This window comes from Micromonospora sonneratiae (assembly GCF_042679305.1).
GTDB classification, from domain to species: Bacteria; Actinomycetota; Actinomycetes; order Mycobacteriales; family Micromonosporaceae; genus Micromonospora_H; species Micromonospora_H sonneratiae.
Genome location: NZ_JBHTMP010000057.1, coordinates 1 through 42,546 on the forward strand (window position 1 = coordinate 1; position 42,546 = coordinate 42,546).

General features: G+C 69.7%; 34 protein-coding genes and 1 pseudogene. 12 read left to right on the plus strand and 23 right to left on the minus strand.

Features of this window, described 5'->3' with window-relative positions; translation table 11 throughout:
- On the plus strand, positions 1-2,358 hold a 2,358-nt coding region (locus ACFQ4H_RS27025; protein ID WP_377575878.1), incomplete at its 5' end, for an FtsX-like permease family protein.
- 69 nt (positions 2,359-2,427) lie between these two features.
- Here ACFQ4H_RS27025 and ACFQ4H_RS27030 read toward each other — a convergent pair.
- From ACFQ4H_RS27030 to ACFQ4H_RS27040, 3 genes are all read right to left on the minus strand, one after another.
- A complete protein-coding gene (locus tag ACFQ4H_RS27030) occupies positions 2,428-3,375 on the minus strand; it encodes an acyl-ACP desaturase (RefSeq protein WP_377575881.1) in 948 nt (315 codons plus the stop codon).
- Positions 3,376-3,443: 68 nt separating this feature from the next.
- Entirely contained in the window at positions 3,444-4,790 is a 1,347-nt protein-coding gene (gene hisS, locus ACFQ4H_RS27035) for a histidine--tRNA ligase (RefSeq protein ID WP_377575884.1), read from the minus strand.
- A 46-nt stretch (positions 4,791-4,836) separates the two neighbouring features.
- On the minus strand, positions 4,837-5,556 hold the full coding sequence (locus ACFQ4H_RS27040) for an MBL fold metallo-hydrolase (RefSeq protein WP_377575887.1): 720 nt from the start codon (positions 5,554-5,556) through the stop codon (positions 4,837-4,839).
- Between the two features lie 271 nt (positions 5,557-5,827).
- Here ACFQ4H_RS27040 and ACFQ4H_RS27045 point away from each other — a divergent pair, with 271 nt between their 5' ends.
- A complete protein-coding gene (locus ACFQ4H_RS27045; RefSeq protein ID WP_377575890.1) occupies positions 5,828-6,721 on the plus strand; it encodes a peptidylprolyl isomerase in 894 nt (297 codons plus the stop codon).
- Between the two features lie 69 nt (positions 6,722-6,790).
- The gene (locus ACFQ4H_RS27050) at positions 6,791-7,612 is read left to right on the plus strand and encodes a peptidylprolyl isomerase (RefSeq protein WP_377575892.1); all 822 of its coding nucleotides are present in this window, start codon (positions 6,791-6,793) and stop codon (positions 7,610-7,612) included.
- Positions 7,613-7,895: 283 nt separating this feature from the next.
- Here ACFQ4H_RS27050 and ACFQ4H_RS27055 read toward each other — a convergent pair whose 3' ends face one another.
- From ACFQ4H_RS27055 to ACFQ4H_RS27105, 11 genes are all read right to left on the minus strand, one after another.
- Entirely contained in the window at positions 7,896-10,475 is a 2,580-nt protein-coding gene (locus tag ACFQ4H_RS27055) for a RelA/SpoT family protein (protein WP_377575963.1), read from the minus strand.
- Between the two features lie 166 nt (positions 10,476-10,641).
- On the minus strand, positions 10,642-11,205 hold the full coding sequence (locus ACFQ4H_RS27060; RefSeq protein WP_377575895.1) for an adenine phosphoribosyltransferase: 564 nt from the start codon (positions 11,203-11,205) through the stop codon (positions 10,642-10,644).
- An 85-nt stretch (positions 11,206-11,290) separates the two neighbouring features.
- On the minus strand, positions 11,291-12,481 hold the full coding sequence (secF, locus tag ACFQ4H_RS27065) for a protein translocase subunit SecF (RefSeq protein ID WP_377575897.1): 1,191 nt from the start codon (positions 12,479-12,481) through the stop codon (positions 11,291-11,293).
- Between the two features lies 1 nt (position 12,482).
- Positions 12,483-14,396, minus strand: coding sequence for a protein translocase subunit SecD (secD, locus tag ACFQ4H_RS27070; protein WP_377575900.1), 1,914 nt, complete (start codon positions 14,394-14,396; stop codon positions 12,483-12,485).
- A gap of 201 nt (positions 14,397-14,597) precedes the next feature.
- Complete coding sequence (gene yajC, locus ACFQ4H_RS27075; RefSeq protein WP_377575903.1) at positions 14,598-14,951, minus strand: preprotein translocase subunit YajC; 354 nt, start codon at positions 14,949-14,951, stop codon at positions 14,598-14,600.
- A gap of 119 nt (positions 14,952-15,070) precedes the next feature.
- Positions 15,071-16,141 carry a Holliday junction branch migration DNA helicase RuvB gene (gene ruvB, locus ACFQ4H_RS27080; protein ID WP_377575906.1) on the minus strand — a complete coding sequence of 357 codons (1,071 nt, stop codon included), beginning with the start codon at positions 16,139-16,141 and terminating at the stop codon, positions 15,071-15,073.
- Complete coding sequence (gene ruvA, locus ACFQ4H_RS27085; RefSeq protein ID WP_377575908.1) at positions 16,138-16,740, minus strand: Holliday junction branch migration protein RuvA; 603 nt, start codon at positions 16,738-16,740, stop codon at positions 16,138-16,140. Before ruvA ends, ruvB begins: the two co-directional genes overlap by 4 nt.
- Positions 16,737-17,264 (minus strand): crossover junction endodeoxyribonuclease RuvC, encoded by a 528-nt coding sequence (gene ruvC / locus ACFQ4H_RS27090; RefSeq protein ID WP_377575911.1) that lies wholly within the window; start codon positions 17,262-17,264, stop codon positions 16,737-16,739. The genes ruvA and ruvC overlap by 4 nt, the downstream gene beginning before the upstream one ends.
- A gap of 161 nt (positions 17,265-17,425) precedes the next feature.
- Positions 17,426-18,004: a TetR-like C-terminal domain-containing protein gene (locus ACFQ4H_RS27095; protein ID WP_377575914.1), complete on the minus strand. Its 579-nt coding sequence runs from the start codon at positions 18,002-18,004 to the stop codon at positions 17,426-17,428.
- Positions 18,005-18,014: 10 nt separating this feature from the next.
- On the minus strand, positions 18,015-19,583 hold the full coding sequence (locus tag ACFQ4H_RS27100; RefSeq protein ID WP_377575917.1) for an MFS transporter: 1,569 nt from the start codon (positions 19,581-19,583) through the stop codon (positions 18,015-18,017).
- Between the two features lie 254 nt (positions 19,584-19,837).
- Entirely contained in the window at positions 19,838-21,013 is a 1,176-nt protein-coding gene (locus ACFQ4H_RS27105; RefSeq protein ID WP_377575920.1) for a YVTN family beta-propeller repeat protein, read from the minus strand.
- Positions 21,014-21,293: 280 nt separating this feature from the next.
- Here ACFQ4H_RS27105 and ACFQ4H_RS27110 point away from each other — a divergent pair, with 280 nt between their 5' ends.
- Both ACFQ4H_RS27110 and ACFQ4H_RS27115 read left to right on the plus strand, forming a co-directional pair.
- Positions 21,294-22,118: a glycosyltransferase family 2 protein gene (locus ACFQ4H_RS27110; RefSeq protein WP_377575923.1), complete on the plus strand. Its 825-nt coding sequence runs from the start codon at positions 21,294-21,296 to the stop codon at positions 22,116-22,118.
- A gap of 2 nt (positions 22,119-22,120) precedes the next feature.
- Entirely contained in the window at positions 22,121-23,677 is a 1,557-nt protein-coding gene (locus tag ACFQ4H_RS27115) for a glycosyltransferase family 2 protein (protein WP_377575925.1), read from the plus strand.
- Positions 23,678-23,759: 82 nt separating this feature from the next.
- On the opposite strand, the gene ACFQ4H_RS27120 is transcribed toward ACFQ4H_RS27115, so the two are convergent.
- The 7 genes and pseudogenes from ACFQ4H_RS27120 to pgsA form a co-directional block, all read right to left on the minus strand.
- Positions 23,760-24,509: a YebC/PmpR family DNA-binding transcriptional regulator gene (locus ACFQ4H_RS27120; RefSeq protein WP_377575929.1), complete on the minus strand. Its 750-nt coding sequence runs from the start codon at positions 24,507-24,509 to the stop codon at positions 23,760-23,762.
- Between the two features lie 215 nt (positions 24,510-24,724).
- Positions 24,725-25,333, minus strand: coding sequence for a pyridoxal 5'-phosphate synthase glutaminase subunit PdxT (gene pdxT / locus ACFQ4H_RS27125; RefSeq protein WP_377575932.1), 609 nt, complete (start codon positions 25,331-25,333; stop codon positions 24,725-24,727).
- A 152-nt stretch (positions 25,334-25,485) separates the two neighbouring features.
- Entirely contained in the window at positions 25,486-26,397 is a 912-nt protein-coding gene (pdxS, locus tag ACFQ4H_RS27130) for a pyridoxal 5'-phosphate synthase lyase subunit PdxS (RefSeq protein WP_377575966.1), read from the minus strand.
- 202 nt (positions 26,398-26,599) lie between these two features.
- Complete coding sequence (locus ACFQ4H_RS27135) at positions 26,600-27,100, minus strand: hypothetical protein (RefSeq protein ID WP_377575968.1); 501 nt, start codon at positions 27,098-27,100, stop codon at positions 26,600-26,602.
- Between the two features lie 81 nt (positions 27,101-27,181).
- Entirely contained in the window at positions 27,182-28,342 is a 1,161-nt protein-coding gene (locus ACFQ4H_RS27140; RefSeq protein ID WP_377575934.1) for a glycosyltransferase family 4 protein, read from the minus strand.
- Between the two features lie 89 nt (positions 28,343-28,431).
- Positions 28,432-29,361 (minus strand): annotated as a pseudogene (locus ACFQ4H_RS27145) (phosphatidylinositol mannoside acyltransferase); the annotation flags it as partial.
- Positions 29,358-29,984: a phosphatidylinositol phosphate synthase gene (pgsA, locus tag ACFQ4H_RS27150; RefSeq protein WP_377575940.1), complete on the minus strand. Its 627-nt coding sequence runs from the start codon at positions 29,982-29,984 to the stop codon at positions 29,358-29,360. The gene pgsA and the pseudogene ACFQ4H_RS27145, both read right to left, overlap by 4 nt.
- 287 nt (positions 29,985-30,271) lie before the next feature.
- Here pgsA and ACFQ4H_RS27155 point away from each other — a divergent pair, with 287 nt between their 5' ends.
- Positions 30,272-32,428, plus strand: a complete 2,157-nt coding sequence (locus ACFQ4H_RS27155) for an elongation factor G-like protein EF-G2 (RefSeq protein ID WP_377575942.1) — start codon at positions 30,272-30,274, stop codon at positions 32,426-32,428.
- Positions 32,429-32,652: 224 nt separating this feature from the next.
- On the opposite strand, the gene ACFQ4H_RS27160 is transcribed toward ACFQ4H_RS27155, so the two are convergent.
- Positions 32,653-33,165, minus strand: coding sequence for an HIT family protein (locus ACFQ4H_RS27160; RefSeq protein WP_377575971.1), 513 nt, complete (start codon positions 33,163-33,165; stop codon positions 32,653-32,655).
- 225 nt (positions 33,166-33,390) lie between these two features.
- Here ACFQ4H_RS27160 and ACFQ4H_RS27165 point away from each other — a divergent pair, with 225 nt between their 5' ends.
- Positions 33,391-34,137 carry a D-Ala-D-Ala carboxypeptidase family metallohydrolase gene (locus tag ACFQ4H_RS27165; protein WP_377575945.1) on the plus strand — a complete coding sequence of 249 codons (747 nt, stop codon included), beginning with the start codon at positions 33,391-33,393 and terminating at the stop codon, positions 34,135-34,137.
- A 59-nt stretch (positions 34,138-34,196) separates the two neighbouring features.
- Here ACFQ4H_RS27165 and thrS read toward each other — a convergent pair whose 3' ends face one another.
- Positions 34,197-36,221 carry a threonine--tRNA ligase gene (thrS, locus tag ACFQ4H_RS27170; RefSeq protein ID WP_377575947.1) on the minus strand — a complete coding sequence of 675 codons (2,025 nt, stop codon included), beginning with the start codon at positions 36,219-36,221 and terminating at the stop codon, positions 34,197-34,199.
- A gap of 112 nt (positions 36,222-36,333) precedes the next feature.
- Here thrS and ACFQ4H_RS27175 point away from each other — a divergent pair, with 112 nt between their 5' ends.
- The 5 genes from ACFQ4H_RS27175 to ACFQ4H_RS27195 all read left to right on the plus strand — a co-directional run bounded on the left by ACFQ4H_RS27175 (position 36,334) and on the right by ACFQ4H_RS27195 (position 42,329).
- Entirely contained in the window at positions 36,334-37,479 is a 1,146-nt protein-coding gene (locus ACFQ4H_RS27175; RefSeq protein ID WP_377575950.1) for a class I SAM-dependent methyltransferase, read from the plus strand.
- A gap of 142 nt (positions 37,480-37,621) precedes the next feature.
- Positions 37,622-38,002, plus strand: coding sequence for an SCP2 sterol-binding domain-containing protein (locus tag ACFQ4H_RS27180; protein ID WP_377575952.1), 381 nt, complete (start codon positions 37,622-37,624; stop codon positions 38,000-38,002).
- On the plus strand, positions 37,999-40,077 hold the full coding sequence (locus ACFQ4H_RS27185; protein ID WP_377575955.1) for an amylo-alpha-1,6-glucosidase: 2,079 nt from the start codon (positions 37,999-38,001) through the stop codon (positions 40,075-40,077). Before ACFQ4H_RS27180 ends, ACFQ4H_RS27185 begins: the two co-directional genes overlap by 4 nt.
- Before the next feature lie 102 nt (positions 40,078-40,179).
- Positions 40,180-40,869: a response regulator transcription factor gene (locus ACFQ4H_RS27190; protein WP_377575958.1), complete on the plus strand. Its 690-nt coding sequence runs from the start codon at positions 40,180-40,182 to the stop codon at positions 40,867-40,869.
- A gap of 29 nt (positions 40,870-40,898) precedes the next feature.
- On the plus strand, positions 40,899-42,329 hold the full coding sequence (locus ACFQ4H_RS27195; protein WP_377575961.1) for a HAMP domain-containing sensor histidine kinase: 1,431 nt from the start codon (positions 40,899-40,901) through the stop codon (positions 42,327-42,329).
- Positions 42,330-42,546: the final 217 nt, after the last annotated feature.

Genomic DNA, 42,546 nt, shown 5'->3' on the forward strand with positions numbered 1-42,546 from the left:
CCGGCGGGCCGCCAGCCGGGACCGGTCCGCTGGCCCCGGGAGCTGCTGCTCGGTGCCCGGATGGCCGCCTCCGGCGGCCGCCAGGGTCTGCTCCGGACCGGGATGGCCGCCGTGGGGGTCGGCCTCGGTGTCGCGCTGCTGCTGCTGGCGGTCTCCCTCTCGGCCATGATGGACGCCCGGTCCGACCGGACCTCGGCCCGCAACGACCTGCACATGGGACGCGAGCAGCCGCCCGCCTCGGCGGCCACGCTCCTGGTCGCCGACGCCAACACCGCCTACCGGGACGTGTTCATCCGGGGTCGGATCCTGCAACCGGAGGGCCCACAGGCCCCCGTCCCACCCGGACTCACCCGGCTGCCCGGGCCGGGCGAGCTGGTCGTCTCCCCCAGGCTGGCCGACCTGCTCGACTCGCCCGAGGGTGCGTTGCTGCGCCCCCGGCTGCCGCAACCCGTCGTCGGCGTCATCGACGCCGCCGGGCTGGAGGGCCCGAACGAGTACGCGTTCTATCTCGGCAGTGACCAACTCAGCCACGGCGGCACGGTGACCCGGATCGACCGGTTCGGCGAATTCGACACCGGCCCCAGCGAGGGGCTGGACCCGATACTCCTGCTCCTGGTCGTGATCGCCTTCGTCGTACTGCTGCTGCCGGTCGCGGTCTTCATCGCCTCCGCGATCCGCTTCGGCGGGGAGCAGCGCGACCGCCGGTTGGCCGCACTGCGCCTGGTCGGGGCGGACGCCCGGATGGCCCGCCGGGTAGCGGCGGGCGAGGCACTGTTCCTGTCCGCACTCGGACTGGTCGCCGGGGTGGTCTTCTTCCTGGTCGGCCGCCAGTTCGTCGAACTGCTCACCCTCCAGGGGCTCAGCGTCTTCGCCGAGGACGTCCGACCGGACCCGGCCCTGGCCACGTTGACCCTGCTCGCCGTACCGGCGGCGTCGGTCGGGGTCACCCTGCTGGCGTTGCGCCGGGTCGTCATCGAGCCGCTGGGGGTGGTCCGCAGGTCCGGTGGTGTCACCCGTCGGCTCTGGTGGCGGCTGGTCCTGCCGGTCGTCGGCACCGGGCTGCTCATCCCACTGATGCGCGGCATCGGCGAGACCGAGGGCACGTTCAACCAGATCCAGGTCGTCGCCGGCGTCCTACTGCTGCTGATCGGGGTCACCGCGCTGCTGCCGTGGCTGGTCGAAACGGTGGTGCACCGGCTGCGCGGCGGCGGGCTGTCCTGGCAGCTGGCGATACGCCGGCTGCAACTCGACAGCGGGACGTCGGCCCGGATGGTCAACGGCATCGCGATCGCGGTCGCCGGCGGCATCGCGCTACAGATGCTCTTCGCCAGCGTCGCGGACAACTACACCGAGCAGACCGGGCAGGACCTCACCCGCGCCCAGGCCGTGGTCAACCTGGACGACGTCGACAGCGGCACGGCCCGAACGCTGGTCCAGCGGTTGACCACGCCCCCCGGCGTCACGCCCGTGACCAGCCTCAGCTACGCCAAGCTCCGGGCCACCGGTGCCGCACCCGACCCGGAACAGGGCGTACCCCCCAGCATCCTGTTGATCGGCGACTGCCCGTCCCTGGCCGAAGTGGCCAACCTCGATCGCTGTGCCGACGGTGACGTGTTCGTCGTACCGCCGGAAGCGCCGGAGGTCACCGGCGAGCCGGACCCACCGGCCCCCGGACAGGTGGTCGATGTCGTCAGCCTGGACGACTCGACGCGCCGGAGCTGGACGGTACCCGCCAACGCCCGGCCGGCGACTCCTCGGACGGACCCCAGCGGACGGCTGCACTCCGGGATCCTGGCCACACCGGGCGCGTTCGAGGCGGGGCAGTTGCCGAAGCTGGCCCTCTCCGTCCACCTGCGCCTCGACCCGACCGCACCGGACACCATCGAACTGGTCCGCAACGCCGCAGCCGACATCAGCCCGCTGGCCCATGTCGCCGCCCTACAGGAGACCGAAACGACCAACCGGTTCGACGGCATCCGACGCGGGTTGTACGCCGGGGTGGTGGCGACCCTGTCGCTGCTGGCGGTGAGCCTGCTGGTCAGCACCCTGGAGCAGCTGCGGGAACGGCGTCGGCTGCTGGCCGTGCTGGTCGCGTTCGGCACCCGGCGCAGCACGCTGAGCTGGTCGGTGCTGTGGCAGGCGGCCATCCCCGTGGTGCTCGGGCTGGTGCTGGCGATCATCATCGGCGTCGGGCTCGGTGTGGTGCTGTTGAAGATGACCAACGAGCAGGTACGCCTCGACTGGTCGAGCATCGCCGGCATGTCCGGTCTCGCCCTGTCGGTCGTACTGCTGGTGACCGGGCTCAGTCTGCCGGCGCTGTGGCGGCTGCTCCGGCCGGGCGGCCTCCGTACCGAGTAGCACCGGGTGTACGCACAGGGAGGGCCCCTGCTCATCGCTTTCCGTATGAGCAGGGGCCCTCCCCGCACCTCAGCGGTTGGCGAGCTTGGCCTGGCGGGCGTCGCGCTTCTCCTCGAACCGGGACGCCGCGCGCTCCAGGTCGTCGAGGTGGCGGGCCAGTTCCTCCCGGGCCGCCTCACCGTCGGCGTCCAGCCCGGTCACGTTCCACACGTCCCAGTTACGCAGCACCGGCACCAGCACCTCGTCGCGGTGCTGGCGCAGGTCGTAGATGCCGGCCAGGGCGATCGCCACCGACTTACGGGCGAAGCCCTCGATGCCGTTGCCGGGCATCTGGAAGTCGGTCACCACGTCGGTGATCGCCCGCATCGCCTGGCTCGGTGCCAGTTCGAGCGCCGCGCCGAGCAGGTTGCGGTAGAAGACCATGTGCAGGTTCTCGTCGGCTGCCACCTTCGCCAGCAACTGCTCGCAGAGCGGGTCACCGCTGGCCCGACCGGTGTTGCGGTGCGAGATCCGGGTGGCCAGTTCCTGGAACGAGACGTACGCCACCGAGTGCAGGATCTCGTCGTCGTGGTTGTTGCTGTATCCCGTGGACATGTGGACCATCCGGGCCCGTTCCAACGCCACCGGATCGACGGCCCGGGTGACGGTCAGGTAGTCGCGGATCGCCGTACCGTGCCGGGCCTCCTCAGCCGTCCACCGGTGCACCCAGGTCCCCCAGGAACCGTCCCGCCCGAAGAGCGTCGCGATCTGGTGGTGGTACGACGGCAGGTTGTCCTCGGTGAGCAGGTTGACCACCAGCGCGGTGCGGGCCACGTCGGGCAGCTTCGAATCCTCCGAGGCCCAGGCCTCACCACCCAACGGCCCGTCGAAGGTCCGTCCCTCGCTCCACGGCACGTACTCGTGCGGGAACCACTCCTTGGCGACCCCGAGGTGCCGGTCGAGGTTCTTCGCGACGACAGGTTCGAGTTCGATCAGCAGGGCGGTCTGACTCAGCGGTTGGGTGTTGGACACGGTCACGGGCTCTCCCTACGGTGGCGTAACTTACGCCACCGTAGGTTAAGAACCCGCGCTACGCCAAGTGGATCTCACCCGATGGCGGGTCGAAGGTCGGCCGTCGGCGGCTCCCAGACACCCGGTACGGCAGGAACCTGGTCACCGGTACGGATGTCCTTCACCTCGTCGGCCGCCCCGTCCACCCCCGGGAACCAGACGTACGGGATGCCCCGCCGCTCGGCGTACCGGATCTGCTTGCCGTACTTCGCCGCCGACGGGGACACCTCGGTGGGGATGCCCCGGCGACGCAGCGCGTCGGCGATCCGGTTGCTCTCCGGACGCTGCTCCTCGGCACCGAGCGCGACCAGGACACAGGTCGGCACGCTCCGGGAGACGGTCAGGGCATTCGCACCGAAGAGCAGACCCAGCATCCGGGAGACGCCGATCGAGATGCCGACGCCGGGGAAGCACGCCCCACCGGCGCTGGCCAGGTTGTCGTACCGGCCACCCGAGCAGATCGAGCCGAACCGCTCGTAGCCGCGCAGCTGGGTCTCGTAGACCGTGCCGGTGTAGTAGTCCAGCCCCCGGGCGATCCGCAGGTCCGCCACGCAGAGCCCCGGGGCGTGCGCGGCTGCGGTCTCCACCACCGCGACCAGCTCGGCCAACCCCTCGTCCAGCAGCGGATCCCGTACGCCCAACGCCTGGACCGCCTCGGCGAACGACGCGTCCGGCGCGGAGATCTCGGCCAGCGCCAGACACGCCTTCGCCTGCGCCGCAGTGGCCCCGGCGGTGTCGACCAGCAGCGTCGCCACCCGGTCCGGGCCGATCTTGTCAAGCTTGTCGACCGCCCGCAGCGCCGCCTCCGGGTCGGTCACCCCGACGCCCCGGTAGAACCCCTCGCAGACCTTGCGGTTGTTGACCTGGATCAGGATCGGGGCCTGGCCGGCCGGCTGCCCCAGCGGCAGTCCGCCGAGGGCGTCACCGATGACCAACGGCAGCTCGGCCTCGTAGTGCGCCGACAGGGTGTCCCGGTCGACGATGTCGATGTCGGCCTGGAGGAACTCCCGGTAGCGCCCCTCCTGCGGCCGTTCCCCCCGCCACACCTTCTGGATCTGGTAGCGACGGAACGGGAACTGCAACCGGCCCGCGTTCTCCAACACGTAGCGGGCGAACGGTACGGTCAGATCGAAGTGCAGACCCAGTGCGTCGTCACCGGCCGGCTCGGCCGGGTCCTCGTGCAGTCGGCGCACCACGTAGACCTCCTTGGAGGTCTCCCCCTTGCGCAGCAACTGCTCCAGCGGCTCCACCGCCCGGGTCTCCAGCGGCGCGAACCCGTACAGCTCGAAGGTGTTGCGGATCCGGTCCAGGACGTACTGCTCGATCATCCGCTGCGGCGGCAGCCACTCGGGGAATCCGGAGATCGGCGTCGGCTTGCTCATCATGCTCCTTGACTTCCGCGCGCCGTCTCTAGCCACGCGGATGTGATTACCAGCCTCTGGTGGGACCGGCCGGGCGCGCGTCGTCGCGCTCGGCGACCGCCCGCAGGTACGGGTTGGTCGCCCGCTCCCGGCCGATGGTGGTCGCGGGTCCGTGGCCGGGCAGTACGACGGTGTCGTCAGCCAGCGGAAGAACCTTGTTCCGCAGGCTGGTCATCATCGTCGCCATGCTGCCGCCCGGCAGGTCGGTACGGCCGATCGAGCCGGCGAACAGGACGTCACCGGAGAGGCAGACCTGATCCGCGTCCCACGGTGAGCCGGCCGCCGGCAGTCGGAACAGCACCGACCCGCCGGTATGGCCGGGCGCGTGGTCGACGGTGATCTCCAGCCCGGCCAGGGCGAGCGTCGCGCCGTCGGTCAACTCGGCCACGTCCTCCGGCTCGGCGTACGGCAGCCGGCCACCGAACATCTGGTTCAGATCCATGGACAGCGCCTTGCTCGGATCGGCCAGCAACTCCCGGTCGGCCGGATGGACGTAGGCGGTGATGCCCCGCGCGCCGCAGACCGGCGTCACCGAGAACGTGTGGTCGAGATGGCCATGGGTCAGCAGGACGGCGGCCGGCTGGAGCCGATGCTCGGCCAACACCTCCGCCAACTGGTCCAGCACCCCGAGACCCGGGTCGACCACGACACACTGCTCCCCGGGGCCGGGGGCGACCACGTAGCAGTTGGTGCCGAGAAAATCGGCGGGAAAGCCGGCGACGAGCACGTCGCTCTCCTCCCGGTTAGGGCTTTCAGGGGTTGTCGTCGAAGGAAAGACTATCCGCCGACGCGACCCGTTTCGCGCTGGCTCACACCGGTCCCCCGAATACCACCGGTCACAACGATGTTGTCCAATCACATCCGCATAGACCTCGTACACCACTTTCCCAGCGGATAGCCGTACACTCTGGCGGGCGTGTGGCGTGGCGCACTTGACGCCCCGACAGCGGCAGGCAATGCCGTCCGCCATGGGATCCGTAGAGGAAAGGGGAGCGCGGGTGGCTTCCAGCAGAGACCGTCAGCGAAAACTGGCGCGGGCCAAGCTTGATCGGCAGATGGCCCGACGGGCAGCCGCCGCCAGACGCAAACGGCAGATCCAGGCCGGCGTCGGCGCAGCCGTCGCGCTGCTGCTGGTCGTGCTCGGCTCAGTCTGGGCGTTGGGTGGCTTCGATCGCAAGCCCGCCCCCACCGCCCAGGACATCTGTGCCTGGACGCCCATCGACGCGTCGACCAGCCCGGACCTCAAGGACGTCGGTCTGCCGGCCACCACCGACCTGCCGACCACCGGCACGCGTCCGATGACCATCACCACCAACCAGGGCGCTCCGATCACCGTCGAACTCGACCTGGCCAACGCGACCTGCGCCGGGGCCAGCTTCGCACACCTGGCCAGCAAGTCGTTCTACGACAACACCAAGTGTCACGAGATCACCAGCGAGGGGGCCCTGCGCTGCGGCGACCCGAGCGGAACCGGACAGGGCGGCCCGACGTACTCCTTCCTCAGCGAGAACATCCCGTCGGCCCAGGGCCCGAGCCCGGCACCGGGGCAGGCCCCGGCCTACCCGGCCGGCACGATCGCGTTGATCGGAACCCCGCCGGGCGCCAACGGCAGCCAGTTCCTGATCTTCTTCGAGGACTTCAACCCGGCTCAGCCCAGCTACCCGGTTGTCGGCAAGGTCACCTCCGGTCTCGACGTGGTCAAGAAGATCGGTGCGCTGGAGACGGTGGACAATGGTTCTGGTTCGAAGGTGAAGCCGAAGACGGACGTGGTAGTCCAGAGCGTCACCGTCGGGGAGGTGAACCCCGCCGGCCCGGCCGAGACCACCGCACCGGCGGCCTCACCCACCTCGACTGCACCATCAGCCACCCCGACCGCAGCGGCAAAGTCCTGACCGCCCGCGCCCCGGGTCAGCCGTAGACAAGAAGCCCCGCACCGCCCAGATAGTCCAGGAGGAGCCACCGTGACGTCCACCAGAGAACGGCAACGCGCCGCGGCGCGGGCCCGCCTCGAGAAGGAGATGGCCGAGCGCGCCGCCCGGGCCCGCAAGCGCCGCCAGCTACAGGCCGCCATCGGTTCTGGGGTCGCCCTGCTGCTGGTCGCGGCCGGGACGGTATGGCTGGTGACCAGCCTTGGCGACGACAAGAAGGACACCCCGGGTACGGTGGCCGGCGCGTCACAGTGCGCCTGGATCGAGATTCCCGCGGACCAGCGCAGCCCGGAGACCAAGGATGTCGGCCTGCCGCCCGTCCAGGTGCCGAACACCGGCACCCAGACGCTGACCATCGACACCAGCCTGGGTCCGATCACCGCGAAGGTGGATCTGGCGGCCACACCGTGCACCGCCGCCAGCTTCCGGCACCTGGCCGAGAAGAAGGCGCTCGACAACTCCAAGTGCCACCGGCTGGTCAGCGAGGGCATCCAGGTGCTCCAGTGCGGTGACCCGAGCGTCACCGGCAGCGGCTGGAAGGAGACCGACGGTACGGGCGGCCCGGCCTACCGGTTCGCCGAGGAGAACCTGCCGACCGACAAGCGCCCGGCCTACCCGGAGGGCGTGATCGCGATGGCCAAGTCCAGTCAGCCGAGCAGCACCGGCAGCCAGTTCTTCATCGTCTACGGCGACTCGGAGCTCGACCCGTCGTACACGGTGCTCGGCACCATCACCAGCGGGATGGACATCGTCAAGCAGGTCGGGGCGGCCGGGCACGACAACGCCTTCGCCCAGCAGGCCGGCGGCGGTCACCCGAAGAAGGAAATCGTGATCAAGTCGATGTCTCTGGCCTAGCCAGGGACCGATCCGGCACAGCAGTTTTCTCGAAGCGCCTGTCCTCGTCGTCCATGTGACGGGGGCAGGCGCTTCGTTCATGATCCCGGCCTGGGCAGCGACGTGCCCGCAGGTCCCCGTCCGATCCCCCGGCGGCTTGCCTGCCCGGCCGATCACAAGACCCCGGCCGATCCCGTAGGACCCCCGTCCGGAGCCCGGAAACCCCCGTACGACGACGGCCGCCGGCCCCGGCTGACCTACGTCGGGGTCGACGGCCGTGGTGCGCTCGTCGGCTGGGTGGGTGCTAGGCGCCCGAGGTGACCCGGTACGCGTCGAAGACGCCATCGACCTTGCGGACCGCGGCCAGTAGGTGGCCCAGGTGCTTGGGGTCGGCCATCTCGAAGCTGAACCGGCTGACCGCCACCCGGTCCCGGGTGGTGGTGACCGTGGCGGAGAGGATGTTGACCCGTTCGTCGGAGAGGACCCGGGTCACGTCGGCCAGCAGCTTGTGCCGGTCGAGCGCCTCGACCTGGATCGCGACCAGGAACGTCGACGCCGAGGTCAGCTTCCAGCTCACCTCGACGATCCGCTCGCTCTGGACCTTGAGGTCCTCGGCGTTGGCGCAGTCGTCGCGGTGCACGCTGACCCCGCCGGAACGGGTCACGAAGCCGAACACCGTGTCCGGTGGCACCGGAGTACAGCAGCGGGCGAGCTTGATCCACACGTCGCTGACTCCCCGTACCACCACACCCGGGTCATGGCTGCTGGCCCGGCTACGGGGCGGCCGGGTCGCGACAGCGGTCTCGGCGATGTCCTCGACCGCGCCCTCCTCGCCACCGTAGGTGGCCATCAGCCGCTGCACCACGGACTGGGCGGAGACCTGACTGTCGCCGACCGCCGCGTAGAGCGAGGCGACGTCGGCCAGGTGCAGGTCCCGGGCGATCGTCATCAGGTTGTCGGTGCTGAGCATCCGCTGCAGGGGCACACCCTGCTTGCGCATCGCCTTGACGATCGCGTCCTTGCCGGCCTCGATCGCCTCCTCGCGGCGTTCCTTGTTGAAGTACTGGCGGATCTTCGTACGTGCCCGGGGGCTCTTGACGAAACCGAGCCAGTCCTGGGTCGGGCTGGCCGTCTCGGACTTCGACGTGAAGATCTCGATGACGTCGCCGTTGGACAGCGTCGACTCCAGCGGCACCAACTTGCCGTTGACCCGCGCGCCAATGCACTTGTGGCCGACCTCGGTGTGCACGGCGTAGGCGAAGTCGACCGGGGTCGACCCGGTCGGCAGCGGGATCACGTCCCCCTTGGGGGTGAAGACGTAGACCTCCTGGCTGGACAGGTCGAAGCGCAGCGCGTCGAGGAACTCGCTCGGGTCGCTGGCCTCCCGCTGCCAGTCGAGCAGCTGCCGCAGCCAGGTCATCTCGTCGATGTGCGCCGGTGGCCCGACGATCGTCGCGCCCTTCTGCTCCTTGTACTTCCAGTGCGCGGCGATGCCGAACTCGGCCGTACGGTGCATCGCCAGGGTACGGATCTGCATCTCGACCGGCTTACCGGTCGGCCCGATCACCGTCGTGTGCAACGACTGGTACATGTTGAACTTGGGCATCGCGATGTAGTCCTTGAACCGGCCCGGTACCGGCTGCCAGTTCGCGTGGATCACCCCGAGGGCCGCGTAGCAGTCGCGTACCGTGTCGACCAGGATCCGGACCCCGACCAGGTCGTAGATGTCGTTGAAGTCCCGCCCCCGCACGATCATCTTCTGGTAGATCGAGTAGAGGTGCTTCGGCCGACCGGTCGTCTCCGCCTTGATCTTCGCTGCCTTGAGGTCTACCTGCACCTTCTGGGTGACCTGACGCAGCAGCGCCTCACGCTGCGGTTGGTGCTCACCGATCAGCCGGTTGATCTCTTCGTACCGCTTCGGGAAGAGCGTGCCGAAGGCGAGGTCCTCCAGCTCCCACTTGATGGTGTTCATACCCAGCCGGTGGGCCAGTGGGGCCAGGATCTCCAGCGTCTCCTTGGCCTTCTGCTCCTGCTTCGGACGCGGCAGGAAGGTGAGGGTACGCATGTTGTGCAGCCGGTCGGCCAGCTTGATCACGAGGACCCGTGGGTCCTTGGCCATCGCCACCACCATCTTGCGGATGGTCTCGGCCTTCGCCGCGTCACCGAGTTTGACCTTGTCGAGCTTGGTGACGCCGTCCACCAGCAGGGCGACCTCGCCGCCGAAGTCCTCCCGCATCTGGTCGAGCCCGTAGGCGGTGTCCTCGATCGTGTCGTGCAGCAGTGCCGCGACCAGGGTGGTGGTGTCCATGCCCAGGTTGGCCAGGATCGACGCCACGGCCAGCGGATGGGTGATGTACGGGTCGCCGGACTTGCGGTACTGCCCGGAATGCCACCGGGCGGAGACGTCGAAGGCCCGCTGCAACAGCCGCGCGTCGGCCTTGGGGTGGTATGCCCGATGCGCCGCAATGAGCGGTTCGAGCACCTCGCTCACCTGGGAGGTCTGCCACGGGGCATTGAACCGAGCCAGCCGCGCCCGCACCCGACGGCCGGTCGGAGCACTGGCCAGACCGAACCCGGACGAGGCAGCGTCGTCGCCCACCGGCCGCGCCGCCAACTCGCCCGCCGGCCGGGTGGCCAGCTCACCAGCCGTGCGCGTGACCGCGTCGCCAGCCGGACGCGGACCAGCCTCGCCATCGGATTGCGCGGGAGCGGAAGGTTGCGCCGTCATCTCGGTCAGGACAGCGGCCTCACCGGAACCGTCGACGGCGCTCCCACCTCCGGTCGACGAGGTCTGACCGGCGGTCATGGCCGGCGGACGCCGCTGCTCGATCGAACCGTTCGCGGCACCGTTGGCCTCGCCAGTCGGGTGCGCCATGCCCTCCACCGGAGGAGCCATATCGTGGGACACCGGCCTCCTCACACCTTCCGGATCGGGCCGCCCGCTGCTCGGGCCGAGCTGCCCCTGGGTTCCCAGAGCCAATCGTACCCGCAGCAGCAGCCGGTCGCCCTCCCCCCGGACGTACGGTACGGACCGGGAAGAGGGTAGCGGATCAAACCGTCAACAGAGCATGAACCGGACGCGGCGCCAGCCGTTCCCGGCCGTTGAGGAAGGCCAACTCCAGCAGCACCGTGAAGCCGGCGACCCGGCCACCGGCCCGCTCGACGAGATCGAGCGTCGCCTCGGCGGTGCCACCCGTGGCCAGCACGTCGTCGACCACCAGAACCCGGTGACCGGCGGTGAAGGCGTCCTGGTGCACCTCGAGCGTCGCCTCGCCGTACTCCAGGGCGTAGGAGGCCGCGTACGCCGGCCGGGGCAGCTTGCCCGCCTTGCGCACCGGTACGACGCCCACACCGGTGGCGTACGCGATCGCGGCGGCGATCACGAAGCCACGCGCCTCGATACCGACCACCACGTCGAACGAGTCCCGCCCGTGGAAGTCGACGATGCCGTCGATCACCTCACGGAACACGTCACCATCGGCGAAGAGCGGCATCAGGTCCTTGAACACCACTCCCGGCTGGGGAAAGTCGGGTACGTCCAGCACCCGGCTCGCTACCAGTTGCGCCGTCGCCGGGCCGCTGTCTCCGCGTACCTCGGTCTGGGTCTTCGTCACCCTGCTCCTCTTTCCAAAACGACAAGGCGTCCGTCACGCTGCTCGCACAGCATGACGGACGCCTCGACAGCCCTACGCCCGGGGGTCAGCGCCGCTTGGCGCCACCCGGCCGGTTGCCGCTGGTCGGACGACCGCCCCGGGCACCGGACGACCGCTTGCCGGCCGGACGGCTGCCCACCTTCGGGGCCGCGCCGGCCAGCGCCGCGTCCTCGACCTCGTCGGACTCCTCGGTCGGCTTCGCCTCCCGGGCGACGCCGGCCTTCGGCGTGCCCTCGCCACGGGCGGTGCCGGCCCGACGGGCCATCACCCGCTTGGTGTGTGCCTGGATCTTCGGCTCGTAGTCCTTCAGCACGCTCAGCACCGGCGTGGCGAAGAAGATCGACGAGTAGACCGCGATGCCCATACCGACGAAGAGCACCAGACCCAGGTCCTTCAGCGTGCCGGCCCCGAGCAGACCAGCGCCGATGAAGAGCAGACCACCGACCGGCAGCAGCGACACCAGACCGGTGTTGATCGAACGCATCAGGGTCTGGTTGATGGCCAGGTTGGCCGACTCACCATAGGTACGGGTGCTGCTGGCGGTGATCCCCCGGGTGTTCTCCTGGACCTTGTCGAAGACCACGACGACGTCGTAGAGCGCGAAGCCGAGGATGGTCAGGAAGCCGATGATCGTCGACGGGGTCACCTCGAAGCCGACCAGCGAGTAGATACCCGCGGTCAGCAGCAGGTCGAGGATGAGCGAGGAGACGGCGGCGATCGCCATCCGCCACTCGAACCGCAGGATCAGGTAGACCGTCACCACCGCGATGAAGATCACCAGACCGAGCAGCGCCCGTTCGGTGACCTGGTCGCCCCAGGCCGCGCTCACCTGGTTGAAGCTGACCTGGTCGACCGGGATCGAGAACTTCTCGGCCAGATCCCGCTGGACCTGGGCCGACTCCTCCGGGCCGAGATCGGAGGTGCGCATCTCGTAGGTGCCGTTGGCCCCGCCGATCTGCTGGGACGAGAAGACGTGCTTGTCGCCACCGCTGACCTCGCCGATGGCGGCGTTGACCGCCTTCTCGGCCTCCTCCAGAGTGCCGACGCTGGCCGGCACCTGGAAGGCGTTGCCACCGCTGAACTCGATGCCGAGGCTGAAGCCACGGATCGCCATGCTCCCGATCGCGATCACCACCATCACGGCGGCGGCGATCAGCCAGACCTTCCGACGCCCGATGAGGTTGAGACCGGCCTCACCCCGGTAGAGCCGGGTGGCCAGACCGCTACGGCTGCTCATGTCAGGCCTCCTTGACACGCTGGTTGCGGGGGTTGACCGGCTCGTCCTGCTCGGCCGAGTGCAGCACCCGACCGAGGCCACTGACCCGTGGCGACAGGAACGCCTTGGTCCGGGCGAACATCGTCATGATCGGGTGTCGGAAGAGGAAGACCACGACCAGGTCGAGCACGGTGGCCAGCCCCAGGGCGAAGGCGAAGCCCTTCACCGTACCGACGGAGACGATGTAGAGCACGACCGCGGCCATGATCGTGATCGCGTTGGCCGAGATGATCGTACGGCGGGCACGGGCCCAGGCCCGGGGTACCGCACTACGTGGGCTGCGGCCTTCCCGGATTTCGTCCTTGAGTCGCTCGAAGTAGATGACGAACGAGTCGGCGGCCACACCCAGCGAGACGATGAATCCGGCGATACCGGCCAGGGTCAGCGTGAAGCCGATCTGCCGGCCCAGCACCACCAGCGCGCCGAAGACCAGCAGCGCCGACAGGATCAGGCTGAGGAAGATGACCGTGCCCAGCAGGCGGTAGTAGAAGAACGCGTAGATCGCGACCAGCAGCATGCCGATACCGGCGGCCAGCAGACCGGCCCGCAGGTAGCTCTCGCCCAGCGTCGCGGTGACGGTCTGCGCCTCCTGCTGGTGGAAGGTGATCGGCAGCGCGCCGTAGCGCAGCTGGCCGGCCAGGTCGTTGGCGGTCTTGCTGGTGAAGCTGCCGGTGATCTGCGAGTTACCGGTGAGCACGCCCTGGATCTCCGGCGCGGAGATCACCTTGTTGTCCAGGACGACCGCGACCCGGCACTTGCCGCTGTCGCCCAGCGCCGCCGCGTCACAGCCCTGGCCCTCGTTGTTGAACGCCTCACGGGTGAGGTTGGTCCACTTCTTCTGTCCCTCGCCGGTGAAGTCGAGGCTGACCACCCACTGGCCGGTCGTCTGGTCGAGCACACCGTTGGCGTCGTCGACGTCGGTGCCCAGCACCTTGGCCACGTCGAGGTAGTACTTGACCGGGCCCTCGCAGGCGACGACCTTCTGGTTCTCGTCCCGGATCGAGGCCGGGAGCCGGGCGTCGAGCTGGGCGCAGGTGATCGTCGGAACGTTGAACTGCATCTCCGGGGTGAGCGCACCGACCTCGCGGCCGGTGAGGCCACCGAAGGGCTTGAGCTTGTCGGCCAGCGTCGGGTCCTGGGTCAGGTCCGCCGGGGCCTGCAACGCGCTGGCCGCCTGCCAGGCCGCCGCGCCGACCTTCTGCTGGATGGCGGCACGCTGCTGCTCGATGCTCTGGCCACCGACACCGGGGGTGGCAGCGGGGGTCGGCGTCGCCGCCGGGGCGCTGGTGGCACCCGGGGTGGGGGTGGCGCTGGGGGCCATTCCGCCCTGACCACCACCGGTGCCGGCCGAGGCGGACACCTTCGGGGCGGCACTGCCGGTCGGGGCCGGGGTACCCGAGGCACCCGGAGCGGCGCTACCGGTCGGGGCCGGGGTGGCGGTGCCCATCGGGTTCGGGGTGGCCGGCGGCGCGACACCGCCACCGTCGGTCACCTTGATCAGCTTGCGGAACCGCAGCTCGGCCGCCGCACCGATGTCGTTGAGGTCCCGGTTCTCACCGGGCAGCGAGATCACGATGTTGCGGTTGCCCTCGACCACGACCTCGGCCTCGGCCACGCCGTAACCGTTGACCCGCTCCTCGATGATCCGCCGCGCCTCCTCCAGGTTGCGCTCGGTTGGCGGCTGACCGTCGATGGTGGTTGCCTCCAGCGTCACCCGGGTGCCGCCGATGAGGTCCAGACCGAGTTTGGGCTCCAGTCGTTCCTTCCATCCGCCGCGGGCGTCGGCGAAGAAGACCAAGAGGTAGAGGACGGCAAAGATGAGCCCGAGCACGGCTAGTTGCCGCCCTGGGCGCATCTGTCCCTGAGGTGGTGCCACGGCTGTCCTGTCTCCCTGCGCGGTTCGGCCGCTGGCGGTCCGCGGCGGCGGGCGAGACCCCGTTGCCGCCCCGGTCGCCAGGCGACGGGTGGGGCGCCGGCCTACCCGGCGACGTTGGGCCGCACCGAGCGTCGGGACATGCCGGCGCGGCCATCAGATATTTCGATACATTACCTATTCCGTCCGCTGGGGCGGAATAGGTCACTCCTTTACTTCGGCCTCTTCCACGACCGTCTCGGTCGAAGCAGCCTTGTTTACCACCCGGGCGACAGCCGGCCGCGCGTAACGCGTCTGAACGCCCGGCGCCACCTCCAGCATCACCGTTTCGTCATCGACGCCGGTGACGGTGCCATAAAGGCCACCGATGGTCACCACCTCATCACCGGGGCCGATCGAGGACTGCATCTGCTCGGCTTCCCGACGCCGCTTCTGCTGCGGCCGGATCATCATGAAATACATGACGCCGAAAAGCAGAACAATCATGAGGATCGGCATGAGACTGCCGGCGCCGCCGGTGGGCTCTGCTGCGAATAGCACGGTGTATGACCTTCCCATTGGCCCCCGACCGCACCAACGGCATCAGAGCGGAGGCAGGATCTTACGTCCTGTACAGACGGCGGCGAGTCTAATCCCTGGAACTGGGAACGCCGAAGACAGCACGGATCACGAACGGATCACGGCCGATCGGGATCCCGCGAGAACAGATCGGGCGCCGGGGCGGTACCACCACCAAATGTACCATTTGGGGGCGTGCGGCCCAGATGGCGCCAAGCCGCCTCGGTAGCCACCCGTCCCCTCGGCGTACGGGCCAACAGGCCGACCCGCACCAGGAACGGCTCGCACACCTCCTCCACCGTGTCCGGCTGCTCCCCGACCGCCACCGCCAGGGTGGATAGGCCGACCGGTCCGCCCCGGAAGGAGTCGACCAGTGCGGTCAGCACCGCCCGGTCCAGCCGGTCCAGGCCGAGATCGTCCACGTCGTAGACGCGCAACGCGGCCTGGGCGACCTCCACGGTGACCACTCCGTCGGCCCGCACCTCGGCGAAGTCGCGTACCCGGCGCAGCAGCCGGTTGGCGATCCGGGGCGTGCCCCGCGACCGGCGGGCCACCTCGGCCGCCCCGTCGTCGGTGATCGGCACGCCGAGGATACGGGCGGAGCGTTCCAGCAACGTCTTCAGTTCGTCGGGCGTATAGAAGTCGAGGTGGGCCACGAACCCGAACCGGTCGCGCATCGGGCCGGTGAGCAACCCGGCCCGGGTGGTCGCGCCGACCAGGGTGAACGGCTCGACGTCCAGCGGGATGGCGGTCGCCCCCGGACCCTTGCCCACCACCACGTCGACCCGGAAGTCCTCCATCGCGCTGTAGAGCAGTTCCTCGGCGGGCTTGGCGATCCGGTGGATCTCGTCGATGAACAGCACGTCGCCCTCGGCGAGGCTGGTCAGGATCGCGGCGAGATCGCCGGAGCGCTCGATCACCGGGCCGCTGGTGGTCCGGATGCCAGACCCCAGCTCGGCGGCGACGATGTTGGCCAGGGTCGTCTTACCGAGGCCAGGCGGGCCGCTGAGCAGGATGTGGTCCGGCGGGGCACCCCGCTTCATCGCGCCGCGCAGCAGCAGGTCGAGCTGGTCGCGTACCCGGTGCTGGGCGATGAACTCGGCCAGCCGCTTCGGCCGTACGGTCGCCTCGGCGTCCCGCTCGGCGTCACTGGCGTACGCCGACACCAACCCGTCGTGCTCGGCGGTCATCGGGTCCGACCCAGCAGCCGGATGGCCTGCTTGAGCAGGACCGGGATCGGCGGTACCGGACCGTCGAGGCTCTCCGCCACCGCGGTGACCGCCTGGTCGGCCTGTCCGGCGGTCCAGCCGAGCCCGATCAGGGCCTGCCGGACCTGCTCGGGCCAGCTGCCGACGGTGACGCCGGCCGCACCGTCGGTGCCCACCGCGACCGGTCCGATCTTGTCCCGCAGTTCCAGGACGAGCCGCTCGGCACCCTTCTTGCCGATCCCCGGTACCCGGGTCAGGGCCGCCGTGTCGGCGTTGGCGATGGCCTTGCGTACGGCGTCGGGGGGGTGCACCGCCAGCACCGCCTGCGCCAGCCGGGGGCCGACCCCGCTGGCGGTCTGGAGCAGCTCGAAGATCTGCTTCTCGTCGTCGTCGGCGAAGCCGTAGAGGGTGAGGGAGTCCTCCCGTACGACGAGGCTGGTGGCCAGCCGGGCGGCCTCACCCACGCGCAGGTTGGCCGCGGTGCCCGGCGCGCACTGCACCGACAGGCCGACCCCGCCGACCTCGATCACCACTGCGGCCGGTGACACGGCAGCGACGACCCCGCGCACGCTGGCGATCATCTCGTTCCTCCTCGTCGGACCCGGTCGGCTGCGGCGGCCAGCTTGGAGCGGGTGCCGCCGCGCCAGATGTGACAGATGGCCAGGGCCAGCGCGTCGGCGGCGTCGGCGGGCCGGGGCGGGGCGTCCAACCGCAGCAGCCGGGTGACCATCGCGGTCATCTGCGCCTTGTCGGCCTGACCGGAACCCGTCACCGCCGCCTTCACCTCGCTCGGCGTGTACGTCTGCACGGGCAGCCCGACCCGGGCCCCGGCCAGTACGGCGATCGCACTGGCCTGCGCGGTGCCCATCACCGTACGAACGTTGTGCTGGCTGAACACCCGCTCGACGGCGACGCTGGCCGGTTGGTGTCTTGCCACCAGTTCGGTCAGCGCCCGGTCCAGGTGCAGCAGGCGCAGCGGTAGCTCCTCGCCCGGATCGGTCTGCACGACGTGGTAGGCGACCAGGGTGCACGGCCGGCCGGGCAGTCCCTCGACCACGCCGACCCCGCACCGGGTCAGTCCCGGGTCGACACCCAGCACCCGCACCTCGGCCCTCCCCCCTGACACACCGACGCGTACGTGTGTTCGACACCCTACTGGTCGCCACCGACCGAAGATCCAACGACACCCCGGGGACACCGACACCCTGGGGACACCACCCGGGGACGACGACACCCGGGGACAGCGGGGACGGTCCGCCGAACGGGTCAGCGCACGGCGATGCCGGCGAGCACGGTGTCGACCACCCGCTCGGGCAGGTCGGTGTCGTCGAGTGCGGCGTGCCAGCGCAGCAGGCGCTGGAGCAGCACCGGACCGGTCAGTAGCGACATGGTCAACTCGATGTCGAGATCGGCCCGCAACTCGCCGCGGGCCACGCCCCGGCGCAGCACGTCCCGCATCAGCTGCCGCCGTGGTTCGAGCATCTCCTGGTAGAGCCGGTACTGCTCAGGACTGCGGCGGATCTCGGGCACCAGGCACGGCATGATCCGGGTGGCCCGGGGGTCCTCGTGGGAACCGACCGGACCGAGCAGGGTGACGAGGTCGTCGCGGATCGAGTGGCCGGCGGGGACCGGCGGCGGTCCCTTGAGGGTGGCCAGCGCGTCGCGGAGCAGCGCTTCCTTGCCCACCCCGGCCCGGGCCGCGATCGCCTCGATGGCGAGGGTGTCGACGGTGCTGCCCTCGGCCAGCAGGTCCAGCACCGCCTCGATGATCGCCTCGTCGGCACGGCTGCTCCGCGGTCGGCCAGGCGACCGCGGAGCAGCCGGGTCAGACGTCATGTCAGACATTCTTCCCGACCTAGGAAGTCCGGGCCAGTTCCGCCTCCCCCGCCGGCTCGACCACGACCTGCGGTCGCGCGGTCCGGCCCGGCATCCACCGCAGCACCACCAGCACGCCGAGCGCGGCGACGACCGCCGAAAGCGCCGCCGCCACGTGCATGGCGGAGACGAACGCGTCGTTGGCCGCGACGATCACATCTGCACCGACTGCCCCCAACCGCTCGGCGGCGCCGTACGCGCCGGCGATCGACTCGTTGGCGGCGTCGCGGGCGGCATCGGGCAGACCGGTGGTGGTGGGCGCGATCTCGCTGCGGTAGACCCCGGCCAGTACCGAACCGAGGACCGCGACCCCGAGCGCCCCGCCGACCTGGCGGACGGTGTTGCTGACCGCCGACCCGACACCCGCCCGTTCCCGGGGCAGCGCCGACATGATCGACTCCATGGCCGGCGGCATGATGCTGGCCATCCCGGCGCCCTGGAGGAAGAAGACGATGGCGACGATCCAGATCGGCGTCTGCGCCCCGATGAAGGCGAACGCACCGAGGGTGATCGCCACCAGCACCAGCCCGACGGCCGAGACCGCCCGGGCACCGTACCGCCTGACCAGGGTGGCGCTGCCGGGCGCGAACATCAGCTGGGCGGTGGCGAACGGCAGGAACAGCAGTCCGGTCTCCAGTGGCGTGTAGCCACGTACCAGTTGCATGTAGAAGGCGCTGAAGAACATCATGCCCATCGACGCGAAGAAGACCAGCCCGACCACGGCGATCGGAGCCGCGAACCGGGGCACCCGGAACAGCCGGACGTCCAGCGACGGGTGCTCGATGCGCCGCTCGTAGGTGATGAACGCGACCAGCACGGCGAGTCCACCGACCATCGACGCCCAGACCAGCGGTCGATCGAATCCGTGCTCGCCACCGTCGATGATGCCGTACGAGAGGGCGACCAGCCCGACCACCGACAGCAGCACGCCGACCAGGTCGATCCGGCCCGGCCGGGGGTCCCGCGACTCGGGCACCAGCAGCGCCACCGCGACCAGCCCGACCAGCAGGACCGGCACGTTGATCAGGAAGACCGAACCCCACCAGTACTGCTCCAGCAGCAGGCCGCCGAGGATCGGGCCGATGGCGACGGCGAGTCCGACCGCACCGGACCAGATGCCGATGGCCCGGGCGCGTTCCCGGGGGTCGAAGACGTTGGAGATGATCGACAGGGTCACCGGCATGATCGCCGCGCCACCGACCCCCATCAACGCCCGGGCGGCGATCAGGTGGCCGGGCTCCTGGGAGTACGCGGACAGCAGCGAGGCCAGGCCGAAGACGGCCAGCCCGATCATGAGGAAGCGCTTACGACCGAACCGGTCGCCGAGGATCCCGAAGGTGAACAGCAGGCCGGCGAAGACCAGCGTGTACGAGTTGATCGACCATTCCAACTCGCCCTGGGTGGCGCCCAGTCCGTGCACCGGATCGGCGAGGGTGCGCAGCGCGACGTTGAGGATGGTGTTGTCCAGGACCACTACCAGCAGGCTGAGGACCAGCACTCCGAGGATGGTCCATCGGCGTGGATGTCCGGTGTTCTCGTGCGGCTCCATGCGTCCGCCGTTCTCCCCCCATGGCACCGTGCCGAATTACGGCACGGACAAGTTCCGTAACCGGGAGGACGTTACAAGACAGGGAAGCGATACGGAACCGTCTCGTATCGTATGTGACGCGGCCCACCGGGCGCGAGTAGGCGGCCCACCGGGCGCGAGTAGGCGGCCCACCGGGCGCGAGTAGGCGGCGTTACCGGGCGCGAGTAGGCGGCGCAGCGGCCCCGGGCGTGGCCCACCAGCCCCGGCTGGCCGGGCTAGCGGATGTTGCCGGTGTGCCCCAACGAGTACCGGCCGGGCTGTGGCCAGATCGTCAGTCCGTGCGGGCCACGTCCGACCGGGATCCGGGCCAGGAGACGACCGTCGTCGGTGCTCATCGCGTAGACCTCGTCGTGGAAGCGGCCGGAGAGCCAGAGCACCTTGCCATCGGCGGACACGCCGCCCATGTCCGGGCTCCCACCACCGGGAATCCGCCAGGTCGTGGTCGGCTTGAGCGTCGCCAGATCGAGTACGGTGACACTTCCCTCGCCCCGGTTGGTCACGTACGCGACCCGTCCGTCCCGGCTGAAGTAGATGCCGTGCGCCCCCTCCCCGGTGGGGATGAAGTCGGGCGCTCTGGTGGCCGCCGAGTCGAAGACGTAGATCCCGTCGGCGTTCATGTCGGCCACCAGGAAGTGCCGGCCGTCCGGGGTGAGTCGGGTGTCCTGCGGCATTCCGTCCGGCACCACGTTCAGATCGAACTGTCGCACCTTCTCATACGTGACCGCGTCGAGCACCAGCATCCGGTTGGCGAACTCGCAACTGAACAGCATGGTCTTGCCGTCGGCCGAATAGTCCATGTGGTTGATGCCGGCGCACTCCGGGAACTCCACCGACTTCGTACGCTGCCACCTTCCCAGGTCGTAGAAGTCCAGGCGCTTGTACGCCTCGGCCACCACGATCGCCTGCTTGCCGTCGGGCGTGAAGTAGAGGTTGTAGACGTCCTCCAGGTTCATGAACTCGCCCGGCTTGCCGGTGCGCGGATCGATCGGAACCAGGCCACCGTCGGGTATGCGGCTGGAGGCGACGTAGAGCGTCCGCATGTCGTACGACGGCACGACGTGCTGGGGTTCCGGCCCACCGGCGAACTTGTCCACCACCCGGTAGGTGGCGGGATCGATCACGTACACGTCGTCGCTGATGGTGTTGGGCACGTAGATCAGCGGCTTGTCCTGGCGTACCTGCTCGAGCAGCATGTCCGGCCCGGCGGCGGCGTAGACGTTGGCGTTGGCCAGATAGGCGGGCATGCCGGCGATCAGCTCGTTGGCCGGTACCGGAGGGTTGCCCTTCGCACCGGCCGACTCCTCCGGTCCCGGGCTTCGCTCGGTACAGCCGGCCACCACGGACAGCACGCCCGCCAGAACTACGGCGATGCCCCTCTTCACCCTGGTCACAGCTTCCGACTTTACTAACGAATCACCTCCTTTCTCCCATTTCCCGACTATCAGCCCCGCAACCAGTTGGCCCTGTTGCCCCTTCCTCAGTCGCACTATGTACGACATGTCAGGTCAGCGCACCGTCCAACCTGCGCAACCGGCCCATCGGCCCGGCCGGATCAGTCGGACAGCCTGTCTGCGACGGTGATGCATCGAGCAGCTAGAACGGATAGCAAGTTCAGTGTCGGCACCACGGGGGAGTTCAGCCGCAACCAGCTCACACGGGTGAGGAGGACGGTTGTCCCACTTCGGCGTAGTGATTCCGACCCACCAGGGTTCACGGCTGCTGGTCCGCAGCATGACGTCCCTGGCCCGACAACGCTTCACCGGCAAGCTTGCCGTCGTTGTCGCGGTGAACGACAGTCGGGCGGACAGTTTCGCCCAGGCTCAGCGGCTCGCCCCCATGCTCACCGCCACCGGAGCGGCGTGCACCGTGATCCGTACCCCGCCGGGGCGCGGCGCCGCATTCGATGCGGCGGACCGGCACCTGCCCCCCGCACCTCGGCTCTACCTCGACCAGGACGCCACCCTCTCGCCCCGGGCCATCGCGGACCTCGCCGAGGCCCTCGCCCCCGGCACCGGTGTGCACTTCGCCGTACCGGTGCTGCGCCTGGCACCACCGCAGAGCCTGGTGTCCCGGGCCTACTACCGGGTCTGGCGCGAGTTGCCCTACGTCCGACGCTCCCCGGTCACCTTCGGCGCGTACGCGGTGTCCGAGCAGGGACGGCGTCGGTGGGGCGAGTTCCCCCGGCTGCACTCGGACGACAAGTGGGTACGTTGGCACTTCGCCCCGCACGAGCGCCGGATCGTCGAATCCGCCAGCTACGAGGTCGTGGTGCCGGACGGGTTGGCCGCGCTGGTACGGGCCCGCTGTCGTTACCACCGGGGCAACCGGGAACTCGTGACCGCAGCCAAGCTGCCGCCCCACCCGGACGACTTCGCCCGCTACCACGGCGCGCTGCGCAGCCTGGTCACCACCCCGGCACGGTGGCCGGCCGCAGCGGTGTTCCTCGCGGTGCACGGCATGGTGGCGCTGCTCCACGGCCGGCCCGGGATGCGGTGACGGTGCCGGGACCATCGGGACCGGGCGGCCCCGTACCGTCGCCCGCCTCGCGGCTGCTCGACGTCGTCGTACCGGCACACGACGAAGAGACACTGATCGGCGGCTGTCTACGGGCCGTGCTGCGCGACGCCACCGGCATCGACCTGCGCATCATCGTGGTGGCGAACGGTTGTACCGATGGCACGGCGGACGCCGTCCGCGCGGTCGGCAAGGACCTCGACACGGATCCGCCGTCGAGCGTGGCCGGGTTTGCTCCGCCGAGCCGACGGCAGATCCTGCTGGTCGAAATGCCGGTGGCGGGAAAGGCAGGCGCGCTGAACGCCGGCGACCGGCATCGGCGCGGCTGCCCGACGATCTATCTGGACGCGGACACCGTACTGACCCCGGGCACGCTGGATGCCCTGCTGACCGCGCTGGAGGCCGGTACGGCACCACGCCTGGTCGCCCCCCGACCCGTGCTGGTACGCCCGGCGGACCGCCTGGGCCGCGACTTCGCGGCGGTGTGGCTCAACCTGCCCGCGGTGGCCGGTCAGGTCGTCGGGGCGGGCTGCTACGCGGTGAACGTCGCCGGCCGGGCCCGCTGGGACACGTTCCCGGAGCTGACCGCCGACGACGCGTACGTCCGGTCGCGGTTCACGCCCGACGAACGGCTGCTGGTCGGGCCGGGCGGCTTCCTGCTGGTGCTGCCCCGCTGGCGCGAACTGATCGGGGTGGCCGACCGCTGGCGGCGGGGCAACAGCGAACTCACGGCACTGCCCGACCCCGGTCCCGCTGCCGGATCCGTGACCGCCTCGCCAGCCGCCGGAACCGGTCGTAACCTCGCCGTCGTGGCGGCCCGGCCCGGGCTCTGGCCGCACCTGCCGGGGTTCCTGCTGGTGAACTTCGCTGGCCGGCTACGCCGACGACGACGCTGGGCACGAGCCGACGGGCTGCGCGCGGCCGGTCCGCCCGGTCCACGGCCCGGCATCGTGCCGACGGTCGACGTCGTGGTCACCCACCGGCATCCGGCGGCCCTCGACCGATGCCTGGCCAGCCTCCGTTCGTCCTGGGCCCGGCTACACGTCACCGTGGTCCAGACGGCTCCGGTGCGGGATCCCGCCGTACTCGCCACGGCTGTGGAGCAGGCCGGTCGACCGGGGCACGGGGACTACCTGCTCCTGGTCGACTCCACCGTCGAACTGGCCGCCGGTGCCCTCGACGAACTCCTCGCCCTGGCCACCCGCTTCCCCGCCGCCGGGCTGTACGCCGGTCGCCCGGTCCACCGCCGACCCGACCAGGTACGCGTTGCGCGGAGGCCCCCCGGCGGGCTGCTGCTCGTCGACCGGGCGCTGTGGCACCGGTTGTCCGGCCCCACCGGGCGGCAGCACCACTGGTGGTGGCGGATCCGGCCCGATCGCGTCCGCCTCGACCTGCGCCGGAACCACCACCGGAGCCTCCACCGGGACTTCTTCCGGGACCTCCACCGCCGGGCCGGACGGCTGGGCGCGACCCCGATGTACACACCGTCGGCCGGCTACCGGCAAAGCGACCGGCCAGTGCCCCCGGAACCGTCCGCTTGACCATGACCCCGTGGCAGGGTCCACGGTGGGAGGAGAGGCCAGATCCTCGCCCGGTCGGTCCGACCACCGTCGGGCTGACCGGTCAGCCGACCGCCGCCATGATCTCGTCGGAGACGTCGAAGTTGCCGTAGACGTTCTGCACGTCGTCGGAGTCCTCCAGCACGTCGATCAGCTTGAAGATCTTGCGGGCGCCCTCCTCGTCGAGCGGCACCGTCACGCTGGGGATCAGGGACGACTCCGCCGACTCGTAGTCGATGCCGGCGTCCTGGAGAGCGGTACGGACCGGGATCAGGTCGCCCGGCTCCGAGACCACCTCGAACGCCTCACCGAGGTCGTTGACCTCCTCGGCACCCGCGTCGAGCACGGCCATCATCACGTCGTCCTCGGTCGTCCCCGCCTTGGGGACGATCACCACACCCTTGCGGGAGAACATGTACGACACCGAGCCGGCGTCGGCCAGCGAACCACCGTTACGGGTCAGCGCGGTACGCACCTCGGTGGCGGCCCGGTTGCGGTTGTCGGTCAGGCACTCGATGAGCAGGGCGACACCGTTCGGGCCGTAGCCCTCGTACATGATCGTCTGGTAGTCGGCGCCGCCGGCCTCCAGGCCGGAGCCCCGCTTGACCGCGCGATCGATGTTGTCGTTGGGGACCGAGCTCTTCTTCGCCTTCTGGATGGCGTCGTACAGGGTCGGGTTACCCGCCGGGTCACCACCGCCGGTGCGGGCCGCCACCTCGACGTTCTTGATCAACTTAGCGAACATCTTGCCGCGCTTGGCGTCGATGACCGCCTTCTTGTGCTTGGTCGTCGCCCACTTTGAGTGGCCGGACATGGATGACCTCCGTTGCTACCCCGACTCGGCGTCACCCTCCACGTCCCCCGACACCCCTCGCTGATTTCCACCGGGGTCGATCGCAAGACCTCGGCGTCCGTGGGGCGGATAGAGTGATCGCGGCCAGGTTCGGCTCCCGAAACGGGCCAATCTTACCGGCGGCTGGTTACTCCGTGACCCCGCCACCACCGCGGCCCCGTTGGTGCTGCGGGGTACTACGCCGCATTCCGGACGAGATCCACGAAGTAGCGGTGCACCCGGAGGTCACCGGTCAGCTCCGGGTGGAAGGCGGTGGCCAGCAGGTTTCCCTGCCGTACCGCGACGACCCGGCCAGCCGCCGGCCCCTCGGTGACCCGGCCCAGCACCTCCACCCCGTCGGCCACCCGTTCGACCCACGGCGCACGGATGAAGACGGCGTGGAACGGCGGCCCGGACACCCCGGTGATCTCCACCGGTGCCTCGAACGAATCGACCTGCCGACCGAACGCGTTGCGACGCACGGTCATCTCGATCCCGTCGAAGCCCCGCTGGTCGGGTCGCCCGTCGAGCACCTCGGTGGCCAGCATGATCATGCCGGCGCACGAGCCGTAGACCGGCATACCGTCGCCGATCCGCTCACGGATCGGGTCCCGTAGCCCGAACACGTCAGCCAGCTTGCTCATCGTCGTCGACTCACCGCCGGGAATGACCAGGCCGTCGACCTGGTCCAGTTCCTCGCGACGGCGGATCGGACGGGCGGTCACGCCACTGGCGTCCAACGCGTTCACGTGCTCACGTACGTCGCCCTGCAGGGCGAGCACCCCGATGACCGGTTGACCACTCACGTTTCACAACCCCCTAGGTGGTACGGCTGATCCGGCGCAAGCCGGTGTCCCACCCCAGCAAGGTGCGCCTGGTCCGGGCAGACCAGGCGCACCTGAGGGGCGATTCGGACCGGTCGGTGTCGGTCCGGGCTACCCGACTCGCAGTGGTCGACTCACCAGCCGCGCTCGGCCAGCCGGTGCGGGACGGGGATGTCGTCGACGTTGATGCCGACCATCGCCTCGCCCAGGCCACGCGACACCTTGGCCAGCACGTCCGGGTCGTCGTAGAAGGTGGTCGCCTTGACGATCGCGGCGGCCCGCTGTGCCGGGTTGCCGGACTTGAAGATCCCGGAACCGACGAAGACGCCCTCGGCGCCGAGCTGCATCATCATCGCGGCGTCGGCCGGGGTGGCGATACCACCGGCGGTGAACAGGACCACCGGCAGCTTGCCCGTCTCGGCGACCTCCTTGACCAGCTCGTACGGGGCCTGCAGCTCCTTCGCCGCGACGTACAGCTCGTCGGCGGGCAGGGAGGTGAGCCGACGGATCTCATCGCGGATCTTGCGCATGTGCATGGTGGCGTTGGACACGTCACCGGTGCCCGCCTCGCCCTTGGAACGGATCATCGCGGCGCCCTCGGTGATCCGGCGCAGCGCCTCGCCCAGGTTGGTCGCCCCGCACACGAACGGCACGGTGAAGGCCCACTTGTCGATGTGGTTGGCGTAGTCGGCCGGGGTCAGCACCTCGGACTCGTCCACGTAGTCCACGCCGAGGGCCTGAAGCACCTGGGCCTCGACGAAGTGGCCGATGCGGGCCTTGGCCATGACCGGGATGGAGACGGCGTTGATGATCCCGTCGATCATGTCGGGGTCGCTCATCCGGGACACGCCACCCTGGGCGCGGATGTCGGCCGGTACGCGCTCCAGCGCCATCACCGCGACCGCGCCGGCGTCCTCGGCGATCTTCGCCTGATCGGGGGTGACCACGTCCATGATCACACCACCCTTGAGCATCTCGGCCATCCCGCGCTTGACGCGGGCGGTGCCGACGACAGGCGTGGCGGGGGTGTTGGCAGCAGGCTGCACGGCGGATTCGGACACGGCGTTTTCGCTCCTCAGAGACGGTCGGGGCAGCTCGGTCCCGATGCTACTTCGCCGCAACCGCCCTGGCCGACAGCCAATCGACCCTCCGGTGGCCTGCACTGTGGCAACGCTCACCCGGCCGCGCAGCACGGCACGCCCTTGACAACGCTCGCCGGTACGGCAGGGATCCCCGGTGCGGCGGGGATCACGCCACCGACAGGTGCGCCGGTGTCAGGGTCGGATCGTCGACGTCGAAGTAGTGCGGGCGGTCGTGCTTGCGGGACATCCGCAGCAGCCGTACGATCGGCCGCCGACGGACAGACAGCGCATCGCGTACCAGATCGGTATGTACCTGGCGGGCGAGCGCCAACCGGCGGCTGGCCGCGACCACCGCCTCGGCCGACTGGTCGTCCGGAGCCAGTGGGGTGCTCCGCAACTGGCGGGTGAGATCGTTCTCCGCCGCCTCCCGCTCGTCCGGACCCGCGTCGAGCGCGATCCGGGCCGCCGCGTACAACTCCACCGAATAGCGTTCCTCGGCCAGCACCGCCGCTGCCGCCGCCCGACGCAGCAGGTGTGCGTCAAGCGCCCGGGCGGCGGACGCGACCCGCAGATGGAGCCGGTCCACCCGGGCCGCCGTCCAGGCCAGATACACCGAGCCCAGGACAACCACGGCGACAACGCCCACCACCCACCACATGCCCGGCATCGTAGTGTCGCTCCCCATTCCGCTCCACGAGTGCGCATCTGCGCCTCGACGCTGCTCCGACCGTGCCACCCGCGGTCCTGGTCAGCGCGGTCCGGTCCACTCCTCGTCGATCACCCGGCCGTTGGTGGCCTCGATCGCCGTCTCGTATACCTCAAGAACCCGGCGGGCAACCACCGGCCAGTCGAACGACGCCACCACCTGCTTACCGCATGCCGACAACTCGGCCCGGCCGGCCGGATCATCCAACAGTTCGGCCAGCGCCCGCTGGAGCGCCACGGGATCACCGGTGGTGAAGAGGCGACCCGCGCGCCCACCGTCCAGTACCCGGCGGAACGCGTCAAGATCGCTGGCCACCACTGTCGTACCGGCCGCCATCGCCTCGGTGAGGATCATTCCGAACGACTCGCCACCGATGTTCGGGGCAACGTAGAGGTCCACGCTGCGTAGCATCCGCGCCTTGTCCTCCTCGGAGACCATGCCGAGAAAGGTGATCCGGTCCCGTAACGCGGGTGGTACCCCCTCGTGCAGGTCCGCCACATCGCCCGGCCCGGCCACCAGCAGACGCAGTCCGGGCCGTTGCGCGGCCAGCGCCACGAACGCCTCCCGAAGCACCGGGAAACCCTTGCGCGGTTCGGTGAACCGGCCCAGGAACCCCAGTGTGCCGCCCTCCCCCAGGCCGCACGGCCCGGGCCAACCGGGCAGCGCCGGCGCATCGGCGAACTTGGCCACCGCGACCCCGTTTGGGATCTCCACCGCACCCCCGTCCAGGTGCTCGACCTGGACCTTCCGGGCCAACGCGCTGACCGCGATCCGACCGGTGATCCGTTCCAGCACCAACTGCAGAATGCCCTGGGCGGCGGCCAACGCCTTGGATCGGGTCATCGCGGTATGGAAGGTGGCCACCACCGGTCCCCGGGAGGACAGAACGGCCAGCAGGGACAGGCTGAGCACGAACGGCTCATGGACGTGCAGCACGTCGAAGTCGCCCCGGGCCAGCCAGCGGCGTACCCGGGCGGTGGAGACCGGGCCGAACGTGATCCGGGCCACCGAGCCGTTGTAACGGACCGGAACCGACCGGCCGGCCGGCACCACGTACGGCGGATGCGGACCGTCCTCGTCCGCCGGGGCCAGCACGCTGACCTGGTGGCCGAGGCCGATCAACGCCTCGGCGAGATCCATGATGTGGTTCTGCACCCCACCCGGCACGTCGAAGGAGTACGGGCACACGATGCCGATGCGCACTGCGCCCCTCCCCCTCAGGCCGGCCCGGGTGTGGTCGGCGGACTCACCGCGGTCGACTCTCCCGGTAGCGGACCCGGGATCGGGTCTCCCACCTGCGTGCCCACCACGGACGCCTCGACCGGGGACGCTGGTGTCCCTGTCGAGTCGAGCCACATCCGCTGCAACATGTGCCAGTCTTCCGGATGGCGGGCGATGCCGGCGGCCAGCCGATCCGCCACGCGCTGGGTGAGCAGCCGAACCCGTTGGTCGAGTGACCCGCTGTCCGGATCGGGCACGTCGAGCGGGCCCTCCAGCACGCCACACGCCGCGTCCGGTTCATACCACAGCGACGCGACGTAGAGCGGCGCTCCGGTACGGATCGCCAGCAACGCCGGACCGGCCGGCATCCGGGTACGGCCGTCGAAGAAGTCCACCTCGACGCCCCGCGCCGACATGTCCCGGTCGGCCAGCAGCGGCACCACGTGACCGGCCCGCACCCGGTCGACCAGCACTTCGAACGGCGGTCGGTCACCACCGGTGGCCGGAACGATCTCCATTCCCAGGCCCTGCCGGAACGCGAGGAAGCGCTCGTAGATCGCCTCGGGCTTGAGCCGCTCGGCGACCGTGGTCAACGGCCAGCCCATGGCGGCCACCCAGGCCCCCGCCGCGTCCCAGTTACCGGAGTGCGGCAGCGCGATCACCGCTCCCCGACCGGCGGCGACGTCGGCGGCCAGCAGTTCCTCCCCCTGTAGGCGGAACCCCTGGCGTACCTGCGCCCGGGACAGCGACGGCAGGCGGAACGCCTCCATCCAGTACCGGGCGTAGGAGCGGAGTGCCCGCCGGGTCAACTCGTCGAACTCGGCGGGCGGCAGCTCCGGGCCGACCACCCGGCGCAGGTTCGTGGCGAGTCTCGCCGTACCCTTGCCGCCCTTGCGGTGGGCGTAGTCGGCGCCCGCCCGGAAGGCCGCCGCCGCTACCGGCCGGGGCAGCAGCCGGACGAGCCGCCAGCCGGCGAGGTAGCCGAGTTCGACCGGGTTCATGCGTCGACGCCCATCTCGGCCCGCTGGGCCTGGCGGTGGACGTGGGCGATCCGCTGCCCGACGGTGATCACCGACAGGACCGCCAGCACCCAGAGCGCCGCGGTGAGCCCCCAGTCGACGACCGCGCTGAGCAACGCGCCGACACCGACGGCGATCAGCCGCTCGGTACGTTCGGCGAGGCCGACGTTGCAGGTCATCCCGAGGCCCTCGGCCCGCGCCTTGACGTACGAGACGACCTGACCGGCAACCAGACAGATGACGGCCGCCACCACTCCCCAGGAGTCGCCCTGGGTGGCCAGCCAGTAGGTCACCGAACCGAAGATGGCCCCGTCGGCCACCCGGTCCATGCTCGAATCCAGGAAGGCACCGAACTTCGTGGCACCGCCACGCATCCGGGCCATCGTCCCATCGAGCAGATCGGTGAGCGCGAACAGGGTCACGATGAGTGCGCCTGCCACGAGGTGCCCTCGGGCACCGAAGCCGATCGCGCCGATGAGCACACCGACGGTACCCGCCACCGTGACCGCGTTCGGGGACACCCCGCTACGCAGCAGGCCGCGGGCGACCGGCTCGACAACGCGGGTCATGCCCGCTCTGGCCGACACTTGGAAGATCTTCGCCATGGCGGTCTCACGATAACGGGCGCCGCCCGGCGGCGGCACGCACGGTGGTCCCTACTTCGCGTCGTGACGTTGTAGACAGCCCGGCGCTTACTTCGTGTCGTGGGGTTGTGCACAGCCCGGCACGGGTGTGGGATCTCAATGGGGGCGTGAGGCACCTCACCCGGCTACCCCGCACGTTCCCGGCACCCAACAGGCCACCCGAGGATATCGCCGCAGGAATCGCCCGGCAGGTTCCCCGTCGCGCGCGGCGGTCGCCACCATCCAACGGCAGAGGGAGGTGCGCCCGAATGGCGCAGAAGAATCAGGAGAGGGGATCCACCGGCCCGACGCCGGTGGTCACCGAGCCCGGCATGGTCCGCAACGTGGTGCTCGTCGGCCACTCCGGTGCCGGCAAGACGACCCTGGTCGAGGCGCTCCTGGCCATGACCGGCGCGGTCAGCCGCGCGGGCACTGTCGCGGACGGCACCACGGTCAGCGACCACGACCCCGCCGCGATCCGCCAGCAACGCTCGGTAAGCCTGGCCTGCGCGCCGATCGTGCACAACGACGTGAAGATCAACCTGTTGGACACTCCCGGCTATGCGGACTTCGTCGGGGAGCTGCGGGCCGGCCTGCGGGCCGCCGACGCCGCCCTGTTCGTCGTATCGGCCGTGGACGGCATGGACGCGGCCACCGTCGCCCTGTGGGAGGAGTGCGCCTCGGTCGGGATGCCCCGGGCTGTCGCCGTCGCCCGGTTGGATCATCCGCGAGCGGACTTCGACGAGACGGTGGCCCTGTGCCAGCGGGTCTTCGGCGACAACGTGCTCCCGCTCTACCTGCCGATGCTCGGTGACGACGGGGTCTCCGTCGCCGGACTGCTGGGGCTGGTCACCCGCCGGGTCTTCGACTACTCGGCCGGTCCGGTGGTCGTACGGGAGCCGGACCCGGAGCACCTGCCCGCCATCGCCGAGTCACGGGACGAGCTGATCGAGGGCATCATCGCCGAGAGCGAGGACGAGACCCTCATGGACCGCTATCTCAGCGGCGAGGAGATCGACGTCCAGTTGCTGATCACCGATCTGGAGAAGGCGGTCGCCCGGGGCCACTTCTACCCCGTGGTGCCGGTGTGCGCCGAGACCGGGGTCGGGCTCGACCGCCTGCTGGCGGTGCTGACCGAGGGGTTCCCCTCGCCGCTGGAGCACGAACTGCCCGCCGTCACCGGGGTGGACGGCTCGCCGAGACCGCCGCTGGCCTGCGACCCGGACGGGCCGCTGGTCGCCGAGGTCGTGAAGACCACCATCGACCGGCACGTCGGCCGGGTGTCGCTGGTCCGGGTCTTCTCCGGCACCCTACGACCGGAGCAGACCGTACACGTGTCCGGGCACGGCATGGCGGAGCGTGGCCACCCCGACCACGACGCCGACGAGCGGATCGCCCACATCTACTCGCCGCTGGGTGCGGCCCTGCGCGAGGTGTCGGCGTGTCTGGCCGGTGACCTCTGCGCGATCACCAAGTCCGGGACCGCCGAGACCGGTGACACCATCTCCACCAAGGAGAACCCGCTGCTGATCGCGCCGTGGGACATGCCGGAGCCGCTGTTGCCGGTGGCGGTGGTCGCCAAGACCCGCTCCGACGAGGACGCCCTGGCCAAGAACCTGGCCCGGCTGGTCGCCGGCGACCCGACCCTGCGTCTGGAGCGCAACCCGGAGACCCACCAACTGGTGCTGTGGTGCATGGGCGAGGCGCACGCCGACGTGGTGCTGGACCGGCTTCGCGCCGGTGGGGTCGACCTGGACACCGAACCGGTACGGATCGCGCTGCGGGAGACGTTCGCCGCCGGTTCCAAGGGTCACGGCCGGCACGTCAAGCAGTCCGGTGGACACGGTCAGTACGCCGTGTGCGACATCGAGGTGGAGCCGCTGCCCAGGGGCAGCGGCTTCGAGTTCGTCGACCGGGTGGTCGGCGGCGCGGTGCCGCACAACTACATCCCGTCGGTGGAGAAGGGCGTACGCACCCAGATGGAACGGGGCATCGTCGCCGGCTACCCGGTCGTCGACCTGCGGGTGACCCTGTTCGACGGCAAGGCGCACAGCGTCGACTCCTCCGACGCGGCGTTCCAGACCGCCGGTGCCCTGGCGCTACGTGACGCGGCCGAGAAGGGGCAGATGACCCTCCTCGAACCGGTGGACAACGTGGTCATCAAGGTCCCCGACTCGTTCGTCGGCGCGGTGATGAGCGACCTGTCCGGCCGACGCGGCCGGGTCCTCGGAACCGAGCCTGACGAGAGTGGTGAGCGGACCCTGGTCCGGGCCGAGGTTCCCGCCACCGAGCTGCTGCGGTACGCGGTCGAGCTGCGCTCGATGACCTCGGGTACGGGCAGCTTCCGCCGCGAGTTCGCCCGCCATGATCCGATGCCCACCCACCTCGCCGACCAGGCCCGCAAGGTCGCGATGACCAGGGAGTGACTCGGGCGTGTCGCCGGCGTGTCGGGGTGCGGGTACCTGATCACCAGGATCTTGGGCACCTCGCCCCGGCAGAGGCGACACCGGTGGCCCGGTCAGCCGACCCAGGTGGACGGGGACACTGACGGTCATTGCTGGCGAGCGCTTCCGACGCGCGCCCGGGACGGGCGCGTTCGAGGGGCTCGCCAGACTGGTCGACGCGAGGGCCGGCGGCCCCGAGGCGACGATCAGGTCGGCCAGACGTCGGCCAGCAGGTCACGGGTGTCGGCCAGCAACTGGGGCAGCACCTTGGTCTGGCCGATCACCGGCATGAAGTTGGAGTCGCCGCCCCACCGGGGCACCACGTGCTGGTGCAGATGGGCAGCGATGCCGGCGCCGGCCACCCCACCCTGGTTCATTCCGATGTTGAACCCGTGCGCGTTGCTGACCTGCCGGATCACCCGCATCGCGGTCTGCGTCGCGGCCCCCAGCTCGGCGGTCTCGGCCGGATCCAGGTCGGTGTAGTCGGGCACGTGGCGGTACGGGCAGACCAACAGGTGCCCGGGGTTGTACGGATAGAGGTTGAGCACGACGAAGACGTGCTCCCCCCGGGCGACCACCAGGCTCTCCTCGGCGGGCCGCCCGGGCGCCAGGCAGAACGGACAGCCAGCCGGTTGCTCGTAACCACCAGCGGGCCGGTCACCCCCCGAGATGTAGGTCATCCGATGCGGCGTCCAGAGCCGCTCCAACCCGTCCGCCATGCTGGTGCCCGCGTCCCGTTCCACCCCTGTCACATCGCCGATCCTACGGTTCGGCGAATACACCGGCGCCCACCCGTCGCCGGCCTGCCCGGGAGTCCCGTCCGGACGAGTCGCTCGAAATGATGTCCACGAATGAAGACTCTTGACCGTCAATTGTCAGCGCGATGAAGCTTTTATTCATTTCCAGCATGACATCGATCGATGGAGGACTCCGTGGTTCGACGTATGAAACCCATGCTCAGGCGCATCGGCAGACTCCTGGCTGCCGGTGTTCTCACCGCCGCCACCGCGCTGGTCGGTGTCGTCGCCACCGGCTCACCCGCGCAGGCTGACGGCTGCTACACCTGGGGGCGTGCCCTCACCTACGGAATGACCGGTGAGGATGTACGGCAACTCCAGATCCGCATCTCCGGCTACCCGGGCTACAACTCGGTCCTGGCGCTCGACGGCTCGTTCGGGCCCGCCACCCGGTCCGCCCTGATCCGGTTCCAGCAGGCGTACGGCCTGTCCGCCGACGGTGCGGCCGGTCCGCAGACGTTCAGCAAGCTGTACGCCCTGCAGGACAACGACTGCACCCCGATCAACTTCACCTACCCCGAGTTGAACGGCTGCAACAGCACCTGGTCCGGCGGGGCGGTAGCCGCCGGCACGGCCCGGTTCAACGCGCTGGTGTCGATGTGGAAGCTGCAGGCGCTCCGACACGCGCTCGGTGACCAGTCGATCCGGGTCACCAGCGGATTCCGCAGCTATTCGTGCAACAGTGCGGTCGGTGGCAGCGCGAACAGCCGCCACCTCTACGGTGACGGGGTCGACCTGGGTGCCGGACCCCACTCCCTGTGCCGCCTCGCCCAGCAGGCCCGTTACCACGGCTTCCGGGAGATCCTCGGTCCGGGTTACACCGGGCACGGTGACCACGTCCACGTTTCCAACTCGCCGGTCCGGCTCTGGTCCGCCCCCAACTGCGGGGTCTGACCTGCCAGAAGCGCCAGGAAGGACCCCTTCTTCCACAAAGGGGTCCTTCCTGACATCACCTACTCGGCGGTCGGACCGGCATTCGTCCGGGACCGAACCACCTCGACGACGTGCGCCACCGCCTCGGCCAACGGCACCCCGTTGCGCTGCGAGCCGTCCCGGTACCGGAACGACACCGTACCGGCCTCGACATCGGCGTCACCGGCGATCGCCATGAACGGGATCTTCTGCTGCTGGGCGTTACGGATCTTCTTCTGCATCCGGTCGTCGGAGGCGTCGACGTCGGCCCGGACCCCCTCGGCCCGCAGCGCCGCCACGAACTCGTCCAGGTAGCCGGTGTGCTCCTCCCGGATCGGGATGCCGACCACCTGAACCGGCGCCAGCCAGGCCGGGAACGCCCCGGCGTAGTGCTCGGTGAGCACCCCGAGGAAGCGCTCGATCGAGCCGAACTTCGCCGAGTGGATCATCACCGGCTGCTGCCGGGTGCCATCCGCCGCCTGGTACTCCAGCCCGAACCGGGCCGGCTGGTTGAAGTCGTACTGGATGGTCGACATCTGCCAGGTCCGGCCGATGGCGTCCCGGGCCTGCACGGAGATCTTCGGACCGTAGTAGGCCGCGCCACCCGGATCGGCAACCAGCTCCAGGCCGGTCTCCAGGGCGACCTCCTCCAGCACCCGGGTCGCGTTCTCCCACTCCTCGTCCGAACCGATGAACTTGTCCGACTTCGGGTCCCGGGTCGAAAGCTCGATGTAGAAGTCGTCCAGGCCGAAGTCGCGCAGCAGCCCGAGGATGAAGTTGAGCAGGTGCCGGATCTCGCCCGGGGCCTGCTCCGGGGTGACGTACGAGTGCGAGTCGTCCTGGGCGAAGCCGCGCACCCGGGTCAGGCCGTGCACCACGCCGGACTTCTCGAAACGGTAGACCGAGCCGAACTCGAACAGCCGCAGCGGCAGGTCCCGGTACGACCGCCCGCGCGCGCGGTAGATCAGGTTGTGCATCGGGCAGTTCATCGCCTTGAGGTAGTAGGCGCTGCCCTCCAGCTCCATCGGCGGGAACATCGTTTCGGCGTAGTACGGCAGGTGGCCGGAGGTCTCGAAGAGCCCCTGCTTGGAGACGTGCGGGGTGCCGACGTACTCGAAGCCCTCCTCGATGTGGCGGGCCCGGACGTAGTCCTCCATCTCCCGCTTGATCACCCCACCCTTGGGGTGGAAGACCGGCAGGCCCGAGCCGAGTTCGTCGGGGAAGCTGAACAGGTCCAGATCGCGGCCGAGCTTGCGGTGGTCGCGGCGGGCCGCCTCCTCCAGCAGCTTCAGGTACGCCTTCAGCGCGTCCCGGGTCGGCCAGGCGGTGCCGTACACCCGCTGTAGCTGCGGGTTCTTCTCCGAGCCGCGCCAGTAGGCGGCGGCCGAGCGCATCAGCTTGAACGCCCCGATCAGGCGGGTGCTCGGCAGGTGCGGCCCCCGGCACAGGTCCGACCAGCAGACCTTGTCCTCGTTGGCGGCGAGGTTGTCGTAGATGGTCAGCTCACCACCGCCGACCTCCATCACCTCGCCGGCGTCGAGCCCGACACCGACCCCGGCATCGGCGCCCTTGACGTCGACCAGCTCCAGCTTGTACGGCTCGGCGGCCAGCTCGGCCTTCGCCTCGTCCAGGCTCTCGAACCGGCGCCGCCGGAACCGCTGCCCGGACTTGATGATCTCCTGCATCCGCTTCTCGAGCTTGGCGAGATCCTCGGGCTGGAACGGCTTGTCGACCGCGAAGTCGTAGTAGAAGCCGTTGTCGATCGCCGGGCCGATGCCGAGCTTGGCCTCGGGGAAGATGTCCTGCACGGCCTGGGCGAGTACGTGGGCGGTGGAGTGCCGCAGCACGTTGAGCCCGTCCGGCGAGTCGATGGCGACCGGCTCTACCGGGGTGTCGCTGTCGGGCACCCAGTCCAGGTCACGCAGCCCACCTTCGGGGTCGCGGACCACCACGATCGCGGTCGGGCCGCTGGTGGGCAGGCCCGCCGCGGCCACCGCGTCGGCCGCCGTCGTCCCGGCCGCGACGACGACGGGGTCGGTCACGACAGGGGTACGGGGTGATGACACGGTGACTCCTTCGTTGGGAACACAGCGCGGGCGGCACCCGCACTTCGGCTCCTGCGATGCTATCGGTCCGGTTTTCTTCACCTCGCGCCGATGCGGCCGTTAGATTGACGCGGTGGGACCGTCGGACGTGGTCAACGCCCTGCAACGCAGGTACGCGACATACTTCGCCACCCGGCCGGCAATGCCGTTCGCGGTGGGCACGGCCGGTTCACCGGCGCACGTATTCGGCAGTGGCGATCCACTGTTCACCATCACCATCACCGACCCGAGAGGCGCGAAGGCCCTCGCCGGGCTGGACCAGTTCGGGGTGGCGGTCGCCTATCTACAGGGCTGGCTCGACGTCGAGGGTGACCTTGCCGCCGCGCTGAGGATGCGCGGCTTCTTCCCCGACTTCCACCCGCTGTCGTGGCTGGGCCGGTTCCTGCCGGCGCTGCTGCGCGGTGGGCGTCACGAGGACGACCGTCGGACGATCTCCCACCACTACGACGAGGACTCCGAGTTCTTCCTCACCTTCCTCGACACCCGGCACCGCTGCTACACCGAGGGGGTCTTCGTCTCCGACGACGAGCCGCTCGAGGACGCGATGACCCGGAAGATGGACCTCGCCCTGGATGCCATCGCGGTCCGACCGGGCGACCATGTCCTGGAGGTCGGCGGGGGCTGGGGCGCCTTCGCCGAGCATGCCGCCCGCCGCGGGATCAACGTCACCACGACCACGCTGTCCCGGGAGTCCGAACGCTTTCTCACCGAACTCTTCGAACGTGAGAACCTGCCGGTACGGGTGGTCCGCCAGCACATCTTCGGCTACTCCGCCGACCGGCGGTACGACGCGATCGTCAACATGGGCGTCACCGAGCATCTGCCCGACTACCGGACCACCCTGCGCAAGTACGCCGAGCTGCTACGCCCGGGTGGGCGGGTCTACCTGGACGCACTGGCGATGCGCCGCAAGCACATCGCGTCGACGTTCATGAAGCGGTACATCTATCCCGGGGCGTCGGCCCCACTGCTGCTGCACCAGTACCTGCGTCAGGTGGCCCACTCGCCGTTCGAGTTGCTCAGCCTCGCCGACGATCGCCACAACTACTACCTGACCTGCCGGGAGTGGGCCAAGCGGCTCGACGCGGCCCAGGAGAAGATCGTGGCGAACTGGGGTGAGCCGCTCTATCGCCGCTTCCGGCTCTTCCTGTGGGGATCCGCGGCCGGCTTCGACACCGGGCTGGTGCAGGCGTACCGCTGGATCCTCCGTCTCCCCTGACCGGGTTTAGCTGCCGCCGACGGGGCTATACCGCCACGTACCGCTGTGACCTCGTGGCCGGTCGTGCCTGTCGTGCCCCCAGTGTCCGGTGGTGGCTTCGGTGACGTCGTGCCTGCTGTGACGTACTTGCAGAGGGGGACCGATGGCAGTTCCGACCGAGGAGTTCTTCAGCGCGATCAACCAGCGCCGAATCGATCGGCTACCCAGAAGCGTCGAAGGAACACTCCGGTTCGACCTCGCGACCGATGCGGGTCTGGATCGCTGGTTCGTCACCCTGAACGACCAGAACGTGTGGGTCTCGCAGGAGGCAGATCGGGAAGCCGACTGCGTCGTACGTGGTGATCGGACGGCGTTCGACCAGATCGTCAGCGGGGAGACGCAACCGGCGGCGGCGGTGCTGCGGAACGAGATCTCATCGCAGGGTGAGCTGGAGCTGTTCATCAATTTCCTTCGCCTCATTCCCGGGCCACCCGTCGCCCGCCATCCCCGGGCAATGGTGAACGCGGAGAGGAAGCAGCCATGAACGAGGATCTTGTCAGCATCATCGACGGCAGCAGCTTCGTGGTCAGTGACAAGAGCGGGGACATCGACGCCTCCCCCAGCGTGCCGACCGGCATGTTCCTGTACGACACACGCTTCCTGTCCAAGTGGCATCTCACGATCGACGGCGAGCGGCTCAACCCGCTTTCCGTCGACGACATCCAGTATTTCGAGACCCGGTTCTTCCTCGTACCGGGGGAACCGACCCACTACGTCGACGCGAAGATCTCGGTGATCCGGCAGCGCACCATCGGCGGCAGTTTCAACGAGGTGTTGACGATCCTCAACCACAAGAACGAACCAGCCGAACTCACCGTCCGGGTGGAGGCGGCCAGTGACTTCGCGGACCTCTTCGAAATCAAGGACATCCAGCACAAGAAGGGAAAGTCCTACACCCGGGTCGAGGGCAACCTGCTACGGCTCGGCTACCAGCGAGAAAGGTTCCGACGCGAGACCCTGATCACGTCGAGCCAACCCGCGCAGGTCGACGAGCAGGGCCTGACGTTCACCGTACGGATCGAGGCCCACGACAGTTGGCACACCGAGCTTCAGGTCAACACCCGGGTCGAGGCTGCGGGTGGACGGGACATCCGCGAGGGGATACGCCACAACCCGGACTGGGTCAAGGCCACCATGCAGGAGAAGCTGGACCGGTGGCTGGCCGATGCGCCCGTCCTGAACTGTGACAACAAGCAACTGTCGGCCGCGTACCAGCGCAGTCTGGTCGACCTCGCCGCCCTGCGCTACCAGCCGCTGGGCGCGACCGGCCAGACCATGCCCGCCGCCGGTCTGCCCTGGTTCATGGCGCTGTTCGGGCGGGACAGCGTCTTCACCAGTCTCCAGGCGCTTCCGTACATCCCCGAACTCGCCGAGACGACGCTGCGCGTGCTGTCACTGCTGATCGGTACCCGACTGGACGACTTCCGCGACGAGGAACCGGGCAAGATCCTCCACGAGATGCGTAACGGCGAGTCAGCGGCGTTCGAGGAGCAGCCGCACTCGCCGTACTACGGCAGCGCCGACAGCACCCCCCTGTTCCTCATCCTGCTCGACGAGTACGAACGCTGGACCGGCAACGGTGCACTGATCCGGGAACTGGAGACCGACGCCCGGGCAGCGCTGCACTGGATCGACGAGTACGGCGACATCCTCGGGAACGGCTACATCTGGTACGAACGCCGCAACACGAAGAACGGCCTGGAGAACCAGTGCTGGAAGGACTCCTGGGACGGGATCTCGTATCGGGACGGCCGCCTGCCGGCCTTCCCCAGAGCCACCTGCGAACTCCAGGGGTACGCGTACGACGCCAAACGGCGCTGTGCCCGGCTCGCCCGCCAGTTCTGGAACGACCCGGCACTCGCCGAGCGGTTGGAACGCGAGGCGGCCGAACTCAAGCAGCGGTTCCACCGCGACTTCTGGGTGGCCGACGGTGAGTACTACGCGGTCGGCCTCGACATCGAGGGCAATCCGGTGGACTCGCTCACCTCGAACATGGGGCACCTGCTGTGGAGCGGGATCCTCGACTACGAGCATGCGCAGAAGGTCGCCGCGCACCTGGTGGGGCCGAGGCTCTTCTCCGGCTGGGGGATACGCACCCTGGCCAAGGGCGAGGGACGGTACAACCCGGTCGGCTACCACGTGGGGACGGTCTGGCCGTTCGACAATTCGATCATCGCCTGGGGGTTGCGCCGGTACGGGTTCGCCGAGGAGGCGGGCCTGATCGCGGAAGGCATGATCGAAGCTTCGAAGTACTTCCACGGGCGCCTGCCGGAGGCGTTCGCCGGTTACGACCGGACCCTGACCAAGTATCCCGTCGAGTATCCGACCGCCTGCAGCCCGCAGGCCTGGTCCGCCGGAACCCCGCTGCTGTTGCTGGCCGTGATGCTCGGTCTGCAACCGTGTGAGGAACACCTTGTCGTCGTCCCGGCGCTGCCGAAGGAGATGGGCCGGATCGAGCTGTTGAACATTCCCGGGCGGTGGGGCCGGGTCGACGCGTTCGGACGGGGCCAGGTCGACTCGTCGTCACACCACCACCGGCACGCCCACTACCCGGTCTGATCCACGTTCCGGGGGCCACCGGAGCACCGTCGATCCGGCGACACCGGCCAACTCACCCGGGCGGTGCCACCGGGTGCCCGCGACGCACAGTACGGTCTCTACGTGGCCACGGTGCTCCTGGTAGAGGACGACCATGTCGTCCGAGGCGCAATGCTGCGTTCCCTGGCTGACCGCGGTCACTCGGTTCACGCGGTTGGTACTGCGCTCGACGCGCTGCGTCGGGTGGCCGCAGAGGTCCCGGACCTGGTCGTACTCGATCTCGGCCTACCGGACCTCGACGGCGCGGACGCGTTACGGATGCTACGGGGCATCACCGACGTACCGATCATCATCGCCACCGCCCGTGACGACGAGCAGGGGATCGTCCGGCTGCTCCGGGCCGGGGCGGACGACTACATGGTCAAGCCGTTCACCGGCGCGCACCTGGACGCCCGGATCACCACCGTGCTCCGGCGGGCCGGGCGGGCCAGTCGCGTCGTGCCGCCGGCGGTACACGAGGTGGGCGGGTTACGGATCGACGTCGGCGAACGCAGCGCCCAGCTCGACGGGGTGCCCCTGGCGCTGACCCGCAAGGAGTTTGACCTGCTGGCTTACCTAGCCGCACGACCTGGCCGGGTAGTCTCCCGGCGGGAGTTGTTGGAGGAGGTATGGCGGCAGCCATCGGTCGGCGAAGACCAGACAATCGACGTACATCTATATTGGCTTCGTCGCAAACTGGGCGAGTCCGCAGCGAAGCCCCGTTACCTGCACACCGTGCGGGGAGTCGGATTCCGGCTGGTGGCACCGGACTGAGGCGGGCCCTGGCCTACCTCGGGGCCGGCATGACCACCATCATCGCCCTGGCGTTCCTGATCCCGCTCGGCATCGTGCTCCAGCGCGAGGCCCGGGAGGAGGCGATCGCCGACGCCGCCGGCCGGAGCGCGACGGTGGCCGGCGCACTGCTGGTCAGCACCGAGCCGGCGACGCTCGACCGGGTGATCGACGCGACCGGCGGTGACCCCGCCGGTCGGCCGGTGGTGCACGGTCTGACCGCCAACGCCGCGCCCCGATCCGGTGGCGGGGACACAGCCGGCGACAGTCGGGCCCGATCCCGTGGCGAGGACGTGACGAGAGCCATCCAGGGGCGCACACCGCTCGTCGTCGACGTGCCCGGCGGGGTCGTCCGGCTGGAGCCGGTGCCGCTGACCGACCGGGTCGTGGTGGTCGAGGTCTTCGTCCCCGACGCGGTGTTGCACGAGGGTGCCGGCGGCACCTGGCTGATGCTGCTGGTCGTCGCGGTGGGCCTGGTGGTGGTCTCGGTGATCGTCGTGGATCGGCTGGCGGCCCGGGCGGTGGCCTCGGCCCGGGGCCTGGTCAAGGCCGCGCTGGCCGTCGGTGACGGTGACCTCGACGTACGGATCCAGCCCAGCGGGCCGCGCGAACTGGCCGAGGCGGGCTACGCCTTCAACCGGATGGCCGACCGGCTGGTCACCTCCCGAACCGACGAACGTGAACTGGTCGCCGACCTGTCCCACCGGCTGCGCACCCCGCTGACGGTGCTGCGGCTGGACGCCGACGCACTCGACTCCGACGACACCAGCGCCGGCTCGTTCAGCGATGCGGAACTCGACCGGAGGCGGACCATCCGACGGATCCGCCAGGCGATCGCCACGCTCGAAGGCGAGGTCGACGTCCTGATCAACACGACGCGGAAAACCGTCACGCAGGACACCGGACCGGCGATGTGCGACGTCAGCGAGGTGGTCCGCGACCGGATGGTGTTCTGGGCCGCGCTGGCCGGCGACCAGAACCGACCGCACAAGGTCCTCGGGGCGCAGCTGCGCATCCCCGTACGGGTCCCCCGGGCGGAACTCGCCGCCGCGTTGGACGCGGTGCTCGGCAACGTCTTCCGGTACACCCCGCAGGGCACCGCGTTCGAGGTGGTGGTCTCCCGGCGGGACGGCTACGTGGCGGTCCGGGTGGACGACGCTGGGCCGGGCATCGCCGACCCGGACCGGGCGCTCCGCCGAGGGGCCAGTGATCAGGGCTCCACCGGCCTCGGACTCGACATCGCCCGGCGGGTCGCCCAACAGGCCAACGGCTCGGTGAGCATCGACCGGGCCCGGATGGGCGGTGCGAGCGTGGTGATGCTGTTGGCCGACGCGGAGGCAGCGCCACGCCAGATGAGCCGGTTCGGGCTGGTTGGCCGCCTGGCCCGGGAGCGGGATCCCGGCAACCGTCGTTGGCCCCGGCCCCGCGCTACGGACAATTGACCGGCGTCAGCAGCAACGGTCCACCCAATCTTTCCGCTCCAACAGGTCTGTCTTATTTCTGGCTTAACGCACTGTCGGCCACTTCCGTACGGTGGCAACATCGCTGTCGACCGAAATTGGTTTCGCCGGATAAACACCCTCATTCGCCTCACCGGTCCGGTGAAGCCATGCGCGCGGCGGGCTGCGGCCCTCAACCATAAGCGCCCGCCGCGCGCCC

Excerpts from the sequence above, each read along its gene's own strand:
- ACFQ4H_RS27195 (WP_377575961.1), top strand. The coding sequence starts at position 40,899 with ATGACCACCATCATCGCCCTGGCGTTCCTGATCCCGCTCGGCATCGTG.
- ACFQ4H_RS27180 (WP_377575952.1), top strand. The coding sequence starts at position 37,622 with ATGGCAGTTCCGACCGAGGAGTTCTTCAGCGCGATCAACCAGCGCCGA.
- ACFQ4H_RS27160 (WP_377575971.1), bottom strand. The coding sequence starts at position 33,165 with ATGGCGGACGGGTTGGAGCGGCTCTGGACGCCGCATCGGATGACCTAC.
- secF (WP_377575897.1), bottom strand. The coding sequence starts at position 12,481 with ATGAGCAGCCGTAGCGGTCTGGCCACCCGGCTCTACCGGGGTGAGGCC.
- ACFQ4H_RS27165 (WP_377575945.1), top strand. The coding sequence starts at position 33,391 with ATGAAACCCATGCTCAGGCGCATCGGCAGACTCCTGGCTGCCGGTGTT.
- ruvB (WP_377575906.1), bottom strand. The coding sequence starts at position 16,141 with ATGACCGCCGAGCACGACGGGTTGGTGTCGGCGTACGCCAGTGACGCC.
- ACFQ4H_RS27120 (WP_377575929.1), bottom strand. The coding sequence starts at position 24,509 with ATGTCCGGCCACTCAAAGTGGGCGACGACCAAGCACAAGAAGGCGGTC.
- pgsA (WP_377575940.1), bottom strand. The coding sequence starts at position 29,984 with ATGGCGAAGATCTTCCAAGTGTCGGCCAGAGCGGGCATGACCCGCGTT.
- ACFQ4H_RS27155 (WP_377575942.1), top strand. The coding sequence starts at position 30,272 with ATGGCGCAGAAGAATCAGGAGAGGGGATCCACCGGCCCGACGCCGGTG.
- ACFQ4H_RS27185 (WP_377575955.1), top strand. The coding sequence starts at position 37,999 with ATGAACGAGGATCTTGTCAGCATCATCGACGGCAGCAGCTTCGTGGTC.
- hisS (WP_377575884.1), bottom strand. The coding sequence starts at position 4,790 with ATGAGCAAGCCGACGCCGATCTCCGGATTCCCCGAGTGGCTGCCGCCG.
- ACFQ4H_RS27100 (WP_377575917.1), bottom strand. The coding sequence starts at position 19,583 with ATGGAGCCGCACGAGAACACCGGACATCCACGCCGATGGACCATCCTC.
- ACFQ4H_RS27135 (WP_377575968.1), bottom strand. The coding sequence starts at position 27,100 with ATGCCGGGCATGTGGTGGGTGGTGGGCGTTGTCGCCGTGGTTGTCCTG.
- ACFQ4H_RS27095 (WP_377575914.1), bottom strand. The coding sequence starts at position 18,004 with ATGTCTGACATGACGTCTGACCCGGCTGCTCCGCGGTCGCCTGGCCGA.
- yajC (WP_377575903.1), bottom strand. The coding sequence starts at position 14,951 with ATGGGAAGGTCATACACCGTGCTATTCGCAGCAGAGCCCACCGGCGGC.
- ruvA (WP_377575908.1), bottom strand. The coding sequence starts at position 16,740 with ATGATCGCCAGCGTGCGCGGGGTCGTCGCTGCCGTGTCACCGGCCGCA.